At 61.2% G+C, this 55,338-nt stretch carries 58 protein-coding genes and 1 tRNA gene (2 of these 59 cut by a window edge); 39 read left to right on the top strand and 20 right to left on the bottom strand.

What is annotated here, in order from left to right; genetic code table 11:
* Both CDO35_RS21440 and CDO35_RS21435 read left to right on the top strand, forming a co-directional pair.
* Nucleotides 1-504, top strand: the end of a protein-coding gene (locus tag CDO35_RS21440) for an amino acid ABC transporter permease (RefSeq protein WP_099526610.1). The gene continues 594 nt to the left of window position 1, outside the view; 504 of the gene's 1,098 nt are visible here — the last part of the coding sequence; its start codon lies off the left edge, out of view; it ends in the stop codon at nt 502-504.
* Between the two features lie 156 nt (nt 505-660).
* Nucleotides 661-1,422 (top strand): amino acid ABC transporter ATP-binding protein, encoded by a 762-nt coding sequence (locus CDO35_RS21435; protein ID WP_017675242.1) that lies wholly within the window; start codon nt 661-663, stop codon nt 1,420-1,422.
* A gap of 57 nt (nt 1,423-1,479) precedes the next feature.
* Here the strand turns inward: CDO35_RS21435 and CDO35_RS21430 are convergent, their stop codons facing one another.
* Complete coding sequence (locus CDO35_RS21430; protein ID WP_099526609.1) at nt 1,480-2,421, bottom strand: GlxA family transcriptional regulator; 942 nt, start codon at nt 2,419-2,421, stop codon at nt 1,480-1,482.
* A 200-nt stretch (nt 2,422-2,621) separates the two neighbouring features.
* On the opposite strand from CDO35_RS21430, the gene CDO35_RS21425 reads away from it, so the two are divergent.
* From CDO35_RS21425 to CDO35_RS21410, 4 genes are all read left to right on the top strand, one after another.
* On the top strand, nt 2,622-3,092 hold the full coding sequence (locus tag CDO35_RS21425) for a nuclear transport factor 2 family protein (RefSeq protein ID WP_099526608.1): 471 nt from the start codon (nt 2,622-2,624) through the stop codon (nt 3,090-3,092).
* Between the two features lie 99 nt (nt 3,093-3,191).
* Entirely contained in the window at nt 3,192-3,911 is a 720-nt protein-coding gene (gene pcsA, locus CDO35_RS21420) for a phosphatidylcholine synthase (RefSeq protein WP_099526607.1), read from the top strand.
* On the top strand, nt 3,908-4,189 hold the full coding sequence (locus tag CDO35_RS21415) for a GIY-YIG nuclease family protein (RefSeq protein WP_099526606.1): 282 nt from the start codon (nt 3,908-3,910) through the stop codon (nt 4,187-4,189). Before pcsA ends, CDO35_RS21415 begins: the two co-directional genes overlap by 4 nt.
* A gap of 62 nt (nt 4,190-4,251) precedes the next feature.
* On the top strand, nt 4,252-5,187 hold the full coding sequence (locus CDO35_RS21410) for a glutathione S-transferase family protein (protein WP_099526605.1): 936 nt from the start codon (nt 4,252-4,254) through the stop codon (nt 5,185-5,187).
* Between the two features lie 18 nt (nt 5,188-5,205).
* Here the strand turns inward: CDO35_RS21410 and CDO35_RS21405 are convergent, their stop codons facing one another.
* From CDO35_RS21405 to yjeH, 4 genes are all read right to left on the bottom strand, one after another.
* Nucleotides 5,206-5,526, bottom strand: coding sequence for a glutaredoxin family protein (locus CDO35_RS21405; RefSeq protein WP_099526604.1), 321 nt, complete (start codon nt 5,524-5,526; stop codon nt 5,206-5,208).
* A gap of 75 nt (nt 5,527-5,601) precedes the next feature.
* Entirely contained in the window at nt 5,602-6,609 is a 1,008-nt protein-coding gene (gene yejK / locus CDO35_RS21400; protein WP_099526603.1) for a nucleoid-associated protein YejK, read from the bottom strand.
* A 265-nt stretch (nt 6,610-6,874) separates the two neighbouring features.
* The gene (locus CDO35_RS21395; RefSeq protein WP_099526602.1) at nt 6,875-8,200 is read right to left on the bottom strand and encodes a TAXI family TRAP transporter solute-binding subunit; all 1,326 of its coding nucleotides are present in this window, start codon (nt 8,198-8,200) and stop codon (nt 6,875-6,877) included.
* Between the two features lie 152 nt (nt 8,201-8,352).
* Nucleotides 8,353-9,606: an L-methionine/branched-chain amino acid transporter gene (yjeH, locus tag CDO35_RS21390; protein ID WP_099526601.1), complete on the bottom strand. Its 1,254-nt coding sequence runs from the start codon at nt 9,604-9,606 to the stop codon at nt 8,353-8,355.
* Nucleotides 9,607-9,729: 123 nt separating this feature from the next.
* Here yjeH and CDO35_RS21385 point away from each other — a divergent pair, with 123 nt between their 5' ends.
* Entirely contained in the window at nt 9,730-10,149 is a 420-nt protein-coding gene (locus CDO35_RS21385; RefSeq protein ID WP_099526600.1) for an Lrp/AsnC family transcriptional regulator, read from the top strand.
* Complete coding sequence (gene sbcD, locus CDO35_RS21380; RefSeq protein WP_099526599.1) at nt 10,146-11,366, top strand: exonuclease subunit SbcD; 1,221 nt, start codon at nt 10,146-10,148, stop codon at nt 11,364-11,366. Before CDO35_RS21385 ends, sbcD begins: the two co-directional genes overlap by 4 nt.
* Nucleotides 11,367-11,439: 73 nt before the next feature.
* Here sbcD and CDO35_RS21375 read toward each other — a convergent pair whose 3' ends face one another.
* Nucleotides 11,440-12,402 (bottom strand): integron integrase, encoded by a 963-nt coding sequence (locus CDO35_RS21375; protein ID WP_099526598.1) that lies wholly within the window; start codon nt 12,400-12,402, stop codon nt 11,440-11,442.
* A gap of 575 nt (nt 12,403-12,977) precedes the next feature.
* Between CDO35_RS21375 and CDO35_RS21370 the strand changes: the two genes are divergently transcribed.
* The 12 genes from CDO35_RS21370 (at nt 12,978) to CDO35_RS21330 (ending at nt 22,828) form a co-directional block, all read left to right on the top strand.
* Entirely contained in the window at nt 12,978-13,763 is a 786-nt protein-coding gene (locus tag CDO35_RS21370) for a hypothetical protein (protein WP_099526597.1), read from the top strand.
* Between the two features lie 138 nt (nt 13,764-13,901).
* Nucleotides 13,902-14,102 carry a KTSC domain-containing protein gene (locus CDO35_RS21365; RefSeq protein WP_099526596.1) on the top strand — a complete coding sequence of 67 codons (201 nt, stop codon included), beginning with the start codon at nt 13,902-13,904 and terminating at the stop codon, nt 14,100-14,102.
* A gap of 93 nt (nt 14,103-14,195) precedes the next feature.
* The gene (locus tag CDO35_RS22870) at nt 14,196-14,702 is read left to right on the top strand and encodes a hypothetical protein (protein WP_143507362.1); all 507 of its coding nucleotides are present in this window, start codon (nt 14,196-14,198) and stop codon (nt 14,700-14,702) included.
* Nucleotides 14,703-14,779: 77 nt separating this feature from the next.
* A complete protein-coding gene (locus tag CDO35_RS22865) occupies nt 14,780-15,163 on the top strand; it encodes a hypothetical protein (RefSeq protein WP_143507360.1) in 384 nt (127 codons plus the stop codon).
* An 86-nt stretch (nt 15,164-15,249) separates the two neighbouring features.
* Nucleotides 15,250-15,756, top strand: a complete 507-nt coding sequence (locus tag CDO35_RS22860) for a HEAT repeat domain-containing protein (RefSeq protein ID WP_143507358.1) — start codon at nt 15,250-15,252, stop codon at nt 15,754-15,756.
* A gap of 82 nt (nt 15,757-15,838) precedes the next feature.
* On the top strand, nt 15,839-16,102 hold the full coding sequence (locus tag CDO35_RS21360) for a hypothetical protein (RefSeq protein ID WP_099526595.1): 264 nt from the start codon (nt 15,839-15,841) through the stop codon (nt 16,100-16,102).
* A 109-nt stretch (nt 16,103-16,211) separates the two neighbouring features.
* Nucleotides 16,212-16,487 (top strand): hypothetical protein, encoded by a 276-nt coding sequence (locus CDO35_RS21355; protein WP_243699118.1) that lies wholly within the window; start codon nt 16,212-16,214, stop codon nt 16,485-16,487.
* A gap of 83 nt (nt 16,488-16,570) precedes the next feature.
* A complete protein-coding gene (locus CDO35_RS21350) occupies nt 16,571-17,176 on the top strand; it encodes an HD domain-containing protein (RefSeq protein ID WP_099526593.1) in 606 nt (201 codons plus the stop codon).
* A gap of 87 nt (nt 17,177-17,263) precedes the next feature.
* Nucleotides 17,264-18,361 (top strand): GGDEF domain-containing protein, encoded by a 1,098-nt coding sequence (locus CDO35_RS21345; protein WP_099526592.1) that lies wholly within the window; start codon nt 17,264-17,266, stop codon nt 18,359-18,361.
* Nucleotides 18,362-18,429: 68 nt separating this feature from the next.
* Nucleotides 18,430-18,795: a hypothetical protein gene (locus CDO35_RS21340; RefSeq protein WP_099526591.1), complete on the top strand. Its 366-nt coding sequence runs from the start codon at nt 18,430-18,432 to the stop codon at nt 18,793-18,795.
* Between the two features lie 53 nt (nt 18,796-18,848).
* Nucleotides 18,849-22,283 (top strand): AAA family ATPase, encoded by a 3,435-nt coding sequence (locus CDO35_RS21335; RefSeq protein ID WP_099526590.1) that lies wholly within the window; start codon nt 18,849-18,851, stop codon nt 22,281-22,283.
* A gap of 2 nt (nt 22,284-22,285) precedes the next feature.
* A complete protein-coding gene (locus CDO35_RS21330) occupies nt 22,286-22,828 on the top strand; it encodes a hydrolase (protein WP_099526589.1) in 543 nt (180 codons plus the stop codon).
* Nucleotides 22,829-22,887: 59 nt separating this feature from the next.
* On the opposite strand, the gene CDO35_RS21325 is transcribed toward CDO35_RS21330, so the two are convergent.
* On the bottom strand, nt 22,888-23,604 hold the full coding sequence (locus tag CDO35_RS21325; RefSeq protein ID WP_243699117.1) for a substrate-binding periplasmic protein: 717 nt from the start codon (nt 23,602-23,604) through the stop codon (nt 22,888-22,890).
* A gap of 328 nt (nt 23,605-23,932) precedes the next feature.
* On the opposite strand from CDO35_RS21325, the gene CDO35_RS21320 reads away from it, so the two are divergent.
* Together CDO35_RS21320 and CDO35_RS21315 are read left to right on the top strand one after the other, a co-directional pair.
* The gene (locus CDO35_RS21320) at nt 23,933-24,706 is read left to right on the top strand and encodes a substrate-binding periplasmic protein (RefSeq protein WP_099526587.1); all 774 of its coding nucleotides are present in this window, start codon (nt 23,933-23,935) and stop codon (nt 24,704-24,706) included.
* Between the two features lie 95 nt (nt 24,707-24,801).
* The gene (locus CDO35_RS21315; RefSeq protein WP_099526586.1) at nt 24,802-26,046 is read left to right on the top strand and encodes an SLC13 family permease; all 1,245 of its coding nucleotides are present in this window, start codon (nt 24,802-24,804) and stop codon (nt 26,044-26,046) included.
* A 59-nt stretch (nt 26,047-26,105) separates the two neighbouring features.
* On the opposite strand, the gene rlmF is transcribed toward CDO35_RS21315, so the two are convergent.
* From rlmF to CDO35_RS21270, 9 genes are all read right to left on the bottom strand, one after another.
* Nucleotides 26,106-27,107 (bottom strand): 23S rRNA (adenine(1618)-N(6))-methyltransferase RlmF, encoded by a 1,002-nt coding sequence (gene rlmF / locus CDO35_RS21310; RefSeq protein ID WP_099526585.1) that lies wholly within the window; start codon nt 27,105-27,107, stop codon nt 26,106-26,108.
* A 151-nt stretch (nt 27,108-27,258) separates the two neighbouring features.
* Nucleotides 27,259-29,106 (bottom strand): SLC13 family permease, encoded by a 1,848-nt coding sequence (locus CDO35_RS21305; protein ID WP_279432794.1) that lies wholly within the window; start codon nt 29,104-29,106, stop codon nt 27,259-27,261.
* Nucleotides 29,107-29,118: 12 nt separating this feature from the next.
* Complete coding sequence (locus CDO35_RS21300) at nt 29,119-29,415, bottom strand: winged helix-turn-helix domain-containing protein (RefSeq protein ID WP_099526583.1); 297 nt, start codon at nt 29,413-29,415, stop codon at nt 29,119-29,121.
* Nucleotides 29,416-29,641: 226 nt separating this feature from the next.
* The gene (nhaD, locus tag CDO35_RS21295; RefSeq protein ID WP_099526582.1) at nt 29,642-31,018 is read right to left on the bottom strand and encodes a sodium:proton antiporter NhaD; all 1,377 of its coding nucleotides are present in this window, start codon (nt 31,016-31,018) and stop codon (nt 29,642-29,644) included.
* Between the two features lie 187 nt (nt 31,019-31,205).
* On the bottom strand, nt 31,206-32,636 hold the full coding sequence (gene nhaC, locus CDO35_RS21290; RefSeq protein WP_099526581.1) for a Na+/H+ antiporter NhaC: 1,431 nt from the start codon (nt 32,634-32,636) through the stop codon (nt 31,206-31,208).
* A 138-nt stretch (nt 32,637-32,774) separates the two neighbouring features.
* The gene (locus CDO35_RS21285; protein WP_099526580.1) at nt 32,775-35,606 is read right to left on the bottom strand and encodes a valine--tRNA ligase; all 2,832 of its coding nucleotides are present in this window, start codon (nt 35,604-35,606) and stop codon (nt 32,775-32,777) included.
* A 178-nt stretch (nt 35,607-35,784) separates the two neighbouring features.
* On the bottom strand, nt 35,785-36,213 hold the full coding sequence (locus CDO35_RS21280; protein ID WP_099526579.1) for a DNA polymerase III subunit chi: 429 nt from the start codon (nt 36,211-36,213) through the stop codon (nt 35,785-35,787).
* Between the two features lie 60 nt (nt 36,214-36,273).
* A complete protein-coding gene (locus tag CDO35_RS21275) occupies nt 36,274-36,693 on the bottom strand; it encodes a DNA polymerase III subunit chi (protein WP_099526578.1) in 420 nt (139 codons plus the stop codon).
* Nucleotides 36,694-36,820: 127 nt separating this feature from the next.
* Nucleotides 36,821-38,308, bottom strand: coding sequence for a leucyl aminopeptidase (locus tag CDO35_RS21270; RefSeq protein WP_099526577.1), 1,488 nt, complete (start codon nt 38,306-38,308; stop codon nt 36,821-36,823).
* Nucleotides 38,309-38,451: 143 nt separating this feature from the next.
* Here CDO35_RS21270 and lptF point away from each other — a divergent pair, with 143 nt between their 5' ends.
* Both lptF and lptG read left to right on the top strand, forming a co-directional pair.
* Entirely contained in the window at nt 38,452-39,576 is a 1,125-nt protein-coding gene (gene lptF, locus CDO35_RS21265; RefSeq protein ID WP_099526576.1) for an LPS export ABC transporter permease LptF, read from the top strand.
* Nucleotides 39,569-40,633 (top strand): LPS export ABC transporter permease LptG, encoded by a 1,065-nt coding sequence (gene lptG / locus CDO35_RS21260; protein ID WP_099526575.1) that lies wholly within the window; start codon nt 39,569-39,571, stop codon nt 40,631-40,633. Before lptF ends, lptG begins: the two co-directional genes overlap by 8 nt.
* Nucleotides 40,634-40,693: 60 nt before the next feature.
* Here the strand turns inward: lptG and CDO35_RS21255 are convergent, their stop codons facing one another.
* The 3 genes from CDO35_RS21255 to CDO35_RS21245 all read right to left on the bottom strand — a co-directional run bounded on the left by CDO35_RS21255 (nt 40,694) and on the right by CDO35_RS21245 (nt 42,165).
* Complete coding sequence (locus CDO35_RS21255) at nt 40,694-41,191, bottom strand: RDD family protein (protein WP_099526574.1); 498 nt, start codon at nt 41,189-41,191, stop codon at nt 40,694-40,696.
* A 341-nt stretch (nt 41,192-41,532) separates the two neighbouring features.
* Nucleotides 41,533-41,745, bottom strand: coding sequence for a cold-shock protein (locus CDO35_RS21250; protein WP_003459665.1), 213 nt, complete (start codon nt 41,743-41,745; stop codon nt 41,533-41,535).
* A gap of 335 nt (nt 41,746-42,080) precedes the next feature.
* Nucleotides 42,081-42,165 (bottom strand) — tRNA-Leu (locus tag CDO35_RS21245).
* Nucleotides 42,166-42,370: 205 nt separating this feature from the next.
* Here CDO35_RS21245 and CDO35_RS21240 point away from each other — a divergent pair.
* The 7 genes from CDO35_RS21240 to CDO35_RS21205 all read left to right on the top strand — a co-directional run bounded on the left by CDO35_RS21240 (nt 42,371) and on the right by CDO35_RS21205 (nt 49,397).
* A complete protein-coding gene (locus CDO35_RS21240; protein ID WP_243699116.1) occupies nt 42,371-43,144 on the top strand; it encodes a substrate-binding periplasmic protein in 774 nt (257 codons plus the stop codon).
* 34 nt (nt 43,145-43,178) lie between these two features.
* Nucleotides 43,179-44,222 (top strand): tRNA preQ1(34) S-adenosylmethionine ribosyltransferase-isomerase QueA, encoded by a 1,044-nt coding sequence (queA, locus tag CDO35_RS21235; RefSeq protein WP_099526572.1) that lies wholly within the window; start codon nt 43,179-43,181, stop codon nt 44,220-44,222.
* Nucleotides 44,223-44,242: 20 nt separating this feature from the next.
* Nucleotides 44,243-45,358 (top strand): tRNA guanosine(34) transglycosylase Tgt, encoded by a 1,116-nt coding sequence (tgt, locus tag CDO35_RS21230; protein ID WP_099526641.1) that lies wholly within the window; start codon nt 44,243-44,245, stop codon nt 45,356-45,358.
* A 40-nt stretch (nt 45,359-45,398) separates the two neighbouring features.
* A complete protein-coding gene (gene yajC / locus CDO35_RS21225; protein ID WP_037001935.1) occupies nt 45,399-45,728 on the top strand; it encodes a preprotein translocase subunit YajC in 330 nt (109 codons plus the stop codon).
* Nucleotides 45,729-45,940: 212 nt separating this feature from the next.
* The gene (secD, locus tag CDO35_RS21215) at nt 45,941-47,809 is read left to right on the top strand and encodes a protein translocase subunit SecD (RefSeq protein WP_099526571.1); all 1,869 of its coding nucleotides are present in this window, start codon (nt 45,941-45,943) and stop codon (nt 47,807-47,809) included.
* Between the two features lie 9 nt (nt 47,810-47,818).
* Nucleotides 47,819-48,736: a protein translocase subunit SecF gene (secF, locus tag CDO35_RS21210; RefSeq protein WP_099526570.1), complete on the top strand. Its 918-nt coding sequence runs from the start codon at nt 47,819-47,821 to the stop codon at nt 48,734-48,736.
* 118 nt (nt 48,737-48,854) lie between these two features.
* Complete coding sequence (locus CDO35_RS21205; RefSeq protein WP_037001940.1) at nt 48,855-49,397, top strand: glycine zipper 2TM domain-containing protein; 543 nt, start codon at nt 48,855-48,857, stop codon at nt 49,395-49,397.
* Between the two features lie 58 nt (nt 49,398-49,455).
* Here the strand turns inward: CDO35_RS21205 and suhB are convergent, their stop codons facing one another.
* Nucleotides 49,456-50,271: a type III secretion system regulator SuhB gene (gene suhB, locus CDO35_RS21200; protein WP_079782978.1), complete on the bottom strand. Its 816-nt coding sequence runs from the start codon at nt 50,269-50,271 to the stop codon at nt 49,456-49,458.
* A gap of 144 nt (nt 50,272-50,415) precedes the next feature.
* Between suhB and trmJ the strand changes: the two genes are divergently transcribed.
* The 8 genes from trmJ to hscA form a co-directional block, all read left to right on the top strand.
* Nucleotides 50,416-51,195: a tRNA (cytosine(32)/uridine(32)-2'-O)-methyltransferase TrmJ gene (gene trmJ / locus CDO35_RS21195; RefSeq protein WP_166432428.1), complete on the top strand. Its 780-nt coding sequence runs from the start codon at nt 50,416-50,418 to the stop codon at nt 51,193-51,195.
* Nucleotides 51,188-51,967, top strand: a complete 780-nt coding sequence (gene cysE, locus CDO35_RS21190; protein ID WP_099526568.1) for a serine O-acetyltransferase — start codon at nt 51,188-51,190, stop codon at nt 51,965-51,967. Before trmJ ends, cysE begins: the two co-directional genes overlap by 8 nt.
* 136 nt (nt 51,968-52,103) lie before the next feature.
* Entirely contained in the window at nt 52,104-52,595 is a 492-nt protein-coding gene (gene iscR, locus CDO35_RS21185) for a Fe-S cluster assembly transcriptional regulator IscR (RefSeq protein WP_075749285.1), read from the top strand.
* 30 nt (nt 52,596-52,625) lie between these two features.
* Nucleotides 52,626-53,840: an IscS subfamily cysteine desulfurase gene (locus CDO35_RS21180; protein ID WP_099526567.1), complete on the top strand. Its 1,215-nt coding sequence runs from the start codon at nt 52,626-52,628 to the stop codon at nt 53,838-53,840.
* A 74-nt stretch (nt 53,841-53,914) separates the two neighbouring features.
* Nucleotides 53,915-54,301, top strand: a complete 387-nt coding sequence (gene iscU / locus CDO35_RS21175) for a Fe-S cluster assembly scaffold IscU (RefSeq protein WP_017362576.1) — start codon at nt 53,915-53,917, stop codon at nt 54,299-54,301.
* A gap of 13 nt (nt 54,302-54,314) precedes the next feature.
* Entirely contained in the window at nt 54,315-54,638 is a 324-nt protein-coding gene (gene iscA, locus CDO35_RS21170; protein WP_090336089.1) for an iron-sulfur cluster assembly protein IscA, read from the top strand.
* 9 nt (nt 54,639-54,647) lie between these two features.
* Nucleotides 54,648-55,169 carry a co-chaperone HscB gene (gene hscB, locus CDO35_RS21165; protein WP_099526566.1) on the top strand — a complete coding sequence of 174 codons (522 nt, stop codon included), beginning with the start codon at nt 54,648-54,650 and terminating at the stop codon, nt 55,167-55,169.
* 45 nt (nt 55,170-55,214) lie between these two features.
* A protein-coding gene (gene hscA, locus CDO35_RS21160; protein ID WP_099526565.1) for a Fe-S protein assembly chaperone HscA crosses the window boundary here: on the top strand, nt 55,215-55,338 show its beginning. 1,742 nt of this gene lie beyond the right edge of the window; only the first 124 of its 1,866 coding nucleotides appear in the window; it begins with the start codon at nt 55,215-55,217; its stop codon lies beyond the right edge, outside the window.

Genomic DNA, 55,338 nt, shown 5'->3' with positions numbered 1-55,338 from the left:
GAGTTCTGGCGCGGTGTGCCGTTGATCACCGTGCTGTTCATGTCGTCGGTGATGTTGCCGCTGTTCCTGCCCGAAGGCATGCATTTCGACAAGCTGATGCGTGCGCTGATCGGGGTGATCCTGTTCCAGTCCGCCTACATCGCCGAAGTGGTCCGTGGTGGCTTGCAGGCCATTCCCAAGGGCCAGTACGAAGCCGCTGCGGCCATGGGCCTGGGCTACTGGCGGATGATGGGCCTGGTGATCCTGCCGCAGGCGCTGAAGCTGGTGATTCCGGGCATCGTCAACGTCTTCATCGCCCTGTTCAAGGACACCAGCCTGGTGATCATCATCGGCCTGTTCGATCTGCTCAACAGCATCAAGCAGGCGACCACCGACCCGGCGTGGCTGGGCATGGCCACCGAGGGCTACGTGTTCGCCGCGCTGATCTTCTGGATTTTCTGTTTCGGCATGTCCCGCTATTCGCTGCATCTCGAGCGAAAACTGGATACCGGCCACAAGCGTTAGGAGCTGATCAGTATTTGCTGCGCGTCGGCCAGGCGGCGTTGAAAACACTCTCGGGGTGCTCATGTACAGCCGTACATTGCGCTCCCTCGAATGTTTTCGCCTTGCCTGGCTCTAGCTCGCTAAATCCTGAATCGAGCCCCTCAAGAGGAGTTAGTCATGAGTGAAGCAATCAAACAACCCAGCGCCGAGCCGATGATCCTGCTGCAGGGTGTGAACAAGTGGTACGGCCAGTTCCATGTGCTCAAGGACATCAACCTGAGCGTGCAGCAGGGCGAGCGTATCGTGCTCTGCGGCCCGTCCGGCTCGGGCAAGTCCACCACCATCCGCTGCATCAACCGCCTGGAAGAACACCAGCAGGGGCGCATCGTGGTCGATGGCACCGAGCTGACCAGCGACCTCAAGCACATCGAGGCGATTCGCCGCGAAGTGGGCATGGTGTTCCAGCACTTCAACCTGTTCCCGCACCTCACCGTGCTGCAGAACTGCACCCTGGCACCGATGTGGGTACGCAAGATGCCCAAGCGCCAGGCCGAGGAAATTGCCATGCACTTTCTCGAGCGCGTGCGCATCCCTGAGCAGGCCAACAAGTTTCCGGGCCAACTCTCCGGTGGTCAGCAGCAGCGAGTGGCGATTGCCCGCGCGCTGTGCATGAAGCCGAAGATCATGCTGTTCGACGAGCCGACTTCGGCCCTCGACCCGGAAATGGTGAAAGAGGTGCTCGACACCATGATCGGTCTGGCCGAAGACGGCATGACCATGCTCTGCGTGACCCACGAAATGGGCTTTGCCCGCACCGTGGCCAACCGCGTGATCTTCATGGACAAGGGCGAGATCGTGGAGGAGGCCGAACCGAACGCCTTCTTCACCAACCCGCAGAACGAGCGCACCAAGCTGTTTCTCAGCCAGATCCTGCACTGAGTCGGCATTGCGCCATCGATCAGGGAGCCTTCGGGCTCCCTTTTTCGTTGCCTGGGTTTAACTGAGCCGCATGCGCTTGCGGAAGGCACCCGGCGTTTCCCCGCTCAATTGCTTGAAGCGCTTGGCGAAGGTCGCACGGTCCGTGAATCCGACCTGGCTGGCGACTTGCTCCAGCGACTGCGCCGAGCCGGCCAGCGCTTGCTGCGCCAGGCTGATGCGCAGGCGTTGCAGGTAATCGCCTGGGGTCAGCCCGGTGGCCTGCTTGAAACGGCGCAGCAGGGTACGCGGTGAACAGTGCGCCTGCTGCGCAAGGCGGTTGAGATCGATCACCTCGGCGTGGTGCTCGCGTAGCCAGGTCAGCAGCGGGGCAAGGGCTTTATCGTCGTTGCTGGGCAGCAGCGGCGCGAAACGGGTCTGCGTGCCGCGCTGGCGTTCGATCACCATGGCGCTGGCAACCTGCTGCGCCAGCCATTCACCAGCATGCAGGGCAATCAGGTGCAGGCACAGGTCGAGCCCGGCCTGGGCTCCGCCGGAGCAGAACAACGGGCCATCCTCGGTCAACAGCAAGTCGCTGCGCAGTTTAACCTGAGGAAAGTGCCGGGCGAAGGCGTCAGCCAGGGCCCAGTGGGTAGTCGCCTGACGACCATCGAGCAGGCCGGCAGCCGCCAGCAGGAAGGCGCTGCTGCACAGGCTGGCCACCTGTTGCTGCTCGCGTCGGGCCAGCCAGGGCAGCAGTTTGGCGTTGCTCTCCAGGGTACGGGTGATGGCGCTGCCGGTGGCTGGCACGATCAGCAGATCGGCCCGCTCGGCCAACGGTAGGCCACCATCGACCTGAATCTGCGCGAAATCCAACTGCACAGGCTGGCCATCGAGGCTGAAACGCTGTAGCTGAAAGCGCGCTGTGCCGGCCAGGCGATTGGCCAGGTTGAAGACATCCTGCGCCATGCTCAGGCTGGAACAGACGGTTTGTGGGCAGACGTACAAGGCAATGCGCAGCATGACGATGGCCTGGACTGAGGTTGGCGATTATTGACACAAAGTTGTCTTTATAGCCAATCGCCACGTCCCCGCCGGACGAACAGAATGGAGTGAACCATCCTTGCGAACGTGTAGGGTGCGCCGTGCGCACCAGTGAGCGACGTAGTGAAAGCGGTGCGCGCAGCGCACCCTACGTAATTAAAAGCCTGTAGGAGCGACTCATGAGCCACCCCAATGCCGATCTGATCCAGCGCTTTTACAGCGCCTTCCAGAAGCTCGATGCCGAGACCATGGCTGGCTGTTACGCCGAAGATGTGCGTTTCTCCGACCCAGTCTTTGTCGACTTGCACGGCGCTGAGGCCAGCGATATGTGGCGCATGCTGTGCAGCCGTGCCGAGGGATTCTCGTTGACCTTCGATTCGGTGCATGCCGACGATCATGCCGGCAGTGCGCGCTGGGTCGCCAGCTACCGTTTCAGCGCCACCGGTCGTCAGGTGGTCAACCACATCCAGGCGCGCTTCGTGTTTCGCGACGGGTTGATCGTCGAGCATCGCGATCACTTCGATCTATGGCGCTGGGCACGTCAGGCGCTAGGTGGCAAAGGGCTTCTGCTGGGGTGGGCGCCACCGGTTCAGGCCGCCATTCGTCGACAGGCGGCACGTGGTCTGGCCCAGTTTCGCGGTACGCGCTGAGGCGGGCGAATGAACGCAGTGGTAGGCTATCCGGTCTTAGCCTTCAATAAAGAGTGCGCACACCGGGTGCCGCACCTCCACTGCCAATCGAGACCTGCCGTGACCGAACTGATCGTTGCCGTAAAACAGGCCAAAGCCTGGGGGGTCCACGCCGTTACCGCCAGCGGCGTGATCCTCGCCCTCCTGGCATTGTTGGCCGTACTCGACGGCCAACCCAAGCAATGCCTGTTGTGGCTCGGCCTGGCACTGCTGGTCGATGGGCTGGATGGTTCGCTGGCGCGGCGTTACGACGTCAAGGGTGTGCTGCCGCACTTCGACGGCTCGACCCTCGACTTGGTGATCGACTACCTCACCTACGTATTCATCCCCGCGATATTCCTCTATCGCTTCATTCCGCTGCCGGATTACACGCCGCTGTTCGCCGTGGGCCTGATTCTGCTGTCCTCGCTGTTCTGCTTCTGCAACCTGAACATGAAGAGCAAGGACAACTACTTCGTCGGCTTCCCGGCGGCGTGGAACGTGGTCGTGCTGTATTTCTACATCCTCGACGTGCATCCCTGGATCACCCTGGCCATGATCGTCCTGCTGGCCGGCCTGACCCTGACCAAGATGAAGTTCCTGCACCCGTTCCGCGTGCGTCAGTTCATGCCGCTGAACATCCTCGTGACCTTTGTCTGGATGCTCTCCAGCGCGCTGCTGATTCTGCAGTATCCGGTCAGTCAGTTCTGGCTGCTGGCGCTCTGGTGGTTGGCTTCAGCCTACTTCGTCGGCATGTGCCTGTGGCGCTCGGCGCGTGAGTGGTTTCCTGCTCGCGGATGAATGCAGCAGTCGAAAAAGCCTGGTTCGTCTATCTGGTGCGCGCCGCCAATGGCGCGCTGTATTGCGGCATCAGCGATGATCCGCAGCGGCGTTTCGCCCAGCACCAGAGTGGCAAGGGCGCTCGCTTCTTCCATACCAGCCCGGCGCTCGCGTTGGCCTATATCGAAGCCTGTGCCGGCAAGGGCGATGCATTGCGCCGTGAACGGGCGATCAAGCGCCTGAGCAAAAGTGCCAAAGAAGCGCTCATTCTGGCCGTTGATGGTGGCTCATCAGCCTGAGGCGGTTGCGTGTATGTGCCGCGCGGGTAAGCTGAGGACTTTGATCCGACGCGGAGCGCGCCATGCATGAGTTGATCCTTCATCACTATCCGACCTCGCCGTTCGCCGAGAAGGCCCGCCTGATGTTGGGCTTCAAGCAACTGTCCTGGCGTTCGGTGATGATCCCGCCGCTGATGCCCAAGCCCGATCTCACTGCGCTGACTGGTGGCTACCGCAAGACCCCGGTGTTGCAGGTTGGCGCCGACATCTATTGCGATACCGCGCTGATCGCTCGCCGCCTGGAAGCCGAGAAGGCTACCCCGGCGCTGCTGCCCGAAGCTCAGGCGTTCAATGTCAGCCTGCTGGCGCAGTGGGCCGACTCGGTGCTGTTCCAGCATGCCGTGGCGCTGGTGTTCCAACCCGAGTCGATGGCGCTGCGCTTCGCCAAGGTGCCGCCGGAGTTTGCCAAGGCCTTTGCTGCCGATCGTGGTGCGCTGTTTTCCGGCGGTACGGCGAGTCGTCTGCCGCTGGAGCAGGCCAAGCATCAATGGCCGGCGCTGATGGGGGCCTTGCAACGCCAACTGCAAGGCGGGCAGGGCGATTTCCTTTTCGGTGAAGCGTCGCTCGCCGATTTTTCCGTAGCTCACTGTTTGTGGTTCCTGCGCGGCACGCCGGTCACCGCGCCACTGGTCGACGATTACCCGGAAGTCGCCGCCTGGCTTGCCCGTGTGCTCGGCTTTGGCCATGGCTCGCTGAGCGAGATGAGCAGCGAACAGGCGATCGCAGTGGCGCGTGAAGCGACGCCGGCAGCGCTGCCGAACGAAGATTTCGTCGACCCCAATGGCTTCAAGGCGGGCCAGGCGGTGAGCATCGCTGCGGTGGACTATGGTGTCGACCCGGTGCAGGGTGAGTTGCTGCATGCCGGGCGTGACGAGCTGATTCTGCGTCGCGAGGACGAGCGTGCCGGCATCGTACACGTGCACTTCCCGCGCCTGGGCTTCCGTATCGAAGCGCGTTAAGGGCTATTGCGCCGCCTGTCAGTAGGCGGCGCGGATGGCGCGTACGTCGTAACCGTGAATGACCTGCCCGCGCAGGTCGATCACCGGCACACCGCGGCCGCCAAGCGCTTGGTATTGGGCGCGGCCGGCGGTATCGGTCTCGATATTCACTTCGCGGTAGGCGATGCCGTCCTCGGCGAACAGCGCGCGGGTCTTGGCGCAGTAGCCACACCATTGCGTGGCGTAGAGCACCACTTCACCGCTGGCGTTACGCGCCTGGGGCGGGTCGATCCAGCGCTCGATCTTGCCCCAGTTCTGCCAAAGGGCCAGGGCGGCGAGCAGCAGCACAATCGTCTTCATGGTTTCGCATCCTTGTGTGATGGCATGGTCATGTCAGCCTAAACCGCGCCGGGCCATCCAGCCACTCGTTACATCTCAATCCTGACGGCGCTTGAGTTGGTCCTTCAATTGGGTCGGCAACTGGCGAATGATCAGCATGTCGCGGCCTTCGTCGTACTCGACCTTGGAGCCCAGCAGGTGCGCCTCGAAGCTGATCGACAGGCCCTCGGCACGGCCAGTGAAACGCTGGAATTGGCTCAGGGTACGTTTGTCCGCCGGAAACTCCGGAGCCATGCCGTAATCCTTGTTGCGGATGTGCTCGTAGAAGGCCTTCGGGCGCTCTTCATCGATCAGTCCGGAGAGTTCTTCCAGGGTGATCGGTTCGCCCATCTTGGCCTGGCCGCTGGCGTAGCCGACCAGGGTTTTGGTCTTCTCGCGCGCCTGCTCTTCGGGCAAATCCTCGCTCTCGACGAAGTCGCTGAAGGCCTTGAGCAGAGTGCGGGTCTCGCCCGGGCCGTCGACGCCTTCCTGGCAGCCGATGAAGTCGCGGAAGTAGTCCGAGACCTTCTTGCCATTCTTGCCCTTGATGAAGGAGATGTACTGCTTGGACTGCTTGTTGTTCTGCCACTCGCTGATGTTGATGCGCGCGGCCAGGTGCAACTGGCCGAGATCCAGGTGCTTGGCCGGGGTTACGTCCAGCGCGTCGGTCACTGCCACGCCTTCGCTGTGGTGCAGCAGGGCGATGGCCAGGTAGTCGGTCATGCCTTGTTGGTAGTGAGCCAGCAGTACGTGGCCGCCGGTGGAGAGATTGGACTCCTCCATCAGCTTTTGCAGGTGTTCGACGGCCTGATGGCTGAAGGCGGTGAAATCCTGCTCGCCATCGAGATAGGCCTTGAGCCAGCCACTGAACGGGTAGGCGCCGGATTCTTCGTGGAACAGACCCCAGGCCTTGCCCTGCTTGGCGTTGTAGCTCTCGTTGAGGTCGGCCAGCAGGTTCTCCATGGCTTGCGACGTGGCCAGCTCGCTGTCGCGAGCGTGCAGCACGGCAGGGCTGCCGTCGGGCTTCTTGTCGATCAGGTGGACGATGCAGTGGCGGATCGGCATGGCGGTCTCGTGGGCAAATGAAACAGGGGCGCAGTTTACCCGAAGCAGAAAATGGATTGCGGGGCTGGGTGTGGATCTATCCGTGAAAAGCGTTGAAGACCACACAGCAGATCGCGGCTAAAGCCCCTCCCACGGGTATCACGAACACCCGTGGGAGGGGCTTTAGCTGCGATGCTTCTCTACTGGCGGCGTTGCTGTTGCAGCGTATGGTGGATGACGCTTTTTCCATCCACCGCTTCGGGGCGTCGATGAAGCGTGCTTCGCCTTACGCCTGTCGGCGCCGTTGCAACTCGCGCAGTCGTTCGATCACGTAGCGCACATGCATGTGCAGTTCGTACAACTCGTTGGAGTACGACAGCGGCACTTCCACAGCCGCGAGTTCGTCTTCCATCTCTTCCAGGCGTTCGATTTCGCTGTCCAGCTCGTTGGGCAAGGAGCCTGCGTGCAGCTTGCGGTCGATCTCGCGCAGGTACTTGTACCAGCGGTAGATACGCGCGCGAATGCGCCACTGGTAGATCGGGCCAACAGCCTTGAGCAGTGGGATCATCACCACGATCAAGGGGATCAGCAGGATGATGTAGCGGTCGGCCAGCGAGGCGATGCGAAACGGCAGGTAGCGCTGCAGGATCGGCAGGCCCTTGTCGTAGTAATGCCCGGCATCCTTGTGCAGCTCGAAGGTGCGAGGCTCGGCACTGGGAAAGGTGCCGGCGGCGTCGAGCAGGGTGCCGCTGCGCATCACTTCACGGCTGGCTTCGAGAAACAGCGGCACCAGGCCAGGGTTGAAGTCGTCGTTGACCACCAGCGTCGCGACCGGAGAGAGGGTGACGATGTCGCGGTCTGGTGCGTTGCTGGCCAGGTCCAGCAGGCCTTCACCGACCTTTACCTGATTGAAGAACGGCAGTCGCGCCTCGTAAGCGGCGGCGCGCCGAAAGTGTGCCAGGGCGATGTCCGGATTGGCCGCCAGTTGCTGCACCAGTGAGTTCTCTGCCGGACCGACGAAGAACGCTGCATCCAGTTCTCCGGCCATCAGCGCCCGAGCGGCTTTGCTACCGCCGATGCTCTGCCAGCTTTCGGGGTGTTGTTCCGGCTCGATGGCATTGGCGCCGAGAATGGCATCGCTGGCGGCACGGGTGCCGCTGCCTTCACCGCCCAGACCGACGCGCAATGGCAGCAGGTCGGCAATGCGATCCAGCTTCACGTCTCGTCGATAGAACAGCCACAAGGGCTCCTGATAAATCGCCCCCAGACTTTCCAGCTGACGCTGCTCGTCGGGAGCCAGCTGGCGCTCCAGGCCGCTCTGGACCAGGGCGATCTCCACTTGCGGGTCCTTGGCCAGCAGGCGTTGCAGGTTGTCACGCGAGCCTGAGGTCGGTACCAGATTCAGTTCAAAACCTTCCTTGGCCAACTCTTCCTTCAGGCGTTCGGCAAACTGCTGGTAGGCGCCCCCTTGGGTGCCGGTGGCCATGCTGGCGCTCATCGGTGGTGGCGGCGCGACGAACTGGAACAGTGCCCAGACCAGGCCTGCCACCACCGGGACGATCCACAGGTTGGCCAGGATCATGATTTTCAGGTCATTGAGTACGCGGAGCATGGGGCTTCCTTTCAGCGTTTGTCGCTTCAAGGATAGAACCCTCGAGCAACGATGGTCACGCATCGGCGGCGATACCGCTCGGGTTACGCCGTTTTCGACCGTCACCTGCCGGGAAGGTGCAAGCTGCGTTGCCGTGCTTATTATCTGCTGCGCTAGGCCAGCGCCTTACCCAGCGTGCGCAGGCGATCAAGCAGCAGCAACACCCCAAGCAATGCCACTGCATACAGCGCATCGGCGCCAAGCATCAGCAGCACCCCAGCGCAGAGCAGGGCACTGAGACCGGCAAGCAGGCGCCAGACGCCACTGAGCAGCACCCAGCCAGCGGCCATGCTCAACAGGTAGATCAGCACGAAGTTGCCGTTGGCATAGCGGATCAGATCGTCCACCGACAGGTTCAAGGTGGCCGAGAGCATTGCGCACAGCGCGCAGCTGATCACTACCAGCAGCAAGGCTTTGCCGGGTACACCGTGACGGTTGCGCACGGCCAGCCTGGCCGGCAGACGGCCTTCATCGGCCAGGCTCCAGATCAGCCGGGCGAAGCCCTGGATGTATACGTTCATCGAGGCGAAGCAGGCCAGGTAACCGAGCACCGCCACCAGCACGCGTGCGTGCTCACCCAGCAGCTGTTCGAACAGACGGGGCAGGGCGGTGATGTCGCTGTGCACGTCGCCGTAAGTGGCAAAGCTCAGCACCGCGACCGAGCAGGCCCAGTACACCAGGCCGGCCAGCACCACGCCGAGCAACAGTGCCAGCGGGAAGTCGCGCTCGGGGTGTTTGAACTCCTCGCCCAGGTGAGTGAAGGCCTCGATGCCGACGAAGCACCAGAACATCACCCCCAGCGCTGTCGGCAGCAAGTGCCACTGGCCGTCCATCGCCGGCAGCAACGGCTGGCTGGCGCGCGGCAGGTCGCCGACCCACCAGATCAGCGCCACGCTGGCGACGATGGCTACAGCGATCAGCCCCTGGAGCATGCCCGATGCTTTCGGTGGGCGCTGACCAAGCAGGAGAATGGCGCCCAGCGTCGCCAGTTCGATGAGCAGCAGGCCGCTGCGATCGAGGTCGAACAACGCCAGCCAGAAGCCGCTGGCGATATGCAGAGCAGCCGGCAAACCGACCGGCAACACGGCGAGAAACAGCAGGGCGCTGACACCCTCCATGCGCAGACCGAAGGCGCGGCCGATCAGGTGCGGCGCGCCGCCGGCATGAGGGAAGCGCTTGCCCAACTGGGCGAAGGTGAACGCCACCGGCAGCACCAGGGCAATCAAGATCATCCATGCCCACAGCGACGCCTCGCCGGCTGACGTGGCTGCCAGTGCCGGCACCACGAAGATGCCGGTGCCGAGCAGCGAGGTGCTGAGCAGGGCGATGCCCTGCAGCAGGCCCAATTCCTTGTTCAATCGACTCATGGGGTATGCTCATCATTTTCCAGATACCGCCATGGTAGGGCGCCGGCCAGTTGCAGGCTGTCGCCTTTTGCCGACGAAATGGCGGTTTTCACCGTCAATCCGATTGCCGCCCGAGAAGCTCCCGTGGACAAGTTCGATCGCCAGATCCTCACTCTGCTGCGCAGCGATGCGCGCATCTCCGTCAGCCAGATCGCCCGTGAGATCAATCTGTCACGTTCGGCGGTCAGCGAGCGGATTCGCTATCTGGAGGAGAGCGGGGTGATTCGTGGTTATCACGCCCAGGTCGCGGTGCCGGGCGAAGGTGGAGTCAGGGCTTATCTCGAGCTTTTCTACCAAAACGCCCGTTGTCAGGATTACGTCGAGCGTATGCGCGAATACCCGGAAATCCGCCATTGCAGTGGCATCAGCGGCGAGACCGACATGCTGGTACTGGTCGAGGCGCCGAGCATGGCGCGCCTGAGCGAAGTACGTGCGGCCATCGAGGCCTTCCCGCAAATGCAGCGGGTCAAGACTCATGTCGTCGTAAAGGACTGGCCGCTATGAGCTTGCGCATCCTGCACACCTCCGACTGGCACCTGGGCCAGCACTTCATGGGCAAGACTCGGCAGGCCGAGCACCAGGCCTTCTGCGCCTGGCTGCTGGAGCAAGTGCGCGTGCACGACGTGGACGTGCTGTTGATCGCCGGTGATGTGTTCGACACCGGCGCACCGCCCAGTTATGCCCGCGAGCAGTACTACCGACTGGTGGTTGAGTTGCGCGACGCCGGCTGCGCCCTGGTGGTACTCGGCGGCAACCACGACTCGCCGGCCATGCTTGGTGAAAGCCGCAGCCTGCTGGGGCAACTGGGCACCCAGGTGGTGCCGAGCGTAGGCGTCGACCTGGCTGAACAGGTACTGGTACTCGATGATCGTACTGGCCAGCCGGGCGCCATTCTCTGCGCCATTCCCTTCATCCGCCCGCGCGACGTGCTGGCCAGCCAGGCGGGGCAGAGCGCGCAGGACAAACAACAGTCGCTACAGCAAGCCATCGCTGAGCATTACCGGGCACTGTACGAGCTGGCGGCTAGCAAGCGTGACGAGCTGGGCCTGACGCTACCGATCATCGCTACCGGTCACCTCACCACGGTTGGCGCCAGCGCCAGCGAGTCGGTGCGCGAGATCTACGTCGGCAGCCTGGAAGCCTTCCCCACCAGCGCCTTCCCGCCGGCGGACTACATCGCCCTTGGTCATATCCACCGTCCGCAGAAGGTCGGCGGCCTGGAGCACATCCGCTACAGCGGCTCGCCGATTGCCCTGTCCTTCGACGAGGCGCGCCAGCAGAAGGAAGTCCTGCTGCTGACGTTCGAAGGCGCCACCCTGCAGTCGATCACGCCACTGCCCGTACCGGTATTCCAGCCCATGGCCAGCCTGCGCGGCTCGCTCAAGGAGTTGGCAGGCTCCATCACCGACGCAGCTGCACAAGGCACACCCGAGCGGCCTGTCTGGTTGGAAGTGCAAGTGAGCACCGACGACTACCTGAGCGACCTGCAAAGCCGCATCAATGCCCTGTGCGAAGGGCATCTCGTGGAAGTGCTGCGTATCCGCCGCGAGCGCGGCAACGCCGTGGCTAGCCTGGCCAGCGAAGCACGGGAAACGTTGGACGAGTTGAGCGTGGAGGACGTCTTCGCCCGCCGCCTGCAGCAGGAAACATTGGAAGAAGAGGATGCCCTGCGCCTGCAGGGTCTGTATCGGCAGGTGCTGGAGGCGCTGCCCAAGGCTTAGCGGCACAGGCCTCCGTAGCCCGGATGCAATTCGGGGATGGCGTCGCGACAACCCAGCCAAGTGCTTGCCGCGCTCACCCCAGCGGGCTGACTACACCGGCAAAGTCCTGTCCCAGCACATGCGTATAAATCTGCGTCGTACGTATATCCGCATGCCCCAGTAGCGTCTGCACTGTGCGAATGTCGCTCCCCCGGCGCAGTAGCTCGGTGGCGAAACTGTGGCGAAAGGTATGGCAACTGGCAGACTTGTGCAGATTGGATTGCCGCACGGCATGCCTGACAGCTTTCTGAATTGCACTGACGTGAAGGTGATGACGAACGATCTGCCCGTCCTCATCCGTGCAAAGTCCGGTCGACGGGAACAGCCACTGCCACTCGAATGAACATCCCGCCTTGGGGTATTTGCGACGTAGCGCAAATGGCAGGCTGACGGGCGCGTGATAAAAGCTGTCCCGCTGCTTCCAGGCGCGAAACATACGCTCTCTGCGCTCCAGCAGCTGTGTGATCAGGGGCGCCGGCAGAAGTGTCGTTCGGTCTTTGGCGCCTTTGCCGTCGTGAATGGTGATGACCTGCTTATCGAAATCCACATCCTTGATACGCAAACGTGCAGCTTCCACCACCCGCAAGCCGGCGCCATACATCAGCGAAGCCAGTAGCTGATGCGGTTGGCCGAGCCTTGCAATGAGCGCCGTGGCTTCCTCATGCGTAAGTACGCAGGGAATACGCGCTGAGCGTTTTGCGCGCACCACCTCACCCACTTGCCCGAGCGGTTGTTGCAAGACCTTGTCGTATAGGAAAACCAGCGAATTGAGTGCCAGATTCTGGGTGGCGGCAGCCACCTGACGCTCAACTGCCAACCAAGTGAGAAAAGCATTGACCTCGGTAGCACCAAGCTCCAGTGGATGGCGCAGTTTATGGAAACGGATGAAATAGCGAATCCAGTACCAGTAGGATTTTTCTGTCCGGATGCTGTAATGATGCAAGCGCATCACCGCCCTGAACTGCTCCTGCAGGCGAGGTTTGCTGGAGTTTTCCATGGCCGACTCCTTGGCTGTGTTTTTGTACAGTAGTAATGGTAGAGCAAAAAGAGGAAGTCAAGCGAATACATCCAGACATCAGGGGCTGGCCGGTAATGCCATGATTTGAAAAGAATTTTTCCAGGGCGGTGATGACGGTAATGCGGAGTTAGATGGAAGGCTCTACTATCGGATTAGTACCGCCTTCCATCTAATCACTGTTAGCCTGTTTTCGGGTTTTATAGTTTTCGCCGGTAAGGCAAATCATCAAGGATGGTGGCGCTGTTTGGCAGTTCTTCGCTTGCGCCAGGTTTAATATGCCAGTTGTGCTCGCTGCATCCCTTCTGATAGTTTGTCTTTAACGTAAATTTTACAGGTGCCAATAAACATCCGTGGGCAGCAAAGCTGCGTGGGTCAGTTGTTTGTTGGTTTAGTTTTTACTTGCACGTTTGCGGCGTTGTTGTGGTTCGGGTGTCGGCTTTGCCTTGTTGTATATCTGCTCAGGCTAACAAGGCGCGCCACAGTGACGCCAAATCGCTACGCGCTCTGGCGCACGTGCGCTAGTCGTTAGCGCTTATAGACAACAGGAGAATCAATTGGCCTCTGAAGAGATCGTTCTCACCGCAGGAGTCGCGAGCGCTGCATATGTCGCGCAGCAGCTGTTTGGAAAAACGCTTGCTGAAATGGGTGATGACCTAAACAAAATGTACACGGCAAATCGCGACAAACTTTTGGCCAAAGCTGCGAAAAAAGTTGCTGATCCCAACGACGGCGCAAAGCCAAACCTTCGCGTTGCCAGAGACGTAATCTGGAACGGTGCCGTAACTGATGATGAGGTGTGCGCCGAGTATTTCGGCGGAATTCTTGCTGCTAGCCGGAGTGAGGATGGCAGAGATGATTCAGCGCTAATTTATGTGGACTGCATTAAAGCGCTCTCCTCAAAGCAACTGCACCTTCACTTCGTCATCTATAACTCTCTCCATGAAATGCTGGCTGCGGCTGGCGCCGCTATTAATCCCGGAATGCAGGACGAACTATCCAGAAAAAAAGTATGGTTCGCGACGAAGGAGCTTGAGCGTCTAAATTTGAACCCGGTCATTGATCTGAATGTTCTACACCGCCAAGGCTTGGTCAACGGCTACGCGCTCAATCAGCACGTCGTAGGTGCCAAGTCACTTCCATACTGCAACGCAAGCCCAACCACCTTCGGTGTATTGCTCTACGCTGCCGCGCTTAACTACTTGAGCTCATGGCATCAATTCGGGAATAAAAGCTTTTCGCCGGCCCCAGCTGACATTTTGCGGCCTTCGCTCGTTGCTTCTAATCTTGAGGAGCTCTGCAAACTTGCAGGCTTGACTGACCAGCCAGCCTCCACTGAGTAGGCGGGCAAGCATGACGTTTACCATCGGATTTTGATAGGTAATAAAGCGCCACAGCCGCTAACTAGCGGTTCAAGTCGTTCGCTTCGCTCACTGGGACGAGCTAAAGCCCGCCCCTTAACCAAACGTTAGGTGAATGCCATGGAAATGATACGTGTACGTTCAACAGCCATCACTGCAATTGGTTACGACCCGGCAAACCAAAGAATGAAAATTGCATTTCAGCAGGGCCACACGTACGACTTCTGTCGCGTTCCAGCACATGTATACGAAGGTTTCATGCGGTCAGCATCAAAAGGCAGCTACTACAACGCGCACATAAAAGACCGCTATCAGTGCTAGGCAAACACCTAACAATGCGCTTAAAGCGCTCACTCCGTTCGCTGGGACGGGCTAAAGCCCGCCCCTTAACCAAACGTTAGAGGGTGCCCTATAGTGTTCAATCGTGATGTGGAAAAAATCATGGCGGCACCTTGGAGCTACCCTGGGCTTACCCCTCGCGAACCCAATTCACTGCTGCTAAGTTTTTCCATCGATGACTCAATTAGAACATGGAGCTCATGGTACGTCTTCATGTCGACCATGCAGTTCTTCCTTCGTCGCATTGAGTGGCCCAAAGGCGAAGATCGGTTTCCCATTTTAGCTGCAGGCCCTACAACATTTGGTTCAGAGGTGGTAATTCCAAAAGCCGTAGCTGAGAGCCTAATTGACTCGGCATTAAATATAGTTAGCTCAAATAGCACACGCCCTCCGGCAGAGCTAACCATTGATGGAGTTTACTTTTCAATTACCGTTTGGCGTAATAGTGAAAACGCAAGAGTCAGCTGGACGCATGGGCTCAAGGACAACTCAGGCCTTAGTGAGTGGTTATCAAACGCTGAGGTTATCGCTGGCAAATTCTTGCCAAATAGCTCAGCAAAAACCTCGCATGGCTCCCTCTAACAACTGGTTCAAATCGTTCGCTTCGCTCACTGGGACGGGCTAAATCCCGCCCCTTAACCAAACGTTAGCTACCAGCCATGACACCTACAGTACTCAACCATATCGCCGTAGAGGCTGCGCCATACAAAACAAAAATGTATCGCGCCATGCTTTTGTGCGGCGTTCTACTAGGCGCTGTACTTTTAGTCTCTTTCATACTTGAAGCGCATAACGAATATGTTTCTATAACAGCATGGGGTTCGGCAATCACACTCGGCTGGCTCAGTCTATTAACATCAGTTATTCATTGGCATCACAAGCAACCAGAAAAGCCAGAGCCAGGTTTTTTAAAAAGTCTCAAATGCACTTGGCTAAAAATAATTATATGGTTTCACTGCGTCATAATATCAATTTCATCCTTAATGCTTTCTTATGTTACTTTTGCCGCTCTCTTTAATATATTTTTCGGTTATGGCAGCTAACAACTGGTTCAAACCGTTCGCTTCGCTCACTGGGACGGGCTAAAGCCCGCCCCTTAACCAAACGTTAGGCACTCTCCGAGTGACATATGAATCAAACACAAAAATGGATTCACTGGATAACATCTAATGACGAGAGTGAAAGGCAATCAGCCAATCTTGCATTGGGTAGTTTAAGTTACGATGCTGATGTAGACATTCCTAGTCTTATAGATGCATTAGGATCAGAGAATGATGATGTTGTCTTCTGGTGTTTAGGCGCACTAGGTTCTTTAGGGGAAAGATCGATAAATGCTGTCGCAAAAATTATTAACCTTACCGATAGCAATAATCTCGGCGTACGACAAGCCTCAATCTACGCTCTGTCTAGAATCAACAAAAATAGCGCTGAACTAAACAGTGTTTTTGTGAAAAAGTTATCGGACAGCAGCGAATTTGTCGTATGTGACGCTCTTAGCGCACTAGCCCGAATGAACACCGTAGGCCCTGCGGAAATTGATGCCATAAAAATCTGTTTAACTAGCAAAAGCGAACACGTGGCTTTCCAAGCAGAAGTAGCTCTACGCAATATTATGCTTAATAGTGGCAATTCCTAACAACTGGTTCAAACCGTTCGCTTCGCTCACTGGGACCGGCTAAAGCCGGCTCCTTAACCAAACGTTAGGTAAGCACAACGACATGGAATCAAAAGTCACCTTCCGGCCGGTCGACATAGCACCTCAGCTTATTGCGTATGGCGAACCTGAAGCTGCCGAAAAGCTCATGCAGCTTGACGATTGTTCGCTACACAAGATTGGAGTCCTCGCATTTAACAATTACCTTGTGCCAAAAACAATTTTGAATAAGGCAATCTGCTTGGCAGTTATCGAGCATCTTGAAGGCACAAAAAGAGAGCTGCGCAGGAAAAAGCGCATATTTCCAAAGACTCAGAATAATGCCTAACTAGTGGTTCAAATCGCTCGCTTCGCTTACTGGTGCGGGCTAAAGCCCGCCCCTTAACCAAGCACTATATGTATTTGGTATTTTTACTCAGCTACAAGTGGGTCTTGAAATGAAAAAGAAAGTAAAGCGATCAAGAATGCGGAGGGCCTTTAATTCGCTTTGCGCGGCCCTGCTTATGGGCTCTGCAATTTACATCATGGCTATTGGTTTCAGCGCCGTTGCCATGGCAGCCATGGCTATTTCCGTTGCTGGAGCAGCTGTACTTCCTGTTCAGAGCAGCGAGGGAGTTCTGGAGGTGATAACCGGCACCGTTGAAGCCATGATCGACGGTGTCCTCGCAGTTATCGAAGCTATAACGAGTGCGATTGCTAGCTTGTTCAGTTAGAAATGGGGAGCAGCTAGTTCAAACCAGTTCGCTGGTTCCGGCTAAAGCCCAGCCCTTAACTAATACGCTATCGAGCCTCTAAAATGACACCTCTGCCATCATCCTGGGCCAGTGCCTGGTCAGACCTTGGCCTACAGCCTCCGTCAGGTCTGTTCGAGCAGCTCGTTCGTGCCTATGAGGAGCCGCAGCGGCACTATCACTCGCTGCAGCATCTGCGCGAATGCCTGATGCATTTCGAGCAGGCGCGGCATCTGGCGCAGCAACCGGGAGAGGTGGCCATCGCGCTCTGGTTCCATGACGCCATCTACGACGTGCGCGGCAAGGATAACGAGCGCCTTAGCGCAGATTGGGCCGTCCGGGTGCTTGCGAGCTGTCACGCCAGCCAGGTGACGTTGGCGCGGGTCGAGCAACTTATCATTGTCACCCGGCATGATGCGACGCCGAGCGAGCCGGATGAACAGTTGTTGGTGGATATCGACCTGGCCATTCTCGGCGCCACGCCGGAGCGTTTCGCCGAATACGACGCTCAGGTGCGCGCCGAGTACGCCTGGGTGCCGGGCTTTGTCTATCGCATGAAGCGGCGCAGCGTTCTTCAGTCATTTCTGGCGCGCCCAACTATCTACAGCACGGATCATTTCAGGGCGCGCCATGAGGCGCAGGCGCGGAACAATCTGGCCGGCGTGGTTTGAAGGCGACTCAATAGCGGGGCCCACATCGCATTCTGCGCAACAAGCGTTCTATGCTGTGAATGGTGGCGTTTCGACAGGGGAGCGAAAGTGCCGTTGTTCAATGCCTTGCTGCGTGCGCTTGACCCTTTGCATGGAGTGCCAGAGGCGACTCGGCAGGCGTTCGCCTGCTGGTACCTGCAAGCGAAGATTCCGCAGATCCGCTACGTGGCGTTCCTTACCACCGGGTTGTATCTGATCTATGCCGCGATCGAGCAGAACGTCGAGACCGATCAGTCCGTCGCGCGGCTGATCTGTCATGCGTTGTTGGTACCAGCGGCGTTACTGAGTATCGGCTTGCTGAGTTTCCAACCCAAGCGACAGCCCTTGATGCTCGGGTTACTGACCGCCGCTCCAATTTTCTCGGTACTGGCCAACCTCTACTTCAACTTCGGTTCGCCGCGCTTTGCTTTCTACGCGCCGGAGATTTACCTCAACCTGATGTGGACCTTCGCCATCTCCGGTCTCACGCTGAAACGCGCGATGCTCACGTCGTTGGTTTCGCTGGCGGCGATCCTGCTGGTCACGTTGGAGCACTCGCTGACGCCCGGCATGCAGCGCCTGCACCTGATCTGGATTCTTGCGTCGTTTTCCTTCGGTCTGCTCAGTGCCTTTCTGCTGGAGAAGGCGCATAAACGTATGTTCCTGCACCAGGACAGCCTGGCCTTGAGCGCCAGCATCGACAGCCTGACCGGCCTGTGGAATCGCGCGCGCACTCTGCATTTTCTGATCGAGGAGGTGGCACGGGCCAATCGCTACGGCACGCCGTTCTCGGTGGTACTGATCGACATCGACCACTTCAAGAGCGTCAACGACACCCATGGCCATGCCGTGGGCGACAGCGTGCTGCGGCAGTTTGCCGGGTTGTTGCGCGACGGCGTGCGAGTCATGGACAAGGTCGGCCGGCTCGGCGGCGAGGAGTTTCTGATCATCCTGCCGGAGATCGATGCGGCGCACGCCGAGCGAGCCATGCAGGCTCTGCAGAAGCGCATCAACGCTTTCGCCTTCGACCGTGTGCAACGCAAGAGCGCCAGTTTCGGCATTGCCGAGTATCGCCCAGGCGAGAGCCTGGACAGCCTGATGGAGCGTGCGGACCAGGCGATGTACCTCGCCAAGGCCAATGGCCGCGACCGTATCGAGATACTGTGAACTCGGGCCTGAACCGCGCATGAGCGGTCGGGGTCGAAATCGCTACACCCCTTCCAGTGGAGAGCGTCATGCAAAGAGCGGCACATTTTCTTCTCGCGGCTGCGGCCATTCCCCTGCTGTTGGCCGGCTGCGCGACATCTTCCAGCGAGCAGGATGCCAAGGTGACCGAGCAATGGTTGGGGCGTTGGAACGGGCCAGAGGGCACTTACCTGGATATCAGCGGCACGCCGGCTGACTACCGCCTGACCATCGCCAACCTCGACGGCCCGCGACGGTTTGTCGGCCGTGCGCAGGGCGCGAAGATCGTCTTCGTGCGCGATGGCGTGGTGGAGAGCGTCAGCGCCACCGACGGCGAAGCCACCGGCATGAAATGGCTGCTGGACAAGCAGAACTGCCTGACTGTGCGCAGCGGTGAAGGTTATTGCCGCGACTGAATCGTTACCGGTATATGCCAGAATGACGGCCTTCAACGGCTTACGAACTGTGCATGAAAATCCTCAGCCTGCGCCTCAAGAACCTCAATTCCCTCAAGGGCGAATGGAAGATCGACTTCGCTGCCGAGCCTTTCGCCGGTAGCGGTCTGTTCGCGATCACCGGGCCGACCGGGGCGGGCAAGACCACCTTGCTCGACGCCATCTGCCTGGCGCTGTACCACCGCACGCCGCGCATGAGCACGCTGTCGGCCAGCGGTAACGAGCTGATGACCCGGCACACCGCCGATTGCCTGGCCGAAGTCGAGTTCGAGGTAACAGGGCAGGGCTACCGCGCCTTCTGGAGCCAGCGCCGCGCGCGGGACAAGGTCGACGGTGCGCTACAGGCGCCCAAGGTGGAGCTGGCGCGTATCGCCGATGGTGAAATTCTCACCGACAAGATTCGCGAGAAGGAAAGCCTGACCGCCGAGCTGACCGGCCTGGATTTCGAGCGTTTCACCAAGTCGATGCTGCTCGCTCAGGGCGGCTTTGCGGCGTTTCTCGAGGCCAATGCGAACCAGCGCGCCGAGTTGCTGGAGGAGCTGACCGGCACCGAGGTCTACGGGCAGATATCCCAGCAGGTTTACGAACGCACCAAGGCCGCCGAACAGGCGCTGGGCCTGCTGAAGAGTCGTGCCCAGGGCATGGAGCTGCTGGACGAGGCGCAGCGTGCCGAATTGCAGGCCGAAGCCGAGCGCCTGGCGCAGGAACAGGCCCCGTTGCAGGCTGAGCAACAAGCGCTGCTGGCTGGGCAGCGCTGGCGTGAGGCGTTGCAGCGAGCCGAGCAACAAGCCGGCGAGGCAGCGCGAGGGCTGGAGCAGGCCCAGCAACGTCAGGCTGCTGCGGCCGATGACTTACAGCGTCTGGCCGCCGGTGAGCCGGCAGCGCGTTTACAACCGCTGCACCAGGCCTGGCAGCAGGCGCAGCACGACAGTCAGCAGGCCGAGCGCGGTCTGTTCGCACTGCGTGAGCAGATGCAAATGTGTGCCGAGCGTGAACGGGAGGCGCTGTGGCAGGCCAGCCATCATGCGGGGCACTGGCGTGAGCAGCGGCACATCGCGTTGACGCAGGCGCAGCACCAGCACGCCGATGTGCAGGCCTGGCTGAGCGAGCGCAGTTCGCATGCGCGCCTGGGTGAGTTGCTCAGTGGCTGGGACGAGCGCTTCACGCAACGGGCCAAGGCTGAGCAGGCGTTGCAGACAGCGCAAACGCGCCAGAGCGAATCCGCTGTACAACTGACGACGTTGCAGCGCCAGCGTGACGAGCAGGGTGTGCGTCTGACCACGCTGCAACAGCAGGTGCAGCAAGCGCGCGACGCGGAGGGGCAGCGGCAGGGCGCCTTGCAGGCTCTGCTGGGCGAGGCAGGAGAGACGGGCTTGCGCCAGGACTGGCAGCGCCTGCAAGCGCGCAGCCGGGTGTTCGATCGTTTGCAGCAAGTGGCGCAGAGCCGCGAGGCCTTGGCCGTACAACTGGCCGAGCTGCCCCCGCGCCTGGCTGAGCTGCAGCGCCGACAGGCGGACAAGAACACCGAGATCAACGCCCTGCGCGAACGTTACAAGGCACTCAAGCAGCAGGTCGTCGACAAGGAAAAGTTGCTGGAGCAGGAAAAACGCATTCAGGATCTGGAGGCCTATCGCGCCCGCCTGCAACCGGGCGACGCTTGCCCGCTGTGCGGCTCGCACGAGCATCCGGCGATCAGCGAGTACCAGGCGCTGAACGTCTCCGCCACCGAGCAGGCGCTGGTGCAGTGCCGCAGTGAGTTGGCCGAGCTGGAGAGCCAGGGCGCCAATCTACGTGACGAGCTGACCCGTCTCGCCGCGCAGATCGAGCAGGTGCAGCAGCAACAGGCTCAGGCCGAGGCGCAATTGCTGCCGCTGGATCAGCAGTGGCAGCAGCAGCTGAGCGAACATGACATTCGCCTGCAGGACGTCGCCGAGCTGGTGGGTGTGCAACAGCAGCACGAGCAGGAATTGGCTGCGCTCCAGGCGCGCCTGGACGCGGCGCAGGCACAGCAAACCGAGTTGCAGCGTCTACGCGAGTTGCGCGAAAGCGCTGAGCGCGAGCAGGCTGAGGCCGAGCGGCAGCAGGCAATACTCAGTCGTGATCTGGACAACACCCAGGCGCGCCTGGCCGAGCAACAAGCGCATCTGAGCGCGCTGCAGACTGAATTAGAGCAACAGGCTCAAGAGTTGTTGGCCTGCCTGCAAGGCTTCGCCAGCGAGCTGCCTGCCGACGGCGCGGGCTGGCTATACCAGCAGAAAGCCGCCTGGAACGCCTGGCAGCAGACACAGGCGCGTGAGCAGCAGTTGCTCGAACTCACGCGCGAGGCGCAACGACAACTGGACGAAGCTCAGACGCAGGCCGAGCACTGGCAGCAGCGTTGGCAGGACGCGGGGGCGCCGAGCCTGGCGCCCCCGGCAGCGGTAGCCGATCCGCAGCAGGCCCTGCGTGAATCCGCCGAGCGGTTGGCCGCGACCCTGCGTGAACGCGATGGCCTCGCTGGCAGCGAGCAAGCCCAGGAGGCCTTGCTGGCGCGTGAGCAGCAACGTCTGCAGAGTTGCCAGCAGGCTTGGCAACAGACGCTGCTGAGCAGTCCTTTCGCCGATCAGGCGGCGTTCGAAGCGGCGCTGTTGAGTGAGGATGAACGCCAGCGCTTGGTGCAACTCAAGGCGGATCTCGAACGTGCGCACACCCAGGCCTCGGCCCTGCTGGCGGCGGCTCAGGCCGAGGTGCAGCGCCTCACGGCCGAAGCGCAAACCGCCTTGAGCCTGGAGCAGTTGGCCGAGCAGCTCCAGGCAGTGCAGGAACGCTTGCGCGCCCTGAGCGAGCGTCAAGGTGAGCTGCGCGCGCAGTTGCAGGCCGACGAGGCGCGGCGCAGCAGCCAGCAGGCGCTGTTCGCCGAAATCAGTGCGCAGGAGAGTGAGCAGCGCCTGTGGCAACAGCTCAACGGCCTGATCGGCTCGGCCGACGGTGCCAAGTTCCGCAAGTTCGCCCAGGGCCTGACCCTCGATCACCTGATCCACCTGGCCAACCGCCAATTGACGCGCCTGCACGGCCGCTACCAACTGGCGCGCAAGGGCAGCGGCGAACTCGAGCTGGAAGTGCGCGACACCTGGCAGGCCGACGTGGCGCGCGATTGCCGCACGCTGTCCGGCGGCGAGAGTTTCCTGGTCAGCCTGGCGCTGGCGTTGGCGCTGTCCGATCTGGTCAGCCACAAGACCAGTATCGACTCGCTGTTCCTCGATGAAGGCTTCGGCACCTTGGACGGCGAGACGCTGGAGGTGGCGCTCGATGCCTTGGACAACCTCAACGCCAGCGGCAAGACCATCGGCGTGATCAGCCACGTCGAGGCGATGAAGGAGCGTATTCCGGTGCAGTTGCGGGTGCACAAGGGCGTTGGCCTCGGTTACAGCAGGCTCGACGCACGTTTTGCGGTGAAGGAAGGAGCGTAGTGATGCTGATGCGAGCGAAGGATTCCACCCTGCTGGTGATCGATCTGCAGGAGCGGCTGCTGCCAGCCATCGACGGTGGCGCGGCAGTGGTCGAGCAGGCCACCTGGCTGGTGCAAGTTGCGCGGCGCCTGCGCGTCCCGGTGATCGCCACCGAGCAGTATCCGAAGGGGCTGGGTTATACCGAGCCGGGCCTGCATGAGCTGCTGCCGGGCGATGGCCTGCGGGAAAAGATTCATTTCTCGGCAACCGCCGGGGCTGGGCTGTTCGACTTGCCCGGTGGCGAGCGCAGGCAGTTCGTCGTCTGCGGCACGGAAACCCATGTCTGCGTGCTGCAGACGGTAATGGGCCTGCTGGCGGCCGGGCGTGAGGTATTCGTGGTCGACGAGGCGGTGGGATCGCGCCGGCCACGCGACAAGGCTCTGGGGCTGGCGCGCATGGAGCGTGCCGGCGCGGTGATCGTTTCGCGCGAGATGGTCGCCTTCGAGTGGCTGGAGCAGGCCGGCACCGAGCTGTTTCGCGAGGTCAGCAAGGGCTTTATTCGCTGATTCATAGCCCGGATGTAATCCGGGAATGTCTGGTAGCGCTGCCCCGGATTACATCCGGGCTACGGGCTGGCCTGCTCCGGTACGGGTTGGTAGTGGCCAGCCTGCAGGTCGTCGAAATACTTCTGGTAACGGCCGTCGTCGCGAAACTGTTGCAGGCGAGCGTTGAAGCGTTCGCGTAGCGCTTCGCTTTGCGCCAGGCGCTTGGGCAGCATCAGGTAGCTGAGGTTGACCAGCAGCGGCTTGGGGTGGTGAGTGATACGCTCGGCATCGGCCCTGGAGAACTCGTTACGCAGCGCGGCGTAGCCGACGTTGAGCTCCTGCGGGTAGAGGACCACGCGCTCCTTGAGCAGCTTCTCGAAGTTCTGCCGGTCGCTGGACACTCGTTCGATGCGCACCTTGCCTTCGGCGAGAAAGGCATCGAACGCCGGCCCGTAGCTGTATTCCAGACCGCCGCCGAGGGTCATGCCGCTGAGGTCGTCGAAGCGCTGCCAGTCGAACGGCTGGGTTTTCAGGTGGAAGAACACGAACTGTTCGTTGAGCAGTGGGGCGCTGAAGAGAAAGTCGGCCTCACGCTCGGTCTTGTGCATCCATACCGCGGTGGCGTCGAACCGGCCTGCGGCGGCTTCGGCGTAGGCGCGGGGCCAGGGCAGGAAGGTGAATTCGACACGGTAGCCTTCCTCGGCCAGCATGTCGCGCAGCAGATGGGCCACTGGCCCCTGGTGTTCGAGTCTGGCGGACAGATAGGGCGGCCATTCGCCGGCGCTGATCCGCAGCAAAGGTGCCTCTGCAGCCCCAAGCGGACTGCAGCAGAGCAGGCTAAACAGCACAATCAACAGGCTGTGACGCATCTGTAGTCCTCGACGGCTCGGGCAACAGGATGATGGCACTTTAAGGGTTTTGCCCTGTTGATCCCAGTCATGCCGCCGGCTGGCAGGCAGTGCAATGCTTGAAGCCCGGTTTCTGGCTTGCTGAACGCAGGCGTGCACCAAATTGCTGCAGACGGCTCAGGGCGAATATGCCTATGCTTGAAGCAGGACAAGAAGTCGGTGACAAACCGCGGATCGAACGCCTGCTCTCAGGCGTTCCGGTGATGGAGTCTGGTTTTTGCACAAAGCGCTGCATTGCTGCCTGCTCTGGCTGATGGTCGGCACCTGCTACGGTGCCCAGCCAACCTTGACGTTCTGTCATGAAGATCAGAACTCCTACCCCTGGGTGATGACCGACGGCACTGGCCTCAATCTGGAATTGCTCGGCTTGGTACAGCAAGCGCTGGCGCTGCAGGTGGTGTACGTGGCGGTACCCTGGAAGCGCTGTCTGTCAGGCATGCAGCAGGGCCTCTATGACGGTGCTTTCGCTGCCAGCGTCAAATCCGAGCGGCTGCAGATGGGCCATTACCCCATCAATGCCGATGGCCGCGCGGATGCCGCCAGGCGTTTGCACACCTCGCGTTATACCCTGTACCGCCGCGTCGGCAGTGCAGTGTCTTGGGATGGCCAAGGTTTCAGCCAGGTGAATGGCCGGGTCGGCTCGCTCAGTGGCTTCTCCATTCGCGATCTGCTGCTGGCGCACGGGCTGGAGGTGGACGAATCGAGTCGCGATCCACTGGCGCTGTTGCAGATGCTGGTGCACGGTCGGGTCGAGGCCGTCGCCTTGCAGACCATGCGTGGCGATTTCGTCTTGCAGGCCAATCCGCAGTTGGCCCTGCGGGTGGAGAAACTGCCGCAACTGCTCGAGGAAAAGCCCTATTACCTGATGCTGTCCAACGCGCTGCTGGCGCGTGACCCCGAGTTGGCCGAAAGAATCTGGGCCGAGGTGCAGCGGCAGCGCGAGTCGCCGGCCTATCTGGGGCGGGTGGCGACTTACATGTCGCGCCCCTGAAACACGCAAAAAACCAAGCCGTGGCTATTCCCGCGCGGCAATGGCATGGCTAGAGTCCGCTGCTTCCAACCTGCATCCGTTTGGGTGAATCGCGCATGACCTTCGCTGCCTGGCTGACCCTTGGCCTTTTCGTTCTCACCTACCTAGGCATGGCCGCTGGTGGCGTTCGCGGCCTGCGCATCGATCGCAGTTGGATTGCCTGCTGCGCGGCAGTGCTGTTGCTGGTCAGCGGTGCGTTGAGCATGGAGGATGCGGCCCATCATCTCGACCCTGGCGCGTTGTTGCTGCTGTTGGCGTTGATGCTGATCTCGGCGCAGTTCGATTTTTCCGGGGTGTATGCCTGGCTCAACCGCTACCTGACCGAGCATGCCGAGCGCCCGGCTGTGCTGCTGATGGGCGTGGTGGTGCTGGGCGGCTTGCTCTCGGCGGTGCTGGTCAACGACATCGTCGCTTTCGCCCTGACGCCGCTGCTGTGTCGCAGCCTGCATCTGCGCGGGCTGGAGCCGCGGCCGTTTCTGCTGGCGCTGGCGTTGTCGTGCAACGCCGGCTCGGCGGCGAGCCTGATCGGCAACCCACAGAACATTCTCATCGGCCAGGCCGGTGGTCTGGATTTCTGGGGGTATGTGGCCGTGGCCGGGCCACCGGCAGTGATCGCGATGGCAATCGTTTATGCGGTGATCTGGTTGCAGTGGCGCCATCGCTGGGGCGAGGCCAGGCCGCTGACCGAGGACGATACGCCGGTCGAGCATATCTACGGCGCGCACAGCTATCTCAAACCGCTGCTGGCCAGTCTCGCGCTGCTGGCGCTGTTCGCCACGGCGCTACCGCGCGAGCTATCGGCGCTGTTGATCGCGGTGCTGGTGATGGTGTCGCGGCGGGTGGACAGTCGCGACTACGTGAACAAGGTGGACTGGAACCTGCTGTTGCTGTTCGTGGGCTTGTTCCTGGTCAGCGGCGCCGCGCTGCAGTTGCCGCAAATGACGCAGGGAGCCACCTGGCTGGCCGAGCATGGCCTGTTGCCGCAGGGCGTGGTGTCACTGGCCACCGCATCGCTGGTGGCGGGCAATCTGATTGGCAACGTGCCCTTCGTGGTGTTGCTGTTGGGCCTGATGCCGGAGTTGTCGCACTCGGTGTTGATCGGCCTGGCGATCATGTCGACCCTGGCCGGCAACCTGCTGCTGATTGGTAGCGTGGTCAACCTGATCGTCGCCGAAGGGGCGAAGCGTCAGGGCGTCAGGCTTGGTTTCGTCGATTATGCGCGCAGCGGCGTACCGGTGACGCTGCTGAGCATGACGGTGGCCGGGCTGTGGCTGGTGTTGGGTGGCTGGTTGCCCTGGTAGGGAGATCGGTGCGCACGGCGCACCCTACAGCTAGGGGGCGCTGTGCGCACCGGCAGGTCTCAGCGCCAGCGACTCTTGCTCCAAGCGCTACGTTCTTCGGCATTCTTGAACGTCCAGGCCACCAGGCGGCTCTGCTTCTGCCCCTGCGACATACCGAGGATACGCACCTCAAGCCCGCCGGCTTTGGCCAGCCAGCCCTGTAGCAATTCCACATGGCTGCCTTTGGAGACCAGGCTGCTGAACCACAGCACCTGCTCCGCCACTTGCGCGCTTTCGTTGGCCATGCGCTTGAGAAACGCGGCTTCGCCACCGGGGCACCATAGCTCGGCCGCCTGGCCGCCGAAGTTGAGCACCGGTAGCTTGCGCTTCGGGTCGAGCTTGCCCAGGTTGCGCCACTTGCGCGTGCTGCCACGGGTGGCTTCATCGGCGCTGGAGTGGAACGGCGGGTTGCACAGGGTCAGGTCGACGGCCTCGTTCGCTTGCAGCAGACCGAGAAATACGTGCTCGGCATTAGCCTGCTGGCGCAATTCGATGCCACCCGCCAACTGCGGATTGGCCCCGATGATGGCGCGCGCAGAGGCCAGCGCCGCGTTTGCGATATCGGCCCCGAGAAACTGCCAGCCGTACTCGCAATGACCGATCAGTGGGTAGATGCAGTTGGCGCCTACGCCGATATCCAGGGCTCGCACCTTGGCTCCATGGGGAATCTGCCCGTCGTTGTCAGTCGCCAGCAGGTCGGCCAGGTTGTGCAGGTAGTCGGCGCGACCGGGAATCGGCGGGCACAGGTAGCCATCGGGAATGTCCCAGTGGCGGATGCCGTAGTACTGCGTCAGCAGCGCGCGGTTGAACACCTTGACCGCTGCCGGGTTGGCGAAGTCGATGCTTGCATTGCCATAAGGGTTGGTGATGACGAAGTCGCCCAGCTCGGGGCTTGCCTTGATCAGCGCGGGGAAGTCGTAGCGCCCCTGGTGGCGGTTGCGCGGGTGCAGTTCACCCTTGGCCGGCGCGGTTTTCACAGCGGCGGGAGCGGGCTTGCGGGGGCGTTTCGGCGGCTGGGGCATGAACGGGCTTCGGCGATTCGGGGGGCGGGATTTTCCCATAGTCGGGCAGGGCACGCACTGCATTCGGGACAAGGGAAGCTGGTGCGCGCAGCGCATCCTATGCTCCCGGCCTTTGCGATTCGTAGGGTGCGCCGTGCGCACCGCAGGCACCTCAGAGCGGGAAAATTAGCGGCACCAGCGCCACACTGACGATCATCACCAGCAGGGTGAAGGGCACACCGATGCGCACGAAGTCGCCGAAGCGGTATTGGCCGGGGCCGAGCACCAGGGTGTTCACCGGTGAGGAGATCGGCGTCATGAACGCGGCCGAGGCAGCCAGGGCCACGGTCATGGCGAAGGGCAGAGGCGACACATCCAGCGCCTGCGCGGTGGCGATGGCCACCGGCGCCATCAGCACCGCCGTGGCGGTGTTGGAGATGAACAGACCGATCACCGCGGTGAGGGCGAACAGGCAGGCGAGGATCAGTCGTGGCCCGGCATCGCCCAGACCGCCGACCAGCCCCTCCACGGCCAACTCGACGCCGCCGGTTTGCTGCAACGCCTGAGCGAACGGCAGCATGCCGACGATGAGGATCAGCGTTGGCCAGTGGATGGCGCGGTAGGCGCTGTCCAGGTCGATGCAGCGAAACGCGCCCATTAGCAGGCAGGCGATCAGCGCGGCCTGCACGTTGGGCACCAGACCGCTGACCATCAGCAGCACCATCACCGCCAGGCTGAGCAATGCGTAGGGCGCCTTGCGCGCAGCCGGCGCCACCTCGGCCACTTCCGCCGGCAGGCTGAGCACCAGGAAATCGCGGCTCAGCCCCTGCAGGCGGTGGATGTCGCGCCAGGCGCCGGCCACCAGCAGAGTGTCGGAGGCCTTGAGTTTCTCGTCCACCAGCACGCCCTCCAGCGCCTGGCCCTGGCGGCGCAGGCCGACCACGTTGAGCTTGTGCCGCGAACGAAAGCCCAGTTCCTGAATGGTCTTGCCCGGCAGTTGCGACTCCGGCGGCAACGCCACCTCGGCCAGGCCCAGTTCATGGGCGTGCAGGCTGAAATACGAATGCGGCAGCGGCATGGGTTCCAGCCCCAATGCCTGATAGCTGCCGAGCAGGCCGATGGTGGGGCTGGCGATATCCACCAGCAGCACGTCGCCCGGCTCCAGCAGGGTATTGCCGCTGGCCATCAGCAACAGGGTGCGTAGGCGCTGGCGGCGCTCGATGGCGATGACGTTGATGCCATGATCACGGCGCAACTGCAGCTCGTTGAGCACCTGATTGGCCAGGGGCGAGTCGGTGCGTACCTGCAGGCGCCGCTCGCGCTCGCTCAGGCGATAGCGTTCGGCAAGGTCGGCCAGGGTCAGGCGTGGTGGCTCGGCATTGCCACCTGCTTCGCTGCGTACCAGCCAGCGTCGGGCGATCAGCATGTAGCCGATGCCGAGCACCAGCACTGCCAGGCCGATGGGCGTGAGATCGAAAAAGCCAAAACCATCCAGCCCAGCACGGCGCAGTTCGGCATGCACCACCAGGTTTGGCGGTGTGGCGACCAGCGTCAGCATGCCGCTGATCAGCCCGGCAAACGCCAGTGGCATCATCAGTCGCGCCGGGGCGATGCGCAGACGTGCAGCCACCCCGAGCACCACGGGGATGAAGATCGCCACCACGCCGGTGGAGCTCATCACCGAACCCAGGCCGGCCACGGCCAGCATCAGCAGAATCAGCAGACGCGTTTCGCTGCTGCCGGCCTTGGTCACCAGCCAGTCACCCAGGCGGTAGGCGATGCCGGTGCGCACCAGGCCGTCGCCGATGACGAACAGCGCGGCGATGAGGATGACGTTGGCATCGCTGAAACCGGCCAGGGTCTGTTGCAGGTCGAGTACGCCGGTCAGCGGCAGGGCGACCAGCACCAGCAGGGCGACCACGTCCATGCGTGGTTTGCCGATGACGAAAAGAGTGACGGCGCCGGCCAACAGGCCGAGCACCCAGAACAGATCTGGATTCATCGCAGCTCCAAGAGGTATGGAGCGATTATTTCAGGGATAACCCAGCGTAGTCTTGATCTGCTGCAGGTTGGCGGCGATCCAACGCTTGTCGATCGGCCCCCAGTCGCGAATCTGGTAGTGACCGGCGTTGTTGCGTTCGCCCTCGTTCTGCTCGAACTGGCAGTCGATATCCAGCTCGGCGAGGGCGGTGAGGGTGTCCTGTGCGGTGCGCCGGGGCATGCCGGTGGCATCCATCAGCGCCGGCACGCTGACGGCCTGGCCGCTGTCGATCAGCCAGGCCACGTAGAGGCGGCGGTAGAAGCTGGTGCGGGTCTTGCTCGTCTGCATGGTGACTTCCTGTTCGTATCCGAGCGCCTTCGCAGGCTGTTGAAAAACTACCTACGTTGCCATTGCTGCGTTAAAAACAGGCTCGTGCGCGAGTCCGATCAAAATGCTCATTTACAACTCGTAAACCCGAGTGCGGGCCCAGTGCTTTTTTCGCCTGTTTTTGTGGGGCCGCCATCGGTATTGCACTGGCTGCCTCGGCTACGTTTTTCAACGGCCTGCTAGCCAATCAGGCGGCAAACATCAGCATATAGGTGACGGCACCGGCCAGGTAGCCGATGAAGGCCAGGCCGCTGATCTTCTTCAGGTACCAGATGAAGTTGATCTTTTCCATGCCCATGGCGGCCACGCCAGCAGCTGAGCCGATGATCAGGCAGCTGCCGCCGGTACCGGCGCAGTAGGCGAGCATTTCCCAGAAGTTGCCGTTGACCACGAAGTTGCGCAGCCATGGCAGCTCGCTCGCTGCGGCCGCCGCCAGGTTTTCAGGGCTGACCAGTGGATACATCTTCATGGCGCCGGCAACCATCGGCACGTTGTCCACTACGGCCGAGAGCATGCCGATGGAAATGGCGATGCTGTAGACGTTACCCAGACTGTCCTTGAGCAGCGTCGCCACCTGGATCAGGTGGCCGGCGCTGGACAGCGCTGAAACCGCCAGCAGGATACCGAGGAAGAACAGCACGCTGGTGATGTCGATACGGCGCAGTACGCCCACTACCGACAGCGGGTCCTTCTCTTCGCTGTTCTTGCTGCGGTGGATGATCTCGGTGGTGATCCACAGCAGGCTGAGGCCGAAGAGGATACCCATGTAGGGCGGCAGGTGAGTGATGGTCTTGAACACCGGTACGAAGATCAGCGCACCGAGGCCCAGGCAGAACACCAGGTTACGCTCGAAGGGCGTGGTCGGATCGCGACGGCTCTCGGCGCTTTCCTTGATACGCGGTTCAGCCACTTCACCCTTGAGGCGGAAGCTCATGATCAGCAGTGGCACCAGCAGGCAGATCAGGCTGGGCAGGAACAGCTTGGTGATGATGCCGGTGGCGGTGACCTGATTGCCAATCCACAGCATGGTGGTGGTCACGTCACCAATTGGCGACCAGGCGCCGCCGGCGTTGGCGGCAATGACCACGATACCGGCGTAGAACCAGCGCTCGTGGCGGTCAGCGATCAGCTTGCGCAGCAGCGAGATCATGACGATGGTGGTGGCCAGGTTGTCCAGCGCGGCGGACAGGAAGAAGGTGATCAACCCCACCAGCCACAGCAGGTGCACGCGCTTGTGGGTGCGGATGCGGTCGGTGATGACCTTGAAGCCCTCGTGGGCGTCGATCAGCTCGACGATGGTCATGGCGCCCATGAGGAAGAACAGGATCTCGGAGATTTCGCCGAGGTGGTGGCGCAGTTCCTCGACCACATGATGGGTGTTGGTGCTGGAGCCGGCGGTACCGGTGCCGAGCAGTGGCAGGATGCTGTCGGCACCGAGCACCAGCAAGGTCCAGGCGATCACGGCGGTGAGCAGGGCGGAGGCTGCCTTGTCGATCTTTAACGGGTGCTCGAGTGCAATGCACAGGTAGCCGAGGACGAAGACGAGTGCCATCAACGCATACATGTTCGGAGTTCCGCTCTGATTCTTATTAGTGGGGACGTGCCGGAGGGCTGCTGTCAGGCGGGTGAAGATGCCTGAAACAATTGGAAAAAGGGAAGGCTTTTATAGCGAAAGGAGCAAAGAGATGAGTGTTTTGCTACTTAATGAGGCGTTCGGGCCGCAGCGCTGGCCGGCCCGAACGGATGCGAAATCAAACAGCAGTCTGCGCCTTAGGCGGCAGCAGGTAGGCGAGGGCGATGGCCAGCACCGGCATGATCAGGTTGAAAAAGCAGTACGGCAGGTAGCTCAACGTCGCCACGCCCAGCGTCGCGGCCATGTAAGCGCCGCAGGTATTCCAGGGCACCAGCACCGAGGTCAGGGTGCCGCCGTCCTCCAGCGCGCGTGACAGGTTGGTTGGCGCCAGGCCGCGTTTTTCGTATTCAGCGCGATACATGCGCCCCGGCAGCACCAGGGCGATGTACTGATCGGCGGTGATGACATTGGTACCGATGGTGGTGGTGATGGTGCTGGCGACCAGGCCGCTGTCGCTGCGCACCAGGCGCAGGGCACTCTGCAACAGGCGCTGCAGCAGACCGAGGCGCTCCAGTACGCCGCCGAAGCACATGGCGCAAATGATCAGCCACACCGTGGTGAGCATGCTGGCCATGCCGCCCTTGGACAGCAGGCCATCGAGCTCGGCGTTGCCGCTGGCCGACTCATAACCGGCGAACAGCGCGGTCCATACGGTTTTCAGCGGCGCCAAGGCGCCAGCTTGAGGGTCAGCCAGGCGCGCCATCACCTCCGGCTGGAACACCACTGCGAATACCGCACCGAGCAGGGCGGCGAGAAATACCGCCGGGAAGGCGGCCCACTGGCGTACTGCTAGCAGCAGCAGGAATGCCACCGGCAGCAGCAGGTGCCAGCCGAGGTTGAACTGGGCCTCCAGCGCGCTCAATACCTCGGCGATACGGCTGGTGTCATGTTCGGCGCTGGCCTGCTGGCCGAGGGTGAAGAAGATCACCAGGGCGATCAGCAACGCCGGCACCGTGGTGCGCAACATGTTGCGGATATGCGCGAACAGGTCGGCGCCGGCAGCGGCTGGCGCCAGGTTGGTGGTGTCCGATAGTGGCGACAGCTTGTCGCCGAAGTAGGCGCCGGAAATGATCGCACCGGCGGTGATCGCCGGGTCCAGCCCCAGGCCTGCTGCCACGCTCATCAGACCGATGCCGAGGGTGCCGGCCACCGTCCACGAGCTGCCGATGGACAGCGCGGTGAGTGCGCAGATCAGGCAACTGGTGAGGTAGAAGTACTCGGCGCTGATCAGCTTCAGACCCAGCCAGATCATGGTCGGCACCGTGCCGGCGAGAATCCAGGTGCCGATCAGCGCACCGACCGCCAGCAGAATCAGGTTGGCTTTCATCGCCATGTGGATGCCAGCGAGTATGCCTTCTTCGATCTCGGCCCAGCGCAGGCCGTTCTTCAGGCCGATCAGGCCGGCGACGAAGGCGGCGCTCATCAGGGCGATCTGGTTCGGGCCGCTGGAGGAGCTGTCACCGAATAGGTAAACGGAGAGGCTGAGCAGCACGACGAGCACGCCAATCGGCAGCAAGGCGTCGAGCAGGGAAGGGGAGCGGGCAGTCATGGGTGTTCCGGGCAATCAAACTAACCGTGGGAGGGGCTTCAGCCGCGACTTTGCGGTTAAAGCTCGCGGCTGAAGCCTCTCCCACAAAAAACAAACCCGCGCCGGTTGGGGCGCGGGTCTGTGGGTGTCGCGCGGTGATCAGAGTGCGGCGATCTTGCCGCGCTGCTCGACCATCTTGGCCAGGGCCTGTTCAGCCTCGGCCAGCTTGGCGCGCTCTTTATCGAGCACTTCGGCCGGCGCCTTGGCGACGAAGCCTTCGTTGGCCAGCTTGCCGCCAACACGCTTGACCTCGCCTTCGAGGCGGGCAACTTCCTTGTCCAGGCGCGCCAGTTCGGCGTCCTTGTCGATAAGGCCGGCCATCGGCACCAGCACTTCCATCTCGCCGACCAGGGTGGTGGCGGACATCGGGGCTTCTTCACCGGCTGCCAGCACGCGCACCGACTCCAGCTTGGCCAGCTTGCTCAGCAGTGGCTCGAAGTCGGCCAGGCGGCGCAGATCTTCGGCATTGCTGTTGGCGACGATGATGTCGATGCGCTTGGCCATGGAGATCTTCATCTCGCCACGTATCTGGCGCACGCCCAGCATCAGTTGCTTGACCCACTCAATGTCGCCTTCGGCGGCGGCGTCGATGCGGCTCTCATTGGCCACCGGCCAGGGTTGCAGCATCAGGGTGTCGCCCTGCACGCCGGCCTGGCCCTTGATGCGCTGCCAGATTTCTTCGGTGATGAAGGGCATGAACGGGTGAGCCAGGCGCAGGATCACTTCCAGTACGCGCACCAGGGTGCGGCGGGTGCCGCGCTGGCGCTCGATGGGCGCGTTTTCGTCCCACAGCACCGGCTTGACCAGCTCCAGGTACCAGGCGCAGTACTCGTCCCAGATGAATTCGTACAGGGTCTGAGCCGCCAGGTCGAAGCGGAAGGCGTCGAGGTGGCGGGTCACGTCAGCCTCGGTGCGCTGCAGGGCGGAGATGATCCAGCGATCCACCGGCGACAGTTCGACTGCCTCGCCACCTACGCCAGTGTCCTTGTCATCGGTGTTCTCGATGACGAAGTTGGCGGCGTTCCACAGCTTGTTGCAGAAGTTGCGGTAGCCCTCGACGCGGCCCATGTCGAACTTGATGTCGCGGCCGGTGGAGGCCAGCGCCAGGTTGGTGAAGCGCAGGGCGTCGGTGCCGTAGGCGGCGATGCCTTCGGGGAATTCGGCGCGGGTCTGCTTGGCGATCTTCTCGGCCAGCTTGGGCTGCATCATGCCGCTGGTGCGCTTGGCCACCAGGGATTCGAGGTCGATGCCGTCGACGATATCCAGCGGGTCGAGCACGTTGCCCTTGGACTTGGACATCTTCTGACCCTGACCATCGCGTACCAGACCGTGCACGTAGACGGTCTTGAACGGAATCTGCCCGGTCAGGTGGGTCGACAGCATGATCATCCGGGCGACCCAGAAGAAAATGATGTCGAAGCCGGTGACCAGCACGTCGGTGGGGTGGAAGGTCTTGAGGAAGTCAGTCTGCTGCGGCCAGCCGAGGGTGGAGAAGGTCCACAGGCCGGAGCTGAACCAGGTGTCGAGCACGTCGTCGTCCTGGCGCAGGTTGGCGTCGCCGAGGTTGTGCTTGGCGCGAACCTCGGCCTCGTCGCGACCGACGTAGACGTTGCCGGCATCGTCGTACCAGGCCGGAATGCGGTGGCCCCACCACAGCTGACGGCTGATGCACCAGTCCTGAATGTCACGCATCCAGCTGAAGTACATGTTCTCGTACTGCTTGGGCACGAACTGGATCTCGCCACTCTCGACCACGGCGATGGCTTTTTCGGCCAGCGGCTTGGTGGAGACGTACCATTGGTCGGTCAGCCACGGCTCGATAACGGTGCCGGAACGGTCGCCTTTCGGCACTTTCAGGGCGTGGTCTTCGATCTTCTCCAGCAGGCCGGCTGCGTCGAAGGCGGCGACGATCTGCTTGCGTGCGACGAAGCGGTCGAGGCCGGCGTATTCGGCTGGCAGGCTGCCATCGATCTCGGCGTTGACGCTACCGTCGATATTGAACACCTGGGCCTGAGCCAGCACGGCGGCGTTCTTGTCGAAGATGTTGATCAGCGGCAGGTTGTGGCGCTTGCCCACTTCATAGTCGTTGAAGTCGTGCGCCGGGGTGATCTTCACGCAGCCGGTGCCGAACTCGGGGTCGCAGTAATCATCGGCGATGATCGGGATGCGACGGCCCAGCAGCGGCAGCTCGACGAAGCTGCCGATCAGCGCCTTGTAGCGCTCGTCTTCCGGGTGCACGGCCACGGCGCTGTCGCCGAGCATGGTTTCCGGGCGGGTGGTGGCGACGATCAGGTAATCATTGCCTTCAGCGGTTTTCTTGCCGTCGGCCAGCGGGTAGCGCAGGTTCCACAGCGAGCCCTTCTCGTCGTGGTTTTCCACTTCGAGGTCGGAGATGGCGGTGTGGAACTTGGTGTCCCAGTTGACCAGGCGCTTGCCGCGATAGATCAGGCCGTCTTCATGCAGGCGTACGAAGGCTTCTTTCACGGCTTCGGAAAGACCGTCGTCCATGGTGAAGCGCTCGCGCGACCAGTCCACCGAGCTGCCCAGGCGGCGAATCTGACGGGTGATGGTGCCGCCGGACTGCTCCTTCCATTCCCAGACCTTCTCCAGGAATTTTTCGCGGCCCAAGTCGTGGCGGCCAATACCGTCGGCGGCCAGCTGACGCTCGACCACCATCTGCGTGGCGATGCCCGCGTGGTCAGTGCCCGGCTGCCACAGGGTGTTGCGGCCCTGCATGCGGCGGAAGCGGATCAGCGCATCCATGATCGAGTTGTTGAAGCCGTGGCCCATGTGCAGGCTGCCGGTGACGTTTGGCGGCGGGATCATGATGGTGTACGGCTCGCCCGAGCCTTGCGGGGCGAAGTAGCCCTTGGCTTCCCAGTTCTGGTACAGGGCGGTTTCAATGGCGTGCGGCTGGTAGGTCTTGTCCATGCGCGGCGGGACCCTTTGACGGCTGATCGGAAAAGCCGACAAGTATACCGCTTCTGAGCACCAAGCCATAAGCCCTGCGCTATAGGGCAGACCAGCGTTCAGTTTTGTAGGAGGCCCGCCTCGGGGCGAAGCTTTTGCTGTCGGGTGGCAAACTCTTGCCCCGGGGCGGGGCAGGGGATTACTTGCGTGGCGGCAGCAGGCGCGGCAGGCGGGCTTCGAGGCGGCGCTTGAGTTCGGCCTCGATCTGCGGCACGAAATCGTCGATCACGTCCTGCAAGATCAACTGGGCGGCGGCGCGCAACTCGCCATTCAAATGCTGCAGATCGCGGGCGCTGTCATGCAGGCGCGGCTCGATGCGCTCACGCAGCGGGCTTGGCGCCGGCGCTGGCTGCGGGGCTGGCGTCGGTTTGGGCGTCGGCGTTGCATGAAAGGGTGGAGGCGGGCCGGGCGGCGCGCTGACGATGTCGGACAGTACCGGAATGCTGTCCGGGTCCAGCGAGTCGATCAGCAGTGGCGGTTCGCTGCCGTTATCGCCCAGCAGCTCGCGAATCGACTCCAGGTCGTGCAGCAACTGAGCAGGTTTCTGTGGGGGCTTGGGGGTGTCCATGATTATCGGCGCAGCGAGAAAAAGGGCTGGAATGGCTTGTGTTGTGAGCGTGCACGGACACTAAAGTTCGACGCGTTGCGGATCATACCCGCGCTGGCGATAGGTGCGGAAATTCTCGCGACAGACGCTCAGCAACTCGGGCTGCTGATTGACGATCTCGATGATGCGTGAAAAGCGCTCGACATGCGGCGACAGGCTGCTGCCTAAGTTGATCAGCACGCCCTGCTCGGTACTCGGCACTTCGTCGATGCCCAGCACCACGGGCGACAGCGGCGCTTCATGGTGCAGGTCATGGGGCACGAAGCGTTCGGCTTTGAACGTCCACAGCAGTTCGTCGAGTTCACCACACTGCGCCTCGTCGCTGCCGCGAACGAACACTGGCAGACCAGCATTCCATGCCTTGAGCGCCAGTTGGCAGGCGGCGCGCAAGCGGCCCGTGGCGTCGTTGGAGGAGAGAACGTAGAACTCGATTCTGGGCATCAATGGTTTCGACGATAAAAGGCGAATGGCGGTGTATCGGATTCTATAGGAGCGGATTCATCCACGATTTCATCGCGAATTATCGCGGCTGAAGCCGCTCCTGCACGAGCATGGGCCGGATGCTGGGTCAGACCTTGGCGCGATCCAGCAGGTACTGGGTCAGCATCGGTACCGGGCGGCCGGTGCCGCCTTTGTCCTTGCCGCCGCTGATCCAGGCGGTACCGGCGATATCCAGGTGCGCCCAGTGGAAGTTCTTGGCGAAGCGCGACAGGAAGCAGCCAGCGGTGATGGTGCCGGCCTTCGGCCCGCCGATGTTGGCGATGTCGGCGAAGGGGCTGTCCAGCTGCTCCTGATATTCGTCGTACAGCGGCAGTTGCCAGGCGCGGTCGTCGGCGCTTTCGCCTGCCTTGAGTATCTGCTTGACCAGCGCGTCGTTGTTGCCCATCAGGCCGGAGACATTGCTGCCCAGGGCGACGATGCAGGCACCGGTGAGGGTGGCGATATCGATTACTGCCTGCGGCTTGAAGCGCTCGGCGTAGGTCAGGGTGTCGCATAGCACCAGACGGCCTTCGGCGTCGGTGTTGAGGATTTCCACGGTCTGCCCGCTCATGGTGGTGACGATGTCGCCAGGACGGGTCGCACGGCCGCTGGGCATGTTCTCGGCGCAGGCCAGCAGGCACACCAGGTTGATCGGCAGTTGCAGCTCCAGCACTGCCTTGAGGGTGCCGAACACGCTGGCGGCGCCGCACATGTCGTACTTCATCTCGTCCATGCCGGCAGCCGGCTTGATGCTGATGCCGCCGGTGTCGAAGGTGATGCCCTTGCCGACCAGGGCGAAGGGTTTGTCATCCTTCTTGCCGCCCTGATAGTGCATGACGATCATCCGCGGCGGCTGCTCGCTGCCCTGGGCTACGGCGAGGAAGGCGCCGGCGCCGAGCTCCTTGAGTTTCTTCTCGTCGAGGATTTCGACCTTGAGGTTCTTGTGCGCCTTGCCCAGGGCCTTGGCTTCTTCAGCCAGGTAGCTGGGGTGGCAGAGGTTTGGCGGCAGGTTGCCCAGATCTTTGGTGAAGGCGACGCCGCTGGCGATGGCGCGGGCATGCTGCAGGCCGCGTTCGGCGTCGGCGAGCTCGGCCTTGTCGACAACCAGGGTGATTTTCTTCAGTGCGCGTGGGTCAGCTTTCTGGCTCTTGAACTGCTCGAACAGATAGGTGCCATCGGCCAGCGTCTCGACGATCAGGCGGGTCTTGCCGTAGGTGTCGCGGCCCTTGACCTTGAGTTCACCCAGAGCGAGCAGGGCATCGCTGCCGCCCAGGCCTTTGAGTACGCCATGCACGCTTGCAACCAACTTGCGCAGTTGACGGTCGGATAGATCACCCTTGCCGCAGCCCACCAACAGCACGCGCTCGGCCTTGAGCCCCGGCAGGCTGTGCAGCAGCAGGGTCTGGCCCGGCTTGCCGGCGATGTCGCCGCGCTTGAGCACGGCGCTGAGCGCACCGTTGCTGGCCAGGTCGACGGCCTTGGCGGTGTCGCCGAGCTTGCGGCCTTCACCGATGGCGACGACCAGGGTGGCGGTTTTCAGGGTTTCTGCACGGGTGCTTTTGACGAGGAATTCCATAGTGAGCTGTCCCCAAGACAAAGAGTCGGGTTTGACGGATAATGACCGCCATTTTTCGAGGGCCCACCCTGCGGTGGGCCGGCAAGTAGGTGCAGCTAGTGTGAGCGCTCGCGCCTGAGCCTGACAACCCTGGAGCGTCCGGTTTGATCGTCTTCCGTTATCTGTCCCGTGAAGTGCTGGTGACCCTCAGTGCGGTGAGTGCCGTGCTGCTGGTGATCATCATGAGCGGTCGTTTCATCAAATATCTGGCCCAGGCCGCACAGGGTGTACTCGATCCTGGTGTGCTGTTTCTGATCATGGGGTACCGGATTCCCGGCTTCCTGCAACTGATCCTGCCGCTCGGCCTGTTCCTCGGTTTTCTGCTGGCCTATGGGCGCCTGTACCTGGACAGCGAGATGACCGTGCTGTCGGCCACCGGCGTCAGTCAGCAGCGCCTCACCGTCTACAGCATGGCGCCGGCGCTGATCGTCGCCCTGCTCGTGGGCTGGCTGAGCATGGGCCTGGCACCGCAAGGTGTGGCCAGCGTAGCGCGCATCCTCAACGAGCAGGATGCCCTGACCGAACTCGATACTCTGGTGCCGGGGCGCTTCCAGTCGTTGCGCGATGGATCGCGGGTGACCTACTCGCAGGAGCTGTCGCCTGATCGCAGCGAGCTGCGCGGCGTGTTCATGTCGGAGAAGCGCTTCTCCACCGATGGCACCTCGGAGCGTGGCATTACCGTGCTGGTAGCCGAGAGTGGTCGTCAGGAAATTCAGGAAGATGGCAGCCGCTATCTGATTCTGGAAAACGGCTATCGCTATGACGGCGAGCCGGGCGAGGCCGACTATCGGGCCATCCAGTACGACACCTATGGTGTGTTGCTGCCCAAGCCGGAGGTCGCCATCGAAGCCAGTGAGCGTGAGGCGACGCCGACCCGTGAGCTGTTCGGCAGCGACGACCCGCGCATGCAGGCCGAGTTGCAATGGCGCCTGTCACTGCCGTTGCTGGTGTTCATCGTCACCCTGCTGGCCGTGCCGCTGTCGAAGGTCAATCCGCGTCAGGGCCGCTTCCTCAAACTGCTGCCGGCTATCTTCCTCTATATGGCTTACCTCGGCCTGCTGATCGCCGCTCGTGGCGCGCTGGACAAGGGCCGTTTGCCGGCGGCGCTGGGGTTGTGGTGGGTGCATGGCATCTTCTTCGCCATCGGCATGTTGTTGTTGTATTGGGAGCGTCTGAGTCTGTGGTGGGCCAGTCGTCGTGCGCCGGTGTCGGAGGTGGCTCATGGCTAAGTTGGATCGCTACATTGGCACCCAGGTGTTCTTCGCTATTCTGGCAGTGCTGGGCATCATTCTCGGCCTGGCACTGCTGTTCGCGTTCATCGACGAATTGGGCGACCTTAACAAGGGCGATTACGGTCTTGGTCAGGCGCTCTGGTACGTCTTGCTGACCGCGCCGCGCCGTGCCTACGAGATGCTGCCGATGGCGGCGCTGATCGGCTGCCTGATTGGTCTCGGTACCTTGGCCAGCAACAGCGAGCTGACCATCATGCGTGCGGCCGGTGTTTCCATCGGGCGTATCGTCTGGGCGGTAATGAAGCCCATGCTGGTGCTGATGCTGGCCGGTATTCTGATCGGCGAGTACGTCGCGCCGATGACCGAAAATCAGGCGCAGGCGGATCGCGCCCTGGCTCAGGGTGGCGGTGCGGCGCAGAGCTCCAAGCGCGGTATGTGGCACCGTCAGGGGCAGGAATATGTGCACATCAACGCCGTGCAGCCCAATGGCGTCCTGCTTGGGGTGACGCGTTACCGCTTCGATGACGAGCGTCGCCTGCTTTCCTCCAGTTTCGCCCGTCGCGCCGAATACCGTGACAACCACTGGATGCTGCGCAACGTGCAGACCACGCTGCTGCATGAAGATCACTCCGAAGTGGTCAACCAGCGTGAAGAGCGCTGGGAGATCGAGCTCAATCCGGAGCTGCTCGGTACCGTGGTGATGGAGCCTGAAGCACTGTCGGTCACCGGGCTTTGGCAGTACATCCATTACCTGGGGGAGCAGGGCCTGAACAACGCACGCTACTGGCTGGCGTTCTGGACCAAGGTGCTGCAGCCGCTGGTAACCGGCGCGCTGGTCTTGATGGCTATCTCCTTTATCTTCGGTCCGCTGCGCTCGGTGACACTGGGGCAGCGCGTATTTACCGGTGTGCTAGTGGGCTTCATCTTCCGTATCGCTCAGGACCTGCTGGGCCCGTCGAGCCTGGTATTCGGCTTCTCGCCGCTGCTGGCGGTGCTGGTGCCGGCCGGTATCTGTGCGTTGGCCGGGGTTTGGCTGCTGCGCCGAGCTGGATGAGTCATTCGCACGCATGAAAAAGCCGGTTCATTGAACCGGCTTTTTTGCATCTGCTCTGGGCTATTTTTTGTGAATGTTCTTCGGCAACTGCACCATGCGGCTGTCGGAGTAGATGTCGTGCCAGGTGCGGCCCTGCTTGTCCCACAGTAGCCAGAGGAAGCCCAGGCCAGCGAACAGCCAAGAGCCGATGGCGACCACGAAGCGCAGCAGAGCCTGCCACAGGTCGATGGCGCTGCCGTCGGCGTTCTGGATGCGCAGCCCCCAGGCCTGCATGCCCAGTGTCTGGCCATTGTGCGTCCAGAACTTGGCGAAGAAGGCGAACAGCGACAGCAGCACCAGGCTGGCAAGAATCGGGTCATGATCCAGAACACCGGCCTCGGCCATGGCCATCAGTGCATCGCCGCCGTGAATCAGGCGCAGGATGCCCTGCTGGTAGATCAGGGTGACGACCATGATCAGTGCCACGCAGAGCAGAAAATCGTAGAAGAGGGCCGCCAGGCGACGAATCAGCCCGGCAGTGGGGAAGTCTCCCTGCGGACGTAATTGGTGTTTCGGCATGATGGGCTCGCTGAGACGAAAGTGCGCGCCATTCTAGCAGGCCGTTGAAAAACGTAGGCGAGGCAGCCAGTGCAATGCCGATGGCGGCCCCACAAAAACAGGCGAAAAACGACCGGGGTCGCGCTCGACTTTACGAGTTGTAAATGAGCATTTTGAGCCTGTTTTTAACGCAGCAATGGCAACGTAGGTAGTTTTTCAACAGCCTGCTAACCGCGACTTTGCGATCGATATAAAGATGTACGTGGGCTATCTGTAACCTGGCGCTGCGAAAGGTGGGGTACAGAAATGATAGGCAAAAAAAACCCCTGACTGATATCAGGGGTTCTTCAAAGCAGCGGCGATTAGCCCAGGACTTGAACCTGGTCAGCCTGCATGCCTTTTTGACCTTGCACAGCTACGAAGCTGACTTTCTGGCCTTCTTTCAGGCTCTTGAAGCCGTTACCTTCGATCGCGCGGAAGTGCACGAACAGATCCGGACCGCTTTCGGGAGTGATAAAACCAAAACCTTTCTCGTCGTTAAACCACTTGACGGTACCGTTCTGACGATTCGACATGTCTTTTTCCTTGAAACTAGAGTTGATGACAGCCTCCAAGTATAGAGGGCTGAGACTGGTTGCAAGGAGTAATAGAAGTCGAGCGGGATGTAGCGGATCTAGATGATCTGCTGCACCAGAGTCACGATTCACAGCGACCCATGCAAACAGTTGACTCACTCTACGCTAACTTTTGCGCAATTGCCAACCCCCGCCAGCAAGGTCGCCGGCCAGGTTTTGCGGGGCTTGTCGGGGTGTCGGAAAAGTTTTTCGGCAATATGCTTGCAACAATTGCCCACGTTGTTCGCGCAGATACGAAAAAGCCCGCAAGACAATGTCTTGCGGGCTTCGAATCGTGGTGCCCCGGGGGAGACTCGAACTCCCACTCCTTTCGAAAACGGATTTTGAATCCGCCGCGTCTACCGATTCCGCCACCGGGGCACAATGGCGGCGCAGTATAGGGATGCGCCTGGCGTCGGTCAATCGGCGTTAGTGCAGTGATCGGTTGATCTACTAACGGCCAATGGCGCAGCTAGTGGCATCCGGCTTTGATTGCGTCGTTGCGGCTAGAATCGCCAGCTGTCATCAAGTGCGCTGGGTGTGGCGTATATAAAGGTGTCGGGGCAGTCCAATGTTGGGAGGGGGAGTGATCAACGTCTTGCGTGGTGCACTTGTTGCCGGTCTGCTACTTGCGCCTGTTGCGCAGGCCGGAACGCTGACCTATGCCGTGACCGATGAAAGCTGGATGCCGTACTGGATTGTCGAGGATCAGCGGGTCAGCGGCATCTTCCATGAGTTAATGCTCGCGCTGGATGAGCGTTTGCCTGAACAGCTGCAAGCCAGTCATCCGCAGCCGCCTTTGCGTACGCAGAAGCTGTTCCGTGAGGGATATCTGCAGATCGAGGGCTGTGTGAGCAAGAATTGGCGCAGCGACGCCGATCAGGCCGAAGTCTCACTGTGGACAGTGCCGGTTCTGCAGGCCGAGGAAATGCTGATCTTCGCGCCTGGCAGGCGCTTTGCCTATCAGCGTCTGCAGGACCTGCAGGGGCGTTCGATTGCCACGGTGCGTGGTTATGGTTACGCCGGCAGTGAGTACTTTCAGCGCAACGATGGGGCCGATGTGCGGGCGCTGATCTATCTGGTGGCGCAGGGGCGTAGCGAGGCCGGGATTCTGGATCGCTTGGAGTGGCGTTATCTTCAGCATGAAGACGCGCAACTGCAGGCGTCACGCTGGCAGGTCGAGGAGGGGCCGACGGTCAATCGCTCTCAGCTGCGCTTGCGTTTGCATCGAGACTTTGCGGGCCGGCTCGATGCATTCAATGCTGCCATCCTGTCCTTGCAGGCCGATGGCACGCTGGCTCGTATCGTCGCCAGGTATGCGCCGCAGGCTCACGTGGCCGGCCAAGTGGAAATCCGGTAAGCTCTGCCACCCTGCAAAATTACCCCTCCGAATCATGCGTGTTGCCGATTTCCACTTCGACCTTCCCGAGTCGCTGATCGCTCGTCATCCCTTGGCCGAGCGCCGCGCCAGCCGTCTGCTGCAGCTCGATGGCCCTAGCGGCACGCTGTGCCACGGCCAGTTCACCGATGTGCTGGAGCAGCTTCGTCCGGGTGATCTCATGGTGTTCAACAACACCCGAGTGATTCCGGCGCGCCTGTTCGGTCAGAAGGCCTCTGGCGGCAAGCTCGAAGTGCTGGTGGAGCGCGTGCTGGATCAGTACCGCGTGCTGGCCCACGTGCGTTCGAGCAAATCGCCCAAGCCCGGCTCGCAGATTCTCATCGACGGTGGTGGTGAGGCCGAGATGGTCGCGCGTCACGACGCGCTGTTCGAGCTACGTTTTGCCGAGCCTGTGCTGCCGCTGCTGGAGCGCGTCGGCCATATGCCGCTGCCTCCTTATATAGATCGGCCGGATGACGAGGCGGATCGCGAGCGTTATCAGACCGTCTATGCGCAGAAGGCGGGTGCCGTGGCTGCTCCGACTGCGGGCCTGCACTTCGATGACGAACTGCTGGCGGCGATCCGCGCCAAGGGTGTGGACACCTCGTTCGTGACGCTTCACGTTGGCGCCGGTACCTTCCAGCCGGTCCGGGTTGAGCGGATTGAAGATCACCATATGCACAGTGAGTGGCTGGAGGTCGGCCAGGATGTGGTCGACGCCGTGGCAGCCTGTCGCGCCCGCGGCGGACGCGTGGTCGCGGTGGGCACTACCAGCGTGCGCTCGCTGGAAACAGCTGCACGAGACGGTGAGTTGAAGCCCTTCAGTGGCGATACCGACATCTTTATCTATCCAGGCCGTCCATTCCATGTGGTCGATGCCCTGGTGACCAATTTCCACCTGCCCGAGTCGACCCTGCTGATGCTGGTGTCGGCCTTTGCCGGTTATCCCGAGACGATGGCTGCCTACCGCGAGGCCGTGGCGCAGGGCTATCGCTTCTTCAGTTACGGTGATGCCATGTTCATCACCCGCAATCCCGCCGCGCGCGGGCCCGAGGTTTGAGTATGTCGCGCACCTGTCGCATGTCCTTCGAGTTGCTGGCTACCGACGGCAAGGCTCGTCGTGGTCGCCTGACCTTCCCGCGTGGCGTGGTGGAAACTCCGGCCTTCATGCCGGTGGGCACCTACGGCACGGTCAAGGGCATGCTGCCGCGTGACGTCGAGGATATCGGCGCGCAGATCATCCTCGGCAATACCTTCCACCTGTGGCTGCGCCCGGGGATGGAGGTGATCAAGAAACATGGCGACCTGCACGACTTCATGCAGTGGCAGGGGCCGATCCTGACCGACTCTGGTGGCTTCCAGGTGTTCAGCCTCGGTGCGATGCGCAAGATCAAGGAAGAGGGCGTGTACTTCGCTTCGCCGGTCGATGGCGCCAAGGTGTTCATGGGGCCGGAAGAGTCGATGCAGGTGCAGCGCGACCTGGGCTCGGACATCGTGATGATCTTCGATGAATGCACGCCGTACCCGGCCGAGTTCGACGTGGCCAAGCGTTCGATGGAGCTGTCGCTACGCTGGGCCAAGCGCTCCAAGACCGCACATGGCGAAAGTACCGCTGCGCTGTTTGGCATCGTCCAGGGTGGCATGCACGAAGAGCTGCGCATGCGCTCGCTCGAAGGGCTTTGCGAGATCGGCTTCGATGGCCTGGCCATCGGCGGGCTGTCGGTCGGTGAGCCGAAGGAAGAGATGATCCGCGTGCTGGACTTCCTGCCGCCGCACATGCCAGCCGACAAGCCGCGCTACCTGATGGGCGTGGGCAAGCCGGAAGACCTGGTCGAGGGCGTGCGTCGTGGTGTGGACATGTTCGACTGCGTGATGCCCACCCGTAATGCGCGTAACGGCCACCTGTTCGTCGACACCGGCGTGGTGAAGATTCGCAACGCCGTGCATAAACACGATGATTCGCCGCTGGACCCGACCTGCGACTGTTACACCTGCAAACATTTCTCGCGCGCTTATCTGCACCATCTGGACAAGTGCGGCGAAATGCTCGGTAGCATGCTCAATACCATCCATAACTTGCGGCATTATCAGCGGGTTATGGCTGGTTTGCGCGAGGCTATCCAACAGGGTACATTGGCCGCCTTCGTCGAAACCTTCTATGCCAAGCGTGGCCTGCCTGTGCCGCCGCTTGACTGATTCCTGAACGATTCAAGATCCTTTCCATTAGGAGTGTTACATGAGCTTTTTCATCCCCGCCGCTTACGCTGACACCGCCGCTGCTGGCCCTGCCGGCAGCGGTTTCGAGTGGGTTTTCCTGATTGGCTTTCTGGTCATCTTCTATCTGATGATCTGGCGTCCGCAGGCCAAGCGCGCCAAGGAACACAAGAACCTGCTCGGCGGCCTGCAGAAGGGCGACGAAGTGGTTACCAGCGGTGGTATCGCTGGCAAGGTATCCAAGGTTGCCGACGATTTCGTGGTTATCGAAGTGTCTGACACTGTCGAGCTGAAATTCCAGAAGCAGGCCATCGCTGCCACTCTGCCCAAGGGCACGCTGAAAGCCATCTGATTCGGTTCTTAGTTTCCATATCGACGGGGCGCTTTAGGGCACTTCTAAAAACGTAGGCGAGGCAGCCAGCGCAAGGCAAAAACAGGCGAAAAAGCGGAATTTACGTGTTGTAAATGAGCATTTTGAGCCTGTTTTTAACGCAGCGATGGCAACGCAGGTAGTTTTTAGAGGTGCACTTTAGCGCCCCGCGTCATAAAGCGGGCGGCTCGTTCATGCTCAATAAATACCCTCTGTGGAAATACCTGCTGATTTTGTCTGTTCTGGCAATCGGCCTGGTGTACTCCATTCCCAACCTTTATCCAGATGATCCTGCCGTGCAGATCAGTGGCGCCAGTTCGGCGCTGAGCATCGAGCAGACCGATGTCGACCGTGCCAGCAAAGCGCTGCAGGACGCCGGTATTGCCGTCAAGGCAGCCAGCATCGACGAGCGTGGCCGCGGTGGCCTGATCCGTCTGACCAGGCAGGATGACCAGTTGCCGGCCAAGGACATCGTCCGTCGGGCGCTGGGTGATGATTACGTCGTGGCGCTGAACCTGGCGCAAACCACCCCCGACTGGCTGCGTAGCCTGGGTGCGAGCCCGATGAAGCTCGGCCTGGACCTGTCCGGCGGTGTGCACTTCCTGTTGGAGGTCGACATGGACAAGGCGCTGGATGTGCGCCGCAAGGTCTATGAAGGTGAGATCAAGAGCCTGTTGCGCAAGGAGCGTATTCGCTACCGCAGCATGCCGGAGAGCAATAGCCGGATTCAGCTCGGCTTCGCCGACAGCGATACGCTGGACAAGGCGCAGCGCCTGATTCGCAAGGATTACAGCGATTTCGAACTGACCACTATCGAGCGTGGCGGCCAGCAGATTCTGCAGTTGGGTCTGACTCAAGCGAAAATCGCCGAGATTCGTGAATATTCCATTCGCCAGAACCTCACCACCGTACGTAACCGCGTCAATGAGCTGGGCGTAGCCGAGCCGCTGGTGCAGCGTCAGGGCGCCAACCGCATCGTGGTCGAGCTGCCGGGTGTGCAGGACACCGCAGAAGCCAAGCGTATTCTCGGTAAGACCGCCAACCTCGAGTTCCGCCTGCAGGCCGATCTCGATGCGCCGCGCGGTGCGACCGAGTCCTTCGGCTTCCGCGAGGAAGGTCGTCCGCCGGTGCAACTCGAGCGTGAGCTGATCATCACCGGTGATCAGGTGACCGACGCCCAGGCCAGTTTCGACGAGAATGGTCGCCCGCAGGTGAACATTCGCCTCGACGGTCATGGCGGTGATCTGATGAACCGCGCCACGCGTAACAACGTCGGTCGCAGCATGGCGGTGATCTTCATCGAGCAGAGGCCGGTCACTCGCTACGTGCGTCAGAACGTCGACGGCGTCGAGCAGGAAGTGGCTATCTCCTCGTTCGTCGAAGAGAAGAAGATCATCAGCCTGGCGACTATCCAGTCGGCGCTGGGCAGCCAGTTCCGCATCACCGGCCTGAACGGTCAGGGCGAGTCTTCCGAGCTTGCGCTGCTGCTGCGTGCTGGTGGTCTGGCAGCGCCGATGTACTTCGCTGAAGAGCGCACCATTGGCCCGAGCCTGGGTGCCGAAAACATTGCCAAGGGTATCGCCTCCACCGAGTGGGCGATGATCTTCGTGGCTATCTTCATCATCGCCATCTATCGCTTCTTCGGTGTGCTGGCGACCGTTGCCCTGGCGTTCAACCTGGTGCTGCTGGTCGGTCTGATGTCGGCCATTGGTGCGACCCTGACCCTGCCCGGTATCGCCGGTATCGTCTTGACTCTGGGTATGGCGGTTGACGCCAACGTGCTGATTTTCTCGCGGATACGCGAGGAGTTGGCCAATGGACTGCCGGTGCAGCGTGCTCTGCACGAGGGCTTCGATCGTGCCTATTCGGCGATTCTCGACAGTAACCTGACCACCTTGTTGGTGGGCGGCATCCTGTTCGCGATGGGGACCGGTCCGGTGAAAGGCTTCGCGGTGACACTGTCGCTGGGCATCATTACGTCGATGTTCACCGCCATCATGTTCACTCGTGGCCTGGTCAACCTGATCTTCGGTGGCCGTAACTTCAAGAAGCTGTGGATCTGAGGTGCAGCTATGATCAAGTCAACCATTCGTTTCATGGCGATCCGCAATATCGCCTTCTCCATTACGGTCGTGCTGACGCTGATCGGTCTCGGCGCGCTGTTTGCCAAGGGGCTGAATTTCGGCCTGGATTTCACCGGCGGTACGTTGATCGAACTGCAGTATGAGCAGCCGGCCAATCTCGATCTGATCAAGACCGAGTTGGGCCAGGCTGGCTATTCTGATGCTGTGGTGCAGAGCTTCGGTGCCAGTACCGATGTGCTGGTGCGTCTGGCTGGCGATTCCCCTGACCTGGGTAATGAGGTCGCGGCTGCGTTGCGCAAGGTCGATGAGGCGGCGCGCTTCGAGGTCAAGCGCGTCGAGTTCGTCGGCCCGCAGGTGGGCGAGGAGCTGCGTGATCAGGGCGGCATTGCCATGCTCCTGGCGCTGGGCGGGATCATGCTCTACCTGGCTTTTCGCTTTCAGTGGAAGTTTGGTGTTGGTGCGATCGCGTCGCTGGTGCACGACGTGGTGATCACCCTGGGTGTGCTGGCGTTCTTCCAGGTTCCGTTCGACCTGACGGTGCTGGCGGCGGTGCTGGCGATGATCGGTTACTCGCTCAACGACACCATCATCATCTACGACCGTATTCGTGAGAACTTCCGTGTACTGCGCAAGACCTCGTTGATCGAGAACATCGACGTTTCGATCACCCAGACCCTTCTGCGGACGATCGCTACTTCGTTGTCCACTGCGCTGGCCTTGCTGGCGTTGCTGTTCTTCGGCGGTGACGTGCTGGCAGCCTTCGCGCTGACTCTGTTGGTCGGTGTAGTGGTAGGCACCTACTCGTCGGTCTACATCGGCGCCACGGTGCTGGTGTGGCTGAAGCTCAGCGTGGAGGATTTGATTCCTCCTGTGGTCGAGGCTGAGGCTGACGACGGTCGTCCGTGATGTTGTGATGGGCTTCATGAAAGCCAGCGAAAGCCGCGGCAAGTCGAACTTGTCGCGGCTTTTTGCTGTCCTAGGCAGGGAGACGGGCGCGAGTCGCCGAGCCTAGGAGACACAAAAAATGAATAAATCACTGTTGGTAGGTGCCGTACTGGGTGCTGTGGGTGTGACCGCTGGTGGCGCTGTCGCTACGTACAGCCTGGTTGATCGTGGTCCGGACTATGCAGAGGTGCTGGCCGTAACCCCGATCAATGAAACCGTGAAAACGCCGCGCGAAGTGTGCAAGGACGTGGCGGTTACCCGTCAGCGTCCGGTGCAGGATCAGCACCAGATTGCCGGTACTGCTATCGGCGCCATCGCAGGTGGTCTGTTGGGTAACCAGATCGGCGGCGGCACTGGCAAGAAGATCGCTACGGTAGCCGGTGCAGTTGGCGGCGGTTATGCCGGCAACAAGGTTCAGGAGGGCATGCAGCAGCGTGACACCTATACCACCACCGAAACCCGCTGTAACACCGTGACCGATACCAGCGAGAAGCTGGTGGGCTATGACGTGAAGTACCAGCTGGGTGAGAAGGTCGGCAACGTGCGCATGGATCGTGATCCGGGCAGTCGTATCCCGGTCAACAAGCAGGGTGAACTGGTACTGGTGCAGCAGGCCCAGTAAGAATCTGGAGCAATAAAAAAACGCCCCTCGGGGCGTTTTTTTATTGCTCGACGGAAGCTTAGCGCTTCATCGAGGGTGCCAGGTGTGGCTGGATCGCGGTCAGTACGGCCTTGAAGCATTTGGTGTTACCGGCAACGATCTGGCCTTTCTCGAGGAATTCGTGGCCGCCAGTGAAATCGCTGACCAAGCCGCCTGCTTCCTGAATCAGCAGGGCGCCAGCTGCCATGTCCCACTCAGACAGGCCGAACTCCCAGAAGGCGTCGTAGCGGCCGGCTGCGACATAAGCCAGATCCAGGCTGGCGGCACCGGCGCGGCGTACACCGGCCGTCTGGCCGACCAGGCTGCGGAACATGCCCAGGTAGTTCTCGAGGTTATCCAGTTGCTCGTTGCGGAACGGGAAGCCGGTGCCCAGCAGTGCGCCGTCCAGGCTCTTACGGTTGCTCACGCGCAGGCGGCGGCCATTGAGGGCGGCGCCACGGCCACGGCTAGCGGTGAATTCTTCCTGGCGCACCGGGTCGAGAACGATGGCGTGCTCGAGGCGGCCGCGGTATTTGCAGGCGATGCTGATGGCGAAGTGCGGAACGCCGCGAATGAAGTTGGTGGTGCCGTCCAGCGGGTCGATGATCCACTGGTAGTCGGCGCCATCGCCGCTGCCCTCAAGCACGCCACCTTCTTCGCCCAGGAAGCTGTGGGTCGGGTAGGCCTTGCGAATGGCTTGGACGATCATCAGCTCGGCGGCCTTGTCGACCTCGGTGACGTAATCCTTGGCATCCTTCTCGTCTACCGAGATGACATCCAGGCGCTCGATGGAGCGAAAGATCATTTCACCGGCGCTGCGAGCGGCGCGCAGGGCGATATTCAGCATGGGCTGCATGGGAGGTTCACCTGGGACGTTAAAGAAAGCCGGCCATGTTAGCAGAAAACCGGTGTCGATGAAGCGCCGTCTGTACCCCGCATGGCAATCACACAAGGGCTTGGGTAAGATCGTTGCCCCTAATCGTTTCTGAGAGTGTCTGCGTTGCTGGACAATATTCGCGTCGTTTTGGTGGGCACCAGTCATCCGGGCAATATCGGCGGTGCTGCGCGGGCGATGAAAAACATGGGCCTGTCGCGCCTGGTGCTGGTCGAGCCGGAGGATTTTCCCAGTGCCGGCGCGGTGGCGCGCGCGTCCGGTGCGACCGACGTGCTGGATGCTGCGCAGGTCGTTGTTAGTCTTGAAGAGGCGCTGGTCGGTTGCACTCTGGTGATTGGCACCAGTGCGCGTGATCGGCGTATTCCCTGGCCGCTGCTGGATCCGCGTGAATGCGGCGTGACCAGTTGTGAGCAGGCTGCTGCTGGTAGCGAAGTGGCGTTGGTGTTCGGTCGTGAATACGCCGGTTTGACCAACGAGGAACTACAGCGATGTCAATACCACGTGCACATCCCGTCCAACCCTGAGTTCAGTTCGCTGAACCTGGCGGCGGCGGTGCAGGTGCTGGCCTATGAAGTGCGTATGGCCTGGTTGGCCGCTTCGAGTCTGCCGACCAAGGCGGAGAAGCTGGAGGCGACGACGATGCGCAATTCGCAGGCGGCGACGGCAGATGAGCTGGAGTCCTTCTACGGACATTTGCGTCGCGTTCTGGTGATGATCGGTTTTCTCGATCCGCAGAGGCCGCGGCACCTGATGACTCGCTTGCGTCGGCTTTATGGGCGCAGTGCGGTGAGCAAGTTGGAGATGAATATCCTGCGCGGCATCCTTACCGAGACAGAGAAGGCCGTGCGTGGAGAGCCTCACAAGCAGGGGAAGTCTGATGTTTGAACGTATTCGAGAGGATATACAGAGCGTTTTTCACCGTGACCCGGCGGCGCGCAATGCCTTCGAGGTGGTGACCTGCTATCCGGGATTGCATGCGGTGTGGCTGCATCGTGCGGCGCATGCATTGTGGCGTTCGGGCTGGAAGTGGCTGGCGCGCGTGGTGTCCAACTTCGGGCGCTGGATGACCGGTATCGAGATTCATCCGGGGGCGAAGATCGGGCGTCGCTTCTTCATCGATCATGGCATGGGCATCGTCATCGGCGAGACTGCCGAGATCGGTAATGACGTTACGCTCTATCAGGGCGTGACTCTGGGTGGCACCAGTTGGAACAAGGGCAAGCGCCATCCCACTCTGGAAGATGGTGTTGTGGTTGGCGCTGGCGCCAAGGTGCTGGGGCCGTTCACGGTCGGTGCCGGGGCCAAGATCGGTTCCAATGCGGTGGTGACCAAGGCGGTGCCGGCGGGGGCGACTGCGGTCGGCATTCCCGGCAAGATCATCGTCAAGTCCGATGACGAGCAGGAAGCCAAGCGTCAGGCCATGGCCGAGAAGATCGGTTTCGATGCTTATGGTGTCGGTCAGGACATGCCCGACCCAGTAGCGCGCGCCATCGGCCAGTTGCTCGATCATCTGCATGCTGTCGACGGGCGGCTCGAGGATGTCAACAAGGCGCTGGACTCGATGGATTGTGACTACCGCGCCAAGGCGCTGCCTGCATTGCGTGACGAAGACTTCGCCGAGGTGTGCAAGGGGCAGGGCGACAAGCCTACTGCCTGATGCGCGCAGGGGCGGTATTTGCTATCATGCCGCCTCTTTTTGCGGCCAATCCTGAGTAAATCAATCGGTCTTATAGTTGACTTAAATACTCGGGAATCGCATACTTCGTCGCAATTCAGTGATTCGTGGTAGAGCCATGCGACTGACCACCAAAGGCCGTTACGCCGTTACCGCCATGCTAGATCTGGCGCTGCACGCACAGCACGGTCCCGTTTCCCTGGCCGATATATCCGAGCGGCAGGGCATCTCCCTGTCTTATCTGGAGCAACTGTTCGCCAAGCTGCGCCGTGGCAGTCTGGTTTCCAGTGTTCGCGGGCCGGGTGGCGGCTATCAGCTTTCGCGTGACATGCGCGGCATTCAGGTGGCTCAGGTGATCGATGCGGTCAACGAGTCGGTAGATGCTACGCGTTGCCAGGGGCAAGGTGATTGCCACTCTGGCGACACCTGTCTGACCCATCACCTGTGGTGCGATCTCAGTCAGCAGATTCATGAGTTCCTCAGTGGCATCAGCCTGGCTGATTTGGTTGCGCGCCGTGAGGTTCAAGAGGTCGCGTTGCGCCAGGATCAGCGCCGCTGCAATGGCAGGACGCCGCGCCTGGATAAGATTGAAGCGTCTGCCATCGACTGAGCAGGGCGTTTGCCTGATAGGAGAAACCCAATGAAATTGCCCATTTACCTCGATTATTCCGCCACCACGCCGGTAGATCCGCGTGTTGCGCAGAAGATGAGTGAATGCCTGCTGGTCGACGGTAACTTTGGCAACCCGGCTTCGCGCTCCCATGTGTTCGGCTGGAAGGCCGAAGAAGCGGTGGAAAATTCCCGTCGCCAGGTCGCCGAGCTGGTCAATGCTGATCCGCGTGAGATCGTCTGGACCAGCGGTGCTACCGAGTCCGACAACCTGGCGATCAAGGGCGTAGCGCACTTCTATGCCAGCAAGGGCAAGCACATCATCACCTCGAAGATCGAGCACAAGGCGGTACTGGATACCACTCGCCAACTCGAGCGTGAAGGTTTCGAAGTGACCTATCTGGAACCGGGCGAAGACGGCCTGATTACGCCAGCCATGGTCGAGGCGGTGCTGCGCGATGACACTACCCTGGTGTCCCTCATGCACGTCAACAACGAAATCGGCACCATCAACGACATCGCTGCCATCGGCGAGCTGACCCGCTCGCGCGGTGTGCTGCTGCATGTCGATGCTGCGCAGTCCACCGGCAAGGTCGAAATCGATCTGGAAAAGATGAAGGTCGATCTGATGTCCTTCTCCGCGCACAAGACCTACGGCCCCAAGGGCGTCGGTGCCCTTTACGTGCGCCGCAAACCGCGTGTGCGTCTGGAAGCGCAGACTCACGGCGGCGGTCACGAGCGCGGTATGCGCTCGGGCACTCTGGCCACTCACCAGTGCGTCGGTATGGGTGAAGCATTCCGTATCGCCAAGGAAGAGATGGCGGCAGAGAACCAGCGTATCGCGGCTCTGCGTGATCGTTTCTACCGCCAGTTGGAAGATATGGAAGAGCTGTACGTGAATGGCAGTCTGACCGCTCGCGTGCCGCACAACCTCAATCTGAGTTTCAACTACGTCGAGGGTGAGTCGCTGATCATGGCGCTCAAGGATCTCGCTGTATCGTCCGGTTCTGCTTGCACCTCGGCTTCCCTGGAGCCGTCCTACGTGCTGCGCGCCCTGGGCCGCAATGATGAACTGGCACACAGCTCGATCCGCTTCACCTTCGGTCGTTTCACTACCGAAGAAGAGGTCGACTACGCCGCTGCCAAGGTCCGTGAGGCCGTGGACAAGCTGCGCGAACTGTCGCCCCTGTGGGATATGTTCAAAGAAGGTGTCGACATTTCTTCCGTGGAATGGGCAGCACACTAAAAGCTGCCGAGGCGAATCGCTTGGTTTCCAGCGGTTCGCCGGAGAGCGGCACCTGATGAGAGAGGAAGTACAACATGGCTTACAGTGACAAGGTCATCGACCACTACGAAAATCCGCGTAACGTCGGCAAGCTGAACGCCGAAGATCCTGACGTTGGTACCGGCATGGTCGGCGCGCCGGCCTGCGGCGACGTGATGCGCCTGCAGATCAAGGTCAGCGAAAGTGGCGTGATCGAAGACGCCAAGTTCAAGACCTACGGCTGCGGCTCGGCTATCGCCTCCAGCTCCCTCGCGACCGAGTGGATGAAGGGCAAGACTCTCGATGAGGCCGAAAGCATCAAGAACACCCAGCTCGCCGAAGAACTGGCACTGCCGCCAGTGAAAATTCACTGCTCTGTACTCGCTGAAGATGCCATCAAGGCTGCTGTGCGCGACTACAAGCAGAAGAAAGGCTTGCTCTGATACGAGGTTTGTAATGGCCATCACCATGTCTGAAGCAGCTGCCCGCCACGTGCAACGCTCTCTTGATGGGCGCGGCAAGGGCGAGGGCATTCGCCTCGGGGTGCGCACTACCGGTTGCTCCGGCCTGGCCTACGTGCTCGAGTTCGTCGATGAGCTGGCGGCAGAGGATCAGGTATTCGAGAGCCATGGCGTCAAGGTGATCATCGATCCCAAGAGCCTGGTCTATCTCGATGGCACCGAGTTGGACTTCGTCAAGGAGGGCCTCAACGAGGGCTTCAAGTTCATTAACCCTAACGTGCGCGGCGAATGCGGTTGCGGCGAAAGCTTCAACGTTTGAGGCGCTCGCGTGGGTAATCCTTGTCATTTCGCCCTGTTCGACCTGCAGCCGAGCTTTCGTCTCGATATGGAGCAACTGGCCGCTCGCTACCGTGAGCTGGCGCGTCAGGTTCATCCGGATCGCTTTGCCGATGCCGGTGAGCGTGAGCAGCGTTTGGCGCTGGAGCGCTCGGCCTGCCTCAACGAGGCTTATCAGGTTCTGAAAACTCCGTCTCAGCGGGCGCGCTACCTGCTGGCCATGCGTGGCCCCGAGTTGCCGCTGGAAGTGACGGTACAGGATCCTGATTTTCTCCTGCAGCAAATGCAGCTGCGCGAAGAGCTGGAGGAACTGCAGGATGATGCTGATCTGGCCGGTGTCGCGACCTTCAAGCGTCGCCTGAAAGCGGCGCAGGAGCAGCTCAACGAGCACTTCGCTGCATGCTGGGATGACGAGGCCCGCCGTGAAGAGGCCGAGCGTCTGATGCGCCGCATGCAGTTCCTCGACAAGCTCTCCCATGAAGTGCGCCAGTTAGAAGAGCGCCTCGACGATTAACCTGTAGGTTGCCCCGGCAGCCTGCCTGATGATTTCAAGAAGACCATGGCCTTATTGCAGATCGCCGAGCCCGGGCAGAGCCCGCAACCGCACCAGCGTCGTCTGGCAGTGGGTATTGACCTGGGTACCACCAACTCTTTGGTCGCTGCTGTGCGCAGTGGTCTGGCCG

It is taken from the genome of Pseudomonas sediminis, assembly GCF_002741105.1.
In the GTDB taxonomy this organism is placed as follows: domain Bacteria; phylum Pseudomonadota; class Gammaproteobacteria; order Pseudomonadales; family Pseudomonadaceae; genus Aquipseudomonas; species Aquipseudomonas sediminis.
The sequence above is the reverse complement of the archived record's forward strand: the minus strand, read 5'-3'. Positions and strand labels throughout refer to the sequence as shown.

What these genes read in the sequence shown, in the direction of transcription:
- CDO35_RS21435 (WP_017675242.1), top strand. Translation starts at nt 661, where the DNA reads ATGAGTGAAGCAATCAAACAACCCAGCGCCGAGCCGATGATCCTGCTG.
- CDO35_RS21430 (WP_099526609.1), bottom strand. Translation starts at nt 2,421, where the DNA reads ATGCTGCGCATTGCCTTGTACGTCTGCCCACAAACCGTCTGTTCCAGC.
- CDO35_RS21425 (WP_099526608.1), top strand. Translation starts at nt 2,622, where the DNA reads ATGAGCCACCCCAATGCCGATCTGATCCAGCGCTTTTACAGCGCCTTC.
- CDO35_RS21415 (WP_099526606.1), top strand. Translation starts at nt 3,908, where the DNA reads ATGAATGCAGCAGTCGAAAAAGCCTGGTTCGTCTATCTGGTGCGCGCC.
- CDO35_RS21410 (WP_099526605.1), top strand. Translation starts at nt 4,252, where the DNA reads ATGCATGAGTTGATCCTTCATCACTATCCGACCTCGCCGTTCGCCGAG.
- CDO35_RS21405 (WP_099526604.1), bottom strand. Translation starts at nt 5,526, where the DNA reads ATGAAGACGATTGTGCTGCTGCTCGCCGCCCTGGCCCTTTGGCAGAAC.
- yejK (WP_099526603.1), bottom strand. Translation starts at nt 6,609, where the DNA reads ATGCCGATCCGCCACTGCATCGTCCACCTGATCGACAAGAAGCCCGAC.
- CDO35_RS21395 (WP_099526602.1), bottom strand. Translation starts at nt 8,200, where the DNA reads ATGCTCCGCGTACTCAATGACCTGAAAATCATGATCCTGGCCAACCTG.
- yjeH (WP_099526601.1), bottom strand. Translation starts at nt 9,606, where the DNA reads ATGAGTCGATTGAACAAGGAATTGGGCCTGCTGCAGGGCATCGCCCTG.
- sbcD (WP_099526599.1), top strand. Translation starts at nt 10,146, where the DNA reads ATGAGCTTGCGCATCCTGCACACCTCCGACTGGCACCTGGGCCAGCAC.
- CDO35_RS21375 (WP_099526598.1), bottom strand. Translation starts at nt 12,402, where the DNA reads ATGGAAAACTCCAGCAAACCTCGCCTGCAGGAGCAGTTCAGGGCGGTG.
- CDO35_RS21365 (WP_099526596.1), top strand. Translation starts at nt 13,902, where the DNA reads ATGGAAATGATACGTGTACGTTCAACAGCCATCACTGCAATTGGTTAC.
- CDO35_RS22865 (WP_143507360.1), top strand. Translation starts at nt 14,780, where the DNA reads ATGACACCTACAGTACTCAACCATATCGCCGTAGAGGCTGCGCCATAC.
- CDO35_RS22860 (WP_143507358.1), top strand. Translation starts at nt 15,250, where the DNA reads ATGAATCAAACACAAAAATGGATTCACTGGATAACATCTAATGACGAG.
- CDO35_RS21360 (WP_099526595.1), top strand. Translation starts at nt 15,839, where the DNA reads ATGGAATCAAAAGTCACCTTCCGGCCGGTCGACATAGCACCTCAGCTT.
- CDO35_RS21355 (WP_243699118.1), top strand. Translation starts at nt 16,212, where the DNA reads ATGAAAAAGAAAGTAAAGCGATCAAGAATGCGGAGGGCCTTTAATTCG.
- CDO35_RS21350 (WP_099526593.1), top strand. Translation starts at nt 16,571, where the DNA reads ATGACACCTCTGCCATCATCCTGGGCCAGTGCCTGGTCAGACCTTGGC.
- CDO35_RS21340 (WP_099526591.1), top strand. Translation starts at nt 18,430, where the DNA reads ATGCAAAGAGCGGCACATTTTCTTCTCGCGGCTGCGGCCATTCCCCTG.
- CDO35_RS21335 (WP_099526590.1), top strand. Translation starts at nt 18,849, where the DNA reads ATGAAAATCCTCAGCCTGCGCCTCAAGAACCTCAATTCCCTCAAGGGC.
- CDO35_RS21330 (WP_099526589.1), top strand. Translation starts at nt 22,286, where the DNA reads ATGCTGATGCGAGCGAAGGATTCCACCCTGCTGGTGATCGATCTGCAG.
- CDO35_RS21315 (WP_099526586.1), top strand. Translation starts at nt 24,802, where the DNA reads ATGACCTTCGCTGCCTGGCTGACCCTTGGCCTTTTCGTTCTCACCTAC.
- rlmF (WP_099526585.1), bottom strand. Translation starts at nt 27,107, where the DNA reads ATGCCCCAGCCGCCGAAACGCCCCCGCAAGCCCGCTCCCGCCGCTGTG.
- CDO35_RS21300 (WP_099526583.1), bottom strand. Translation starts at nt 29,415, where the DNA reads ATGCAGACGAGCAAGACCCGCACCAGCTTCTACCGCCGCCTCTACGTG.
- nhaD (WP_099526582.1), bottom strand. Translation starts at nt 31,018, where the DNA reads ATGTATGCGTTGATGGCACTCGTCTTCGTCCTCGGCTACCTGTGCATT.
- nhaC (WP_099526581.1), bottom strand. Translation starts at nt 32,636, where the DNA reads ATGACTGCCCGCTCCCCTTCCCTGCTCGACGCCTTGCTGCCGATTGGC.
- CDO35_RS21285 (WP_099526580.1), bottom strand. Translation starts at nt 35,606, where the DNA reads ATGGACAAGACCTACCAGCCGCACGCCATTGAAACCGCCCTGTACCAG.
- CDO35_RS21280 (WP_099526579.1), bottom strand. Translation starts at nt 36,213, where the DNA reads ATGGACACCCCCAAGCCCCCACAGAAACCTGCTCAGTTGCTGCACGAC.
- CDO35_RS21275 (WP_099526578.1), bottom strand. Translation starts at nt 36,693, where the DNA reads ATGCCCAGAATCGAGTTCTACGTTCTCTCCTCCAACGACGCCACGGGC.
- CDO35_RS21270 (WP_099526577.1), bottom strand. Translation starts at nt 38,308, where the DNA reads ATGGAATTCCTCGTCAAAAGCACCCGTGCAGAAACCCTGAAAACCGCC.
- lptG (WP_099526575.1), top strand. Translation starts at nt 39,569, where the DNA reads ATGGCTAAGTTGGATCGCTACATTGGCACCCAGGTGTTCTTCGCTATT.
- CDO35_RS21255 (WP_099526574.1), bottom strand. Translation starts at nt 41,191, where the DNA reads ATGCCGAAACACCAATTACGTCCGCAGGGAGACTTCCCCACTGCCGGG.
- CDO35_RS21250 (WP_003459665.1), bottom strand. Translation starts at nt 41,745, where the DNA reads ATGTCGAATCGTCAGAACGGTACCGTCAAGTGGTTTAACGACGAGAAA.
- queA (WP_099526572.1), top strand. Translation starts at nt 43,179, where the DNA reads ATGCGTGTTGCCGATTTCCACTTCGACCTTCCCGAGTCGCTGATCGCT.
- tgt (WP_099526641.1), top strand. Translation starts at nt 44,243, where the DNA reads ATGTCCTTCGAGTTGCTGGCTACCGACGGCAAGGCTCGTCGTGGTCGC.
- yajC (WP_037001935.1), top strand. Translation starts at nt 45,399, where the DNA reads ATGAGCTTTTTCATCCCCGCCGCTTACGCTGACACCGCCGCTGCTGGC.
- secD (WP_099526571.1), top strand. Translation starts at nt 45,941, where the DNA reads ATGCTCAATAAATACCCTCTGTGGAAATACCTGCTGATTTTGTCTGTT.
- secF (WP_099526570.1), top strand. Translation starts at nt 47,819, where the DNA reads ATGATCAAGTCAACCATTCGTTTCATGGCGATCCGCAATATCGCCTTC.
- CDO35_RS21205 (WP_037001940.1), top strand. Translation starts at nt 48,855, where the DNA reads ATGAATAAATCACTGTTGGTAGGTGCCGTACTGGGTGCTGTGGGTGTG.
- suhB (WP_079782978.1), bottom strand. Translation starts at nt 50,271, where the DNA reads ATGCAGCCCATGCTGAATATCGCCCTGCGCGCCGCTCGCAGCGCCGGT.
- cysE (WP_099526568.1), top strand. Translation starts at nt 51,188, where the DNA reads ATGTTTGAACGTATTCGAGAGGATATACAGAGCGTTTTTCACCGTGAC.
- iscR (WP_075749285.1), top strand. Translation starts at nt 52,104, where the DNA reads ATGCGACTGACCACCAAAGGCCGTTACGCCGTTACCGCCATGCTAGAT.
- CDO35_RS21180 (WP_099526567.1), top strand. Translation starts at nt 52,626, where the DNA reads ATGAAATTGCCCATTTACCTCGATTATTCCGCCACCACGCCGGTAGAT.
- iscU (WP_017362576.1), top strand. Translation starts at nt 53,915, where the DNA reads ATGGCTTACAGTGACAAGGTCATCGACCACTACGAAAATCCGCGTAAC.
- iscA (WP_090336089.1), top strand. Translation starts at nt 54,315, where the DNA reads ATGGCCATCACCATGTCTGAAGCAGCTGCCCGCCACGTGCAACGCTCT.